Source organism: Klebsiella sp. JN_Kp122, assembly GCF_040062085.1.
Lineage (GTDB): Bacteria > Pseudomonadota > Gammaproteobacteria > Enterobacterales > Enterobacteriaceae > Klebsiella > Klebsiella aerogenes.
On record NZ_JBEAHW010000025.1, the window covers coordinates 1 to 56,875 of the forward strand.

Annotated in this window: 55 protein-coding genes (1 of these 55 cut by a window edge); 28 read left to right on the top strand and 27 right to left on the bottom strand. The window is 54.4% G+C overall.

Annotated elements, in window-relative coordinates; translation table 11 throughout:
- Positions 1-178: 178 nt before the first annotated feature.
- A complete protein-coding gene (mobB, locus tag ABLU78_RS11605; RefSeq protein ID WP_032712987.1) occupies positions 179-685 on the bottom strand; it encodes a molybdopterin-guanine dinucleotide biosynthesis protein MobB in 507 nt (168 codons plus the stop codon).
- On the bottom strand, positions 682-1,263 hold the full coding sequence (gene mobA, locus ABLU78_RS11610) for a molybdenum cofactor guanylyltransferase MobA (protein WP_032712986.1): 582 nt from the start codon (positions 1,261-1,263) through the stop codon (positions 682-684). Before mobA ends, mobB begins: the two co-directional genes overlap by 4 nt.
- Before the next feature lie 71 nt (positions 1,264-1,334).
- On the opposite strand from mobA, the gene ABLU78_RS11615 reads away from it, so the two are divergent.
- The 3 genes from ABLU78_RS11615 to dsbA all read left to right on the top strand — a co-directional run bounded on the left by ABLU78_RS11615 (position 1,335) and on the right by dsbA (position 3,316).
- Positions 1,335-1,604, top strand: coding sequence for a YihD family protein (locus ABLU78_RS11615; protein WP_015368982.1), 270 nt, complete (start codon positions 1,335-1,337; stop codon positions 1,602-1,604).
- Between the two features lie 75 nt (positions 1,605-1,679).
- Positions 1,680-2,666 carry a serine/threonine protein kinase gene (locus tag ABLU78_RS11620; protein ID WP_015368981.1) on the top strand — a complete coding sequence of 329 codons (987 nt, stop codon included), beginning with the start codon at positions 1,680-1,682 and terminating at the stop codon, positions 2,664-2,666.
- A 26-nt stretch (positions 2,667-2,692) separates the two neighbouring features.
- Positions 2,693-3,316, top strand: coding sequence for a thiol:disulfide interchange protein DsbA (gene dsbA, locus ABLU78_RS11625; RefSeq protein WP_015368980.1), 624 nt, complete (start codon positions 2,693-2,695; stop codon positions 3,314-3,316).
- A gap of 43 nt (positions 3,317-3,359) precedes the next feature.
- Here dsbA and ABLU78_RS11630 read toward each other — a convergent pair whose 3' ends face one another.
- Entirely contained in the window at positions 3,360-4,262 is a 903-nt protein-coding gene (locus tag ABLU78_RS11630; RefSeq protein WP_015368979.1) for an acyltransferase, read from the bottom strand.
- A gap of 396 nt (positions 4,263-4,658) precedes the next feature.
- Between ABLU78_RS11630 and polA the strand changes: the two genes are divergently transcribed.
- Complete coding sequence (gene polA / locus ABLU78_RS11635; protein WP_048230171.1) at positions 4,659-7,439, top strand: DNA polymerase I; 2,781 nt, start codon at positions 4,659-4,661, stop codon at positions 7,437-7,439.
- A 347-nt stretch (positions 7,440-7,786) separates the two neighbouring features.
- Here polA and yihA read toward each other — a convergent pair whose 3' ends face one another.
- The gene (gene yihA / locus ABLU78_RS11640; RefSeq protein ID WP_032712983.1) at positions 7,787-8,419 is read right to left on the bottom strand and encodes a ribosome biogenesis GTP-binding protein YihA/YsxC; all 633 of its coding nucleotides are present in this window, start codon (positions 8,417-8,419) and stop codon (positions 7,787-7,789) included.
- Between the two features lie 581 nt (positions 8,420-9,000).
- Between yihA and yihI the strand changes: the two genes are divergently transcribed.
- Positions 9,001-9,507 carry a Der GTPase-activating protein YihI gene (gene yihI / locus ABLU78_RS11645; protein WP_015368975.1) on the top strand — a complete coding sequence of 169 codons (507 nt, stop codon included), beginning with the start codon at positions 9,001-9,003 and terminating at the stop codon, positions 9,505-9,507.
- 188 nt (positions 9,508-9,695) lie between these two features.
- Positions 9,696-11,069 carry an oxygen-independent coproporphyrinogen III oxidase gene (hemN, locus tag ABLU78_RS11650; protein WP_015703930.1) on the top strand — a complete coding sequence of 458 codons (1,374 nt, stop codon included), beginning with the start codon at positions 9,696-9,698 and terminating at the stop codon, positions 11,067-11,069.
- A 54-nt stretch (positions 11,070-11,123) separates the two neighbouring features.
- Here hemN and glnG read toward each other — a convergent pair whose 3' ends face one another.
- From glnG to glnA, 3 genes are all read right to left on the bottom strand, one after another.
- Positions 11,124-12,533, bottom strand: coding sequence for a nitrogen regulation protein NR(I) (gene glnG, locus ABLU78_RS11655; protein WP_015368973.1), 1,410 nt, complete (start codon positions 12,531-12,533; stop codon positions 11,124-11,126).
- An 8-nt stretch (positions 12,534-12,541) separates the two neighbouring features.
- On the bottom strand, positions 12,542-13,591 hold the full coding sequence (gene glnL, locus ABLU78_RS11660) for a nitrogen regulation protein NR(II) (protein ID WP_015368972.1): 1,050 nt from the start codon (positions 13,589-13,591) through the stop codon (positions 12,542-12,544).
- Between the two features lie 188 nt (positions 13,592-13,779).
- Entirely contained in the window at positions 13,780-15,189 is a 1,410-nt protein-coding gene (gene glnA / locus ABLU78_RS11665; RefSeq protein WP_015368971.1) for a glutamate--ammonia ligase, read from the bottom strand.
- Positions 15,190-15,565: 376 nt separating this feature from the next.
- On the opposite strand from glnA, the gene typA reads away from it, so the two are divergent.
- The 8 genes from typA to fabY all read left to right on the top strand — a co-directional run bounded on the left by typA (position 15,566) and on the right by fabY (position 23,677).
- Entirely contained in the window at positions 15,566-17,389 is a 1,824-nt protein-coding gene (typA, locus tag ABLU78_RS11670; protein ID WP_015368970.1) for a ribosome-dependent GTPase TypA, read from the top strand.
- Between the two features lie 206 nt (positions 17,390-17,595).
- Complete coding sequence (locus ABLU78_RS11675) at positions 17,596-18,306, top strand: GntR family transcriptional regulator (protein ID WP_020077565.1); 711 nt, start codon at positions 17,596-17,598, stop codon at positions 18,304-18,306.
- Positions 18,307-18,313: 7 nt separating this feature from the next.
- Positions 18,314-19,294, top strand: coding sequence for a TIM barrel protein (locus tag ABLU78_RS11680; RefSeq protein ID WP_047064456.1), 981 nt, complete (start codon positions 18,314-18,316; stop codon positions 19,292-19,294).
- Positions 19,295-19,391: 97 nt separating this feature from the next.
- The gene (locus ABLU78_RS11685; RefSeq protein WP_047045480.1) at positions 19,392-20,651 is read left to right on the top strand and encodes an MFS transporter; all 1,260 of its coding nucleotides are present in this window, start codon (positions 19,392-19,394) and stop codon (positions 20,649-20,651) included.
- A 152-nt stretch (positions 20,652-20,803) separates the two neighbouring features.
- Positions 20,804-21,403, top strand: coding sequence for a glucose-1-phosphatase (gene yihX / locus ABLU78_RS11690; protein ID WP_015368969.1), 600 nt, complete (start codon positions 20,804-20,806; stop codon positions 21,401-21,403).
- The gene (locus tag ABLU78_RS11695; protein ID WP_015368968.1) at positions 21,397-22,257 is read left to right on the top strand and encodes a virulence factor BrkB family protein; all 861 of its coding nucleotides are present in this window, start codon (positions 21,397-21,399) and stop codon (positions 22,255-22,257) included. Before yihX ends, ABLU78_RS11695 begins: the two co-directional genes overlap by 7 nt.
- Positions 22,254-22,691: a D-aminoacyl-tRNA deacylase gene (dtd, locus tag ABLU78_RS11700; RefSeq protein ID WP_015368967.1), complete on the top strand. Its 438-nt coding sequence runs from the start codon at positions 22,254-22,256 to the stop codon at positions 22,689-22,691. Before ABLU78_RS11695 ends, dtd begins: the two co-directional genes overlap by 4 nt.
- A gap of 44 nt (positions 22,692-22,735) precedes the next feature.
- Positions 22,736-23,677, top strand: a complete 942-nt coding sequence (fabY, locus tag ABLU78_RS11705) for a fatty acid biosynthesis protein FabY (RefSeq protein ID WP_015368966.1) — start codon at positions 22,736-22,738, stop codon at positions 23,675-23,677.
- Positions 23,678-23,693: 16 nt separating this feature from the next.
- Here the strand turns inward: fabY and ABLU78_RS11710 are convergent, their stop codons facing one another.
- The 5 genes from ABLU78_RS11710 to fdnG all read right to left on the bottom strand — a co-directional run bounded on the left by ABLU78_RS11710 (position 23,694) and on the right by fdnG (position 30,384).
- Positions 23,694-24,611: an alpha/beta hydrolase gene (locus ABLU78_RS11710; RefSeq protein ID WP_048230170.1), complete on the bottom strand. Its 918-nt coding sequence runs from the start codon at positions 24,609-24,611 to the stop codon at positions 23,694-23,696.
- 249 nt (positions 24,612-24,860) lie between these two features.
- The gene (gene fdhE, locus ABLU78_RS11715; RefSeq protein ID WP_015368963.1) at positions 24,861-25,790 is read right to left on the bottom strand and encodes a formate dehydrogenase accessory protein FdhE; all 930 of its coding nucleotides are present in this window, start codon (positions 25,788-25,790) and stop codon (positions 24,861-24,863) included.
- A 5-nt stretch (positions 25,791-25,795) separates the two neighbouring features.
- Complete coding sequence (gene fdoI / locus ABLU78_RS11720) at positions 25,796-26,422, bottom strand: formate dehydrogenase cytochrome b556 subunit (RefSeq protein WP_015368962.1); 627 nt, start codon at positions 26,420-26,422, stop codon at positions 25,796-25,798.
- Positions 26,419-27,321: a formate dehydrogenase subunit beta gene (gene fdxH / locus ABLU78_RS11725; RefSeq protein WP_032712975.1), complete on the bottom strand. Its 903-nt coding sequence runs from the start codon at positions 27,319-27,321 to the stop codon at positions 26,419-26,421. The genes fdoI and fdxH overlap by 4 nt, the downstream gene beginning before the upstream one ends.
- A gap of 12 nt (positions 27,322-27,333) precedes the next feature.
- Positions 27,334-30,384, bottom strand: coding sequence for a formate dehydrogenase-N subunit alpha (gene fdnG, locus ABLU78_RS11730; protein ID WP_086538089.1), 3,051 nt, complete (start codon positions 30,382-30,384; stop codon positions 27,334-27,336).
- A 157-nt stretch (positions 30,385-30,541) separates the two neighbouring features.
- On the opposite strand from fdnG, the gene fdhD reads away from it, so the two are divergent.
- Entirely contained in the window at positions 30,542-31,378 is an 837-nt protein-coding gene (gene fdhD, locus ABLU78_RS11735) for a formate dehydrogenase accessory sulfurtransferase FdhD (protein ID WP_026612185.1), read from the top strand.
- Between the two features lie 128 nt (positions 31,379-31,506).
- The gene (locus ABLU78_RS11740; protein WP_047066320.1) at positions 31,507-31,719 is read left to right on the top strand and encodes a YdgH/BhsA/McbA-like domain containing protein; all 213 of its coding nucleotides are present in this window, start codon (positions 31,507-31,509) and stop codon (positions 31,717-31,719) included.
- A gap of 44 nt (positions 31,720-31,763) precedes the next feature.
- Here ABLU78_RS11740 and ABLU78_RS11745 read toward each other — a convergent pair whose 3' ends face one another.
- Together ABLU78_RS11745 and ABLU78_RS11750 are read right to left on the bottom strand one after the other, a co-directional pair.
- Positions 31,764-32,087 carry an AzlD domain-containing protein gene (locus tag ABLU78_RS11745; protein WP_045378791.1) on the bottom strand — a complete coding sequence of 108 codons (324 nt, stop codon included), beginning with the start codon at positions 32,085-32,087 and terminating at the stop codon, positions 31,764-31,766.
- Positions 32,087-32,746: an AzlC family ABC transporter permease gene (locus ABLU78_RS11750; RefSeq protein WP_048230168.1), complete on the bottom strand. Its 660-nt coding sequence runs from the start codon at positions 32,744-32,746 to the stop codon at positions 32,087-32,089. Before ABLU78_RS11750 ends, ABLU78_RS11745 begins: the two co-directional genes overlap by 1 nt.
- 100 nt (positions 32,747-32,846) lie before the next feature.
- Between ABLU78_RS11750 and ABLU78_RS11755 the strand changes: the two genes are divergently transcribed.
- The 5 genes from ABLU78_RS11755 to ABLU78_RS11775 all read left to right on the top strand — a co-directional run bounded on the left by ABLU78_RS11755 (position 32,847) and on the right by ABLU78_RS11775 (position 37,519).
- Positions 32,847-33,395, top strand: a complete 549-nt coding sequence (locus ABLU78_RS11755) for a helix-turn-helix domain-containing protein (protein ID WP_015368954.1) — start codon at positions 32,847-32,849, stop codon at positions 33,393-33,395.
- A gap of 200 nt (positions 33,396-33,595) precedes the next feature.
- The gene (locus ABLU78_RS11760) at positions 33,596-34,807 is read left to right on the top strand and encodes a PfkB family carbohydrate kinase (protein ID WP_348820591.1); all 1,212 of its coding nucleotides are present in this window, start codon (positions 33,596-33,598) and stop codon (positions 34,805-34,807) included.
- Positions 34,808-34,822: 15 nt separating this feature from the next.
- Positions 34,823-35,746 (top strand): dihydrodipicolinate synthase family protein, encoded by a 924-nt coding sequence (locus ABLU78_RS11765; protein ID WP_048230167.1) that lies wholly within the window; start codon positions 34,823-34,825, stop codon positions 35,744-35,746.
- A gap of 13 nt (positions 35,747-35,759) precedes the next feature.
- Positions 35,760-36,251, top strand: coding sequence for a YhcH/YjgK/YiaL family protein (locus tag ABLU78_RS11770; RefSeq protein WP_045367628.1), 492 nt, complete (start codon positions 35,760-35,762; stop codon positions 36,249-36,251).
- Positions 36,248-37,519, top strand: coding sequence for an MFS transporter (locus tag ABLU78_RS11775; RefSeq protein ID WP_015368950.1), 1,272 nt, complete (start codon positions 36,248-36,250; stop codon positions 37,517-37,519). Before ABLU78_RS11770 ends, ABLU78_RS11775 begins: the two co-directional genes overlap by 4 nt.
- 45 nt (positions 37,520-37,564) lie before the next feature.
- Here the strand turns inward: ABLU78_RS11775 and rhaM are convergent, their stop codons facing one another.
- From rhaM to rhaB, 5 genes are all read right to left on the bottom strand, one after another.
- Positions 37,565-37,879, bottom strand: a complete 315-nt coding sequence (gene rhaM, locus ABLU78_RS11780; protein WP_045389360.1) for an L-rhamnose mutarotase — start codon at positions 37,877-37,879, stop codon at positions 37,565-37,567.
- A complete protein-coding gene (gene fucO, locus ABLU78_RS11785; protein ID WP_015368948.1) occupies positions 37,876-39,024 on the bottom strand; it encodes a lactaldehyde reductase in 1,149 nt (382 codons plus the stop codon). Before fucO ends, rhaM begins: the two co-directional genes overlap by 4 nt.
- Positions 39,025-39,054: 30 nt before the next feature.
- Positions 39,055-39,879 (bottom strand): rhamnulose-1-phosphate aldolase, encoded by an 825-nt coding sequence (gene rhaD, locus ABLU78_RS11790; protein WP_047041906.1) that lies wholly within the window; start codon positions 39,877-39,879, stop codon positions 39,055-39,057.
- 81 nt (positions 39,880-39,960) lie between these two features.
- Positions 39,961-41,220 carry an L-rhamnose isomerase gene (rhaA, locus tag ABLU78_RS11795; protein WP_048230166.1) on the bottom strand — a complete coding sequence of 420 codons (1,260 nt, stop codon included), beginning with the start codon at positions 41,218-41,220 and terminating at the stop codon, positions 39,961-39,963.
- Positions 41,217-42,683: a rhamnulokinase gene (rhaB, locus tag ABLU78_RS11800; RefSeq protein WP_015703943.1), complete on the bottom strand. Its 1,467-nt coding sequence runs from the start codon at positions 42,681-42,683 to the stop codon at positions 41,217-41,219. Before rhaB ends, rhaA begins: the two co-directional genes overlap by 4 nt.
- A gap of 311 nt (positions 42,684-42,994) precedes the next feature.
- Between rhaB and rhaS the strand changes: the two genes are divergently transcribed.
- A complete protein-coding gene (gene rhaS / locus ABLU78_RS11805) occupies positions 42,995-43,831 on the top strand; it encodes an HTH-type transcriptional activator RhaS (protein WP_032712967.1) in 837 nt (278 codons plus the stop codon).
- 72 nt (positions 43,832-43,903) lie between these two features.
- Positions 43,904-44,752, top strand: a complete 849-nt coding sequence (gene rhaR / locus ABLU78_RS11810) for an HTH-type transcriptional activator RhaR (RefSeq protein ID WP_048230165.1) — start codon at positions 43,904-43,906, stop codon at positions 44,750-44,752.
- Positions 44,753-44,759: 7 nt separating this feature from the next.
- Here the strand turns inward: rhaR and rhaT are convergent, their stop codons facing one another.
- Positions 44,760-45,794 (bottom strand): L-rhamnose/proton symporter RhaT, encoded by a 1,035-nt coding sequence (rhaT, locus tag ABLU78_RS11815; RefSeq protein ID WP_032706783.1) that lies wholly within the window; start codon positions 45,792-45,794, stop codon positions 44,760-44,762.
- A gap of 291 nt (positions 45,795-46,085) precedes the next feature.
- On the opposite strand from rhaT, the gene sodA reads away from it, so the two are divergent.
- Together sodA and yiiM are read left to right on the top strand one after the other, a co-directional pair.
- Complete coding sequence (gene sodA, locus ABLU78_RS11820; RefSeq protein ID WP_015368940.1) at positions 46,086-46,706, top strand: superoxide dismutase [Mn]; 621 nt, start codon at positions 46,086-46,088, stop codon at positions 46,704-46,706.
- A gap of 72 nt (positions 46,707-46,778) precedes the next feature.
- Complete coding sequence (gene yiiM, locus ABLU78_RS11825; RefSeq protein WP_015703947.1) at positions 46,779-47,453, top strand: 6-hydroxyaminopurine reductase; 675 nt, start codon at positions 46,779-46,781, stop codon at positions 47,451-47,453.
- Between the two features lie 62 nt (positions 47,454-47,515).
- Here yiiM and cpxA read toward each other — a convergent pair whose 3' ends face one another.
- Positions 47,516-48,889 (bottom strand): envelope stress sensor histidine kinase CpxA, encoded by a 1,374-nt coding sequence (gene cpxA, locus ABLU78_RS11830; protein WP_015368938.1) that lies wholly within the window; start codon positions 48,887-48,889, stop codon positions 47,516-47,518.
- On the bottom strand, positions 48,886-49,584 hold the full coding sequence (gene cpxR, locus ABLU78_RS11835) for an envelope stress response regulator transcription factor CpxR (RefSeq protein WP_015368937.1): 699 nt from the start codon (positions 49,582-49,584) through the stop codon (positions 48,886-48,888). Before cpxR ends, cpxA begins: the two co-directional genes overlap by 4 nt.
- 149 nt (positions 49,585-49,733) lie before the next feature.
- Here cpxR and cpxP point away from each other — a divergent pair, with 149 nt between their 5' ends.
- From cpxP to pfkA, 3 genes are all read left to right on the top strand, one after another.
- Positions 49,734-50,237, top strand: coding sequence for a cell-envelope stress modulator CpxP (gene cpxP, locus ABLU78_RS11840; RefSeq protein WP_015368936.1), 504 nt, complete (start codon positions 49,734-49,736; stop codon positions 50,235-50,237).
- A 158-nt stretch (positions 50,238-50,395) separates the two neighbouring features.
- On the top strand, positions 50,396-51,292 hold the full coding sequence (gene fieF, locus ABLU78_RS11845; RefSeq protein ID WP_015368935.1) for a CDF family cation-efflux transporter FieF: 897 nt from the start codon (positions 50,396-50,398) through the stop codon (positions 51,290-51,292).
- 203 nt (positions 51,293-51,495) lie between these two features.
- Positions 51,496-52,458 carry a 6-phosphofructokinase gene (pfkA, locus tag ABLU78_RS11850; protein ID WP_015368934.1) on the top strand — a complete coding sequence of 321 codons (963 nt, stop codon included), beginning with the start codon at positions 51,496-51,498 and terminating at the stop codon, positions 52,456-52,458.
- Between the two features lie 68 nt (positions 52,459-52,526).
- Here the strand turns inward: pfkA and rraA are convergent, their stop codons facing one another.
- The 5 genes from rraA to ftsN form a co-directional block, all read right to left on the bottom strand.
- Positions 52,527-53,012 (bottom strand): ribonuclease E activity regulator RraA, encoded by a 486-nt coding sequence (rraA, locus tag ABLU78_RS11855; RefSeq protein WP_015703948.1) that lies wholly within the window; start codon positions 53,010-53,012, stop codon positions 52,527-52,529.
- A 92-nt stretch (positions 53,013-53,104) separates the two neighbouring features.
- Entirely contained in the window at positions 53,105-54,031 is a 927-nt protein-coding gene (gene menA / locus ABLU78_RS11860) for a 1,4-dihydroxy-2-naphthoate polyprenyltransferase (RefSeq protein WP_048230172.1), read from the bottom strand.
- 67 nt (positions 54,032-54,098) lie between these two features.
- Entirely contained in the window at positions 54,099-55,433 is a 1,335-nt protein-coding gene (hslU, locus tag ABLU78_RS11865; RefSeq protein WP_015368931.1) for an HslU--HslV peptidase ATPase subunit, read from the bottom strand.
- Between the two features lie 9 nt (positions 55,434-55,442).
- A complete protein-coding gene (gene hslV, locus ABLU78_RS11870) occupies positions 55,443-55,973 on the bottom strand; it encodes an ATP-dependent protease subunit HslV (protein ID WP_015368930.1) in 531 nt (176 codons plus the stop codon).
- Positions 55,974-56,064: 91 nt separating this feature from the next.
- Positions 56,065-56,875, bottom strand: the 3' portion of a protein-coding gene (ftsN, locus tag ABLU78_RS11875) for a cell division protein FtsN (RefSeq protein ID WP_071596034.1). Its footprint extends 158 nt past the window's final position; 811 of the gene's 969 nt are visible here — the last part of the coding sequence; its start codon lies off the right edge, out of view; its stop codon occupies positions 56,065-56,067.

Genomic DNA, 56,875 nt, shown 5'->3' on the forward strand with positions numbered 1-56,875 from the left:
GCTGTCATAGCAACGTAAACGAAAGGCTCAGTCGGAAGACCGGGCCTTTTGTTTTGGTGTTTTGCGGCCAGGTACTCCGCCATCTTCCCCGGTGGCGCTGCGCTTACCGGGGCAACAGACCCGTAGCCCGGAAAAGGTGCGCAGCACCGCCTCCGGGGAAATCCCACCTATATCACCGCTATTGCCTCTCTAACCAACTCGCAATAAACGTCGCGATCTGTGGAATATTATTTAAATCCAACAGCGGAAGTGACGTCACGATGGGTACATCGCTGGCCACGGCGATCGTATGTTCATCAATCACTAGCTCTTCTACAAGATGTCCGCTATTTTGCCGGAAAAGCAGGATCTTCGGCACAGGTTCATGCTTAAAACCCTCCACCAAAACGAAATCCAATTTGTCAAGATCCATTCTGCTTACCAGCCATTGAAGATCTAATTCGGGTTCATCTGGGGTTTCTGTCATCAGCGCCCAACGCTGCTTACTGGCGACAATAGTTTGTGAAGCGCCAGCTTTGCGCAACTCATAACTATCCTTGCCAGGTTTATCGACATCCATATTGTGATGAGTATGCTTTATTAGCCCCGGCCGCAATCCTTTAGCGCAGAGTTCAGGGATAAGGCGTTTTAATAACGTTGTTTTCCCGGTACCGCTCCATGCGGCGATCGCCAGTAAGGGGATCATGATGACTCCTGCATCTGCTGCAACTCATCCAACGTATTTACATTGATGAACGCTGATTTCACATCGCTGAAATTCACCGGGTGCCCACCTACTTGACGCATAAAGACCATCACCCGGCGTTCTCCATGAGCCAGATAAGTCTCCAGTTCCGGAATGATTTGACGATGAACTAATGCAACGGCGGGATGATCGCGCTCGCCATCGTGTACCCAAACCACCGGCGCTGAAGCTTTCTGTTGTAGAAAGCGCTCGACCAGAAAAGAGGGGATGAACGGCGTGTCGCAGGGGCAAAATACAAACCAGGGGCTATCTACCTGCTGCATAATGGCAAGCATTCCGGCCAGTGGGCCTGGAAAATCAGCTTGGGTATCGCGATAAACGGCATATCCGCTAGTATGCCAATACTCAAGATTGCGATTAGCGCTAATCACTAATCTGCCTACCTGCGGCTCTAATGAATCCGCAACGTGACGCCAGAGAGGACGACCATTCAGCAACTGCAATCCCTTATCAACACCGCCCATGCGCGTAGCTCTTCCACCCGCCAGCACGACGCCGGTTATTGCCTCGCTTTGCATATTAATATCGCCTCTTTCATTGTGGGATTGACCCTGTTAACTTGTCCCTATCAAGAGTAAGGAGCATGACTATGAAATGTAAACGCCTGAATGAAGTAATTGAGCTTCTCCAGCCAGCCTGGCAAAAAGAACCTGAACTGAACCTGATGCAATTCTTGCAGAAACTGGCGGCTGAAGCAGGTTACAAAGGTGAACTAGCCGATCTTTCTGATGATATTCTGATTTATCACCTGAAAATGCGTGACTCATCGAAAGAGGCTGTCATCCCGGGTATTCAGAAAGATTATGAAGAGGATTTTAAAACCGCACTGTTACGCGCGCGCGGTGTTATTAAAGAGTAAAAGGTTGTAAGTGCTGCCGCGAAACCGGCTACGAGATGATATCCTGAAGCATTCGTACGATTATCGGATGTCAGGATGCACGATAAGGCTTTTACTTTTCAGACGCTTCACCCGGATACCATCATTGATGGATTATTCGATCTGGGAATGCGGGTCGACTCCGGTCTGACCCCGCTTAATAGCTATGAGAACCGTGTTTACCAGTTTCAGGACGAAGATCGCCGCCGCTACGTGGTGAAGTTCTATCGTCCTGAACGCTGGTCTGCAGAACAGATCCTCGAAGAACATCAGTTTGCGCTTCAACTCGTAGAAGATGAAGTGCCCGTTGCCGCGCCGCTCTTATTTAACGACAGCACGCTACATCAACATCAAGGATTCTTCTTTGCCGTCTTCCCAAGCCTCGGTGGCCGCCAGTTCGAAGCGGATAATCTTGACCAAATAGAATGGGTCGGGCGCTATCTTGGCCGCCTGCACCAGACCGGTCGTAAGCAGCGTTTTAATGCGCGCCCGGAGATTGGCGTACAAGAATATCTGTTGGAACCACGTCAGGTATTCGAACAGGCGACGCTTATTCCATCTGGTCTGAAGGCTGATTTCCTGGGTGCGGCTGATAAACTCATCGATGCCGTCAGGGCGCAGTGGCACGGGCGTGCGGATACGCTTCGTCTACATGGCGACTGCCACGCCGGTAATATCCTGTGGCGCGATGGTCCGCTGTTTGTTGATTTAGATGATGCCCGCAGCGGCCCGGCGGTACAGGATCTCTGGATGCTGCTGAATGGTGATAAAGCCGAACAGCGCATGCAACTGGAGACCATCATCGAGGCTTATGAAGAATTCAGTCCGTTCAACACGGACGAAATCGCTCTCATCGAACCTTTACGCGCCATGCGTTTAGTTTATTATCTGGCATGGCTGCTCAGGCGTTGGGACGATCCTGCTTTCCCTATAAATTTTCCATGGTTAACCGGGGAAGATTATTGGCGCGGGCAGACTGCAACATTTCTTGAGCAGGTGAAGGTTCTGCAGGAACCCCCTCTTCAGTTAACGCCAATGTATTAATGTGATATATCAGGAGAGAAATAATCATGAAAAAAATTTGGCTGGCGCTGGCTGGTATGATTCTGGCTTTCAGTGCATCCGCTGCCCAGATCACCGACGGCAAGCAGTACACCACCCTTGATAAGCCGGTTGCAGGTGAACCTCAGGTCCTTGAGTTCTTCTCATTCTACTGCCCGCACTGCTATCAGTTTGAAGAAGTGCTGCACGTTTCCGACAATGTACGTCAGAAACTGCCTGAAGGCACCAAAATGACCAAGTATCACGTTGAATTCCTGGGCCCGTTGGGTAAAGACCTGACCCAGGCGTGGGCTGTGGCGATCGCGCTGGGCGTTGAAGATAAAGTAACCGCGCCGATGTTTGAAGCGGTACAGAAAACCCAAACCGTGCAGTCCACTGCCGACATCCGTAAAGTCTTCGTTGATGCGGGCGTTAAAGGTGAAGATTACGACGCGGCATGGAACAGCTTTGTGGTGAAGTCTCTGGTCGCCCAGCAAGAGAAAGCCGCAGCCGATTTACAGCTGCAGGGCGTTCCGGCGATGTTTGTTAATGGTAAATACCAGCTGAACCCGCAGGGTATGGATACCAGCAATATGGACGCGTTTGTTTCCCAGTACGCAGATACTGTGAAACAACTGGTTGAAAAGAAATAAAAAAAAGCCGGTCACTGACCGGCTTTTTTTATCGACTCTATAGTCACGACTTTTCGTTACCCTGCATAATGTCAGTGAGCTGACGATCTTTTTCTTCCCAAAGCCCATTCAGCCAGCGCTGGAAACCGCGCTTAAAGTTTTTATCATTGACGTAATCACCGTGTAGTTCCTCGCCAATCGGCACCAGATTAATACGTACCACGATGCGCGTCAGGCGGCCGCTTAACATATCGTAAAACGGCCTGGCATTATTATCCGGATAGCACAGCGTAACGTTCAGTAGCTTATCGAACTGTGCGCCGAGGACGTTTAACGCCATCGCAATGCCCGCAGCTTTAGGCGGCAACAGGTTGTGGTAAGGCGAGCGCGTCTCGCGCTTCTTTTCAGCGGTAAACCTTGAACCTTCGACGAAATTGACGATGGTTGTCGGATGAGAGCGGAATTTTTCACATGAGCGGCGAGTCGTTTCGACGTCTTTACCGCGGCGTTCCGGGTGGCGCAGTAAGTAGCCGCGCGAATAGCGGCGCATAAAAGGCATATCAAGCGCCCAGCAGGCCAGGCCGATAAACGGTACCCAGGCCAACTGCTGCTTGAGGAAGTATTTATTCATCGGGATATGCTTGCGAAACAGAACGCAGAGCACCACGATGTCCGCCCAGCTGTGATGGTTGCTGATAAGCAGATACCAGTTCTTTTTATTCAGCCCTTCCAGCCCCTGAATATCCCATTTCAACCATGGGTTGAGATGCAGCAGCAGCGCCAGTCCTTCGCACCAGCAATACATCATAAAATTGCAAAAAACGGAAATAGAACGCCATACCGCCGGGATAGGTACCAGCAGTTTAATCAGTCCGGCGATGATAATCGGTACGGAACAGATAATGGTGACTAAGATAGTAAGGGCGATACTCAGCGGGAGCGTTATCGCAGCGAGTAATCTCGACATAGTTAGTTTATTCAGAAAGTTAGGCCGGCAAAGAACCTTCTTAAGCCGCGCAAGAGGCTGATTTTACCAGAAAACGCGGTAAATAACGGGTCTTACCAGAACAGAAAAAAACGCGAATCTTATATCCACATGGAACATTGAGTCATCATGAATCGCATATAGCCTTGGGGGAAGATTTAATTCTTTGATATATAATGAGTTATAAGATCCCATGTTACTTGGCTTAGGCTTTTTTGGCTGAGGCGATAAAACTATACACAAAGTTATCCACAGATAATATTGTGCAGCGATTCCCCTCTGCGATTAATCTTTTCGGCTAAATGCGGGAAAAATTCAGGATTTCATGCCCGTCTGTGGCATCCTTTACCCATAATCTGATAAACAGGCACGGAAATTATGGTTCAGATCCCAGAAAACCCTCTCATCCTCGTCGACGGCTCCTCTTACCTATATCGGGCTTACCACGCCTTCCCACCGCTAACCAATAGCGCCGGGGAGCCTACCGGCGCTATGTACGGTGTGCTGAATATGTTGCGTAGCCTGATCCTGCAGTATCAGCCGACGCATGCCGTCGTGGTATTTGATGCCAAAGGGAAAACCTTCCGTGACGAATTGTTTGAGCATTACAAATCACATCGTCCGCCGATGCCGGACGATCTACGTGCGCAGATTGAACCGCTGCACAAGATGGTGAAGGCGATGGGGCTGCCGCTGATGGCGGTGCCTGGCGTTGAAGCGGATGACGTTATCGGCACGCTGGCCCGCGAGGCGGAAAAAGTGGGCCGCCCGGTACTGATCAGCACCGGTGATAAAGATATGGCGCAACTGGTGACGCCGGGCATTACCTTAATCAACACCATGACCAACACTATCCTCGGCCCGGAAGAGGTCGTGAATAAGTACGGCGTACCGCCGGAACTGATTATTGATTTCCTCGCGCTGATGGGCGACTCCTCGGATAACATACCTGGCGTCCCGGGCGTTGGGGAAAAAACGGCGCAGGCGCTACTGCAGGGTTTGGGTGGTTTGGATACACTCTATGCAGAACCGGAAAAAATCGCCGGGCTGACCTTCCGCGGCGCGAAAACGATGGCGGCGAAGCTGGAGCAGAACAAAGAGGTGGCCTACCTCTCTTATCAACTCGCGACGATAAAAACCGATGTTGAACTGGATCTCGGTTGCGAAGAGCTGTTAGTTGCGCAGCCGGCGGCAGATGAGCTGCTGGCGTTGTTTAAGCAATATGAATTCAAACGTTGGATCACCGATGTCGAATCCGGCAAATGGCTACAGGGGAAAGGCGCTAAACCAGCGGCGAAACCAGCTGAAGCAGCGGTGATTGTGGAAGAAGAGGTCGCCGCCACGCTCTCTTCTGAGCATTATGTGACAATCCTGGATGAAGCGACGCTGGTTGAATGGATTGCCAGATTGAAGAAAGCGCCGCTATTCGCTTTTGATACCGAAACGGATAGCCTCGATAACATTTCCGCCAATATGGTGGGTTTGTCATTCGCGATTGAGCCTGGCGTCGCGGCTTATGTGCCGGTGGCCCATGATTATCTCGACGCGCCGGACCAGATCCCACGTGAACGCGTGCTGGAGCTGCTCAAGCCGCTGTTGGAAGATGACAAGGTGCTAAAAGTAGGGCAAAACCTGAAGTACGATCGCGGCATCCTGGCCAACTACGACATTGAACTGCGTGGTATTGCCTTCGACACCATGCTGGAATCCTACACCCTCGACAGCGTCGCGGGTCGACATGATATGGATAGCTTGTCCGATCGCTGGTTGAAACACAAAACCATCACTTTTGAAGAGATTGCCGGCAAAGGTAAAAATCAGCTCACCTTTAATCAGATCGCGCTGGAAGAGGCCGGGCGTTACGCCGCGGAGGATGCTGACGTGACGCTGCAACTGCATCTGAAGATGTGGCCACAACTGCAGCAGCATGAAGGCCCGCTGAATATCTTTAAAAATATCGAGATGCCGCTAGTACCGGTGCTGTCGCGGGTTGAGCGCAACGGCGTGAAAATCGATCCGGCGGTGCTTCACGCGCATTCGCAGGAGATCGCTAAGCGTCTGGTTGAACTGGAACAACGCGCCCATGAAATTGCCGGTGAGGAGTTCAACCTCTCTTCTACCAAACAGTTGCAAACCATCTTGTTTGAAAAGCAGGGCATCAAGCCGCTGAAGAAAACGCCTGGCGGTGCGCCGTCGACTTCTGAAGAGGTGCTGGAGGAACTGGCGCTGGATTACCCGCTGCCGAAGGTGATCCTCGAGTATCGTGGGCTGGCGAAGCTTAAATCGACCTATACCGATAAGCTGCCGCTGATGATTAACCCGAAAACCAGTCGTGTTCATACTTCGTATCATCAGGCGGTGACGGCGACCGGGCGTCTCTCTTCGACCGATCCTAACCTGCAGAATATTCCGGTACGTAATGACGAAGGTCGTCGTATTCGTCAGGCGTTTATTGCGCCTCAGGACTATCTGATTGTGTCTGCCGACTATTCGCAGATTGAGCTGCGCATCATGGCGCACCTGTCGCGCGATGAGGGGCTGCTGAAGGCGTTTGCGGAAGGTAAGGATATTCACCGCGCCACCGCGGCAGAGGTATTTGGCTTACCGTTAGAAAGCGTCAGTAATGAACAGCGCCGCAGCGCGAAGGCGATTAACTTCGGCCTGATTTACGGTATGAGCGCATTTGGTCTGGCGCGTCAGCTGAATATCCCGCGTAAAGAAGCGCAGAAGTACATGGATCTTTATTTCGAGCGCTATCCGGGCGTACTGGACTACATGGAACGTACCCGCGCGCAGGCGAAAGAGCAGGGCTATGTTGAAACGCTGGAAGGGCGTCGTCTGTATCTGCCGGATATCAAATCCAGCAATGGCGCCCGCCGCGCGGGCGCGGAACGTGCGGCGATCAACGCACCGATGCAGGGAACGGCGGCGGATATTATTAAGCGGGCAATGATTGCCGTTGATGACTGGCTGCTGAGCGAAAAACCGCGCGTGCGGATGATCATGCAGGTGCACGATGAACTGGTGTTTGAAGTGCACAAAGACGATCTGGATAGCGTATCGAAGAAGGTGCATGAGCTGATGGAAAACAGCACCACGCTGGCGGTGCCGTTATTGGTGGAAGTCGGTAGCGGTGAAAACTGGGATCAAGCGCACTAAGTGGGCAATCTGTAAGGCTCTTTTTTGTAAGTTAGCAACATAACTTATAGATTTTTGTGATGGTCATTTGAATTTGTTATGTAAATAGTGAAAAAAAACTACAAAAAGTGCTTTATCCATAACCGAAAGAAGAGTAAAGTTATTCGCGTAGGGTACAGAGGTAAGATGTTCTATCTTTCAGACCTTTTACTTCACGTAATCGGATTTGGCTGAATATTTTAGCCGCCCCGGTCATTTATGACCGGGGCGTTTTTTATTGCGCGAAAGAAAAGTTTTACGCGCTGACAACCGCGTAAAATGAACGTCCGGATAGGGCGCTGGGCGCCATTATCCGGAAAAAGCGGGGGTTACTCTGCGTCTTCGGCGGCTTCTTGCGGCGGGATGTCGTTAAACCAGCTATCCAGCTTCTGACGCAACTTATCCACGCCAGATTTTTTCAGCGAAGAGAAAGGCTCAACCTGGATATCGCCATTGAAGGCCAGTACCGCTTCACGCACCATATTGACCTGTGCTTTACGCGCGCCGCTGGCGAGCTTATCGGCTTTGGTTAGCAGGACCAGCACCTGTATATCGCTTTCCACCGCCCATTCGATCATCTGCTGATCGAGATCTTTCAGCGGATGACGGATATCCATCAATACCACCAGGCCTTTCAGGCACAGACGTTTCTCAAGATACTCACCCAGCGCCTTCTGCCATTTGATTTTCATCTCTTCCGGCACCTGCGCGTAGCCATACCCCGGCAAGTCGACCAGGCGTTTACCTTCCGCAACCTCAAACAGGTTGATAAGCTGGGTACGACCCGGCGTTTTTGACGTACGTGCCAGGCTTTTCTGATTAGTCAGCGTATTAAGGGCGCTGGATTTGCCCGCATTTGAGCGGCCAGCGAATGCCACTTCGATTCCGATATCGGATGGAAGATGGCGGATATCAGGCGCGCTCGTGACAAAATGCGTCTGTTGATAATTCCAGTTGGTCAAGACTGTCGTCTCCGTAAAATCAGGCTATGGCGGGGATTATACCTGAAAGGCAGAAAAAGGCTGTTTTTACCGCACGTCGGCGTTGTAAGTAAAAACCATGAGCTTTGTGAGACATTGTCCATAAGGACTATACGAAATTTGTGAGAAAAACCTGACGTCAAATTCATAGATTATCGTTAAATCATACTGTTACAGGAAACTCTATTCCCTTAAGCAGGCTTTTCATCCTACAGGTGGTTGTCGATTTCCGGCAAAACGGTAAAGTAGTGGGCAAAGGCGAGGATGCCGGAGGATTACGACTCAGGACGAGGGGTCAGGAGCGCCAGGAGGCGAAGACCGGGATTGTCAGGATGACAAACGTCTGGAGACGTTTTAAAAGGGAAAGGGATAGAACAAGGACCGTTGGAAGCTAAGGGAAAGACAGGGTAAGTCGATAGCTGACATGGAAAGTGGAAACCCGTTAAGGGTTGTGAGTGCGGAAAAAGGCGACAGATTAATCTGTCGCCTTTTTTCTTTGCTTGCTTTCTGCTAGATTCCGCCTCAATTCTATACTGAAGAAAACTGTCTGAAGATCACACATCATGAAAAAACCGGCATCCGCATCGCGCGGTAAAGCACGTGGTAAGTCGCGTGAAGAGTTGAACCAGGAAGCACGCGACCGTAAACGTCAGAAAAAACACCGCGGCCATGCCGCAGGCAGCCGCACCAGCGGCGGCGATGCTGCTTCAGCAGGCAAAGGCCGCAGCCAGCAGCAGGACCCACGCATTGGCAGCAAAAAACCGATCCCGCTGGGCGTGACAGAAAGCACCCCGGCCGTTAAGCAGCACAAACCGAAGAGCGAGAAACCTATGCTTTCACCGCAGGCTGAGCTGGATTTGCTGGAGAATGATGAGCGCCTGGACGCGCTGCTGGAACGTCTGGAAGAGGGCGGTACCCTGAATGCTGAAGAGCAGGCTTGGGTCGATGCCAAACTGGATCGTATTGACGCGCTGATGCAGCAGCTTGGCCTCTCCTATGACGACGACGAGGACGAGGAAGAAGAAGAGCGTCAGGAAGATATGATGCGTCTGCTGAAGGGTGGAAACTAACGTTTGCATCCCATCGGATTCCCGGTCCTGCTTATAACCCTTCTGGTTATATGTTATCTGCTGTGGTTATTCGTTAAACTAAGACGGTTGTCGCGGCGTCAAAAATGGCTGCGCAACCGGCTCATGACCCGAGGTGCGGTTGGGCCGGCACGGCGTACCCGTCGGCGGCATCATCGGAAGGAGTGAGCATGTCTGAGCAGTTAATCGACTGGGATCTGGCCCTTATCCAGAAATATAACTATTCCGGGCCGCGATATACCTCGTATCCCACCGCGCTGGAGTTTTCTCCGGCGTTCGGCGCTGCTGATTTTGCCGCCGCCGTCGCCCGCTACCCGCAGCGCCCGCTGTCGCTGTACGTCCATATCCCGTTCTGCCATAAGCTCTGCTATTTCTGCGGCTGTAATAAGATTGTCACCCGTCAGCAGCATAAGGCCGATCAGTATCTTGATGTCCTTGAGCAGGAAATTATTCACCGCGCGCCGCTTTTTGCCGGCCGTCAGGTTAGCCAGCTGCACTGGGGCGGCGGTACGCCAACCTATCTCAACAAAGCGCAAATCAGCCGCTTGATGAATCTGCTGCGCGACCACTTTAACTTCAACGCCGATGCGGAAATCTCAATTGAGGTTGATCCGCGTGAAATCGAACTGGATGTACTGGATCATTTACGATCCGCAGGGTTCAACCGTCTGAGCATGGGGGTGCAGGATTTCAATAAAGAAGTACAGCGCCTGGTGAACCGTGAACAAGATGAAGAATTCATCTTTGCGCTGCTGCGTCATGCGCGTGAGATTGGCTTCACATCGACCAACATCGATTTGATTTACGGTCTGCCGAAGCAAACGCCGGAAAGCTTTGCCTTCACGCTGCAGAAAGTGGCTGAACTCAACCCGGACCGTCTGAGCGTCTTTAACTACGCGCATCTGCCAACGTTATTCGCTGCGCAGCGCAAAATTAAAGACGCGGATTTACCGAGCGCAGAGCAGAAACTGGATATCCTGCAGGAAACCATCGCTTCGCTTACCAAAGCGGGCTATCAGTTTATCGGCATGGACCACTTTGCCCGGCCGGACGATGAACTGGCGATTGCCCAGCGCGAAGGCGTGCTGCACCGCAACTTCCAGGGATACACCACCCAGGGCGATACCGACCTGCTCGGAATGGGCGTGTCGGCGATCAGTATGATTGGCGACTGCTACGCGCAGAACCAGAAAGAGCTGAAACAGTATTATCAGCAGGTCGATGAAAGCGGTACCGCGCTGTGGCGGGGTATTGCGTTAACCCGCGATGATTGTATCCGCCGGGATGTTATTAAGGCCCTGATTTGCAACTTCCGTCTTGAGTTCGCGGCGGTTGAAGCGCAGTGGGATCTTATCTTCAACGATTACTTTGCCGAAGATATGAAATTGCTGGCACCGCTGGCGAAAGATGGGCTGGTGGATGTGGATGAAAAAGGAATACAGGTCACGGCAAAAGGCCGTCTGTTGATTCGTAACATCTGTATGTGCTTCGATGCCTATTTGCGGCAGAAAGCGCGCCTGCAGCAGTTCTCTCGCGTTATTTAAGCGAATCCCGGTGAGTCAGCTCACCGGGCGTTCATTTCGCCGCTAAGACCGGTGTTATTCCATTCCCAGCTCTTTTAGCTTCCGCGTTAACGTATTTCGCCCCCAGCCCAGCAGACGAGCGGCTTCCTGCTTATGCCCTTGCGTATGACGTAGCGCGGTGGTGAGCAATGCACGCTCCATCTCCGGCTGCGCTTCTGATAGCAGGTTTTGATGACCGGAACGCAGGGCACGGTCAGCCCATTGCCCCAGCAGCGTCGCCCAGCTATCCGGTTGGATCTGCGTTGGGCTATCGGGAATCGACGTTTCGAACAGCTCGGACGGCAGATCCTGGGTCAATACCTCCTGGCCTGCTGCCATCACCGTTAGCCAGCGACAGGTGTTCTCCAGCTGTCGCACGTTACCGGGCCAGGCCAGTCGCGTCAGCGCCGCTTCCGTTTCCGGATGCAACTGCTTGGCTTCTACGCCCAGTTCGCGGGCGGCAATCTGCAGGAAGTGGCGCGCCAGGCGCGGAATATCTTCCCGGCGTTCGCGCAGCGGCGGCAAATGCACGCGAATCACGTTCAGGCGATGGAACAAATCTTCACGGAATTTTCCTTCCTGCACGCGTAGCTCAAGGTTCTGGTGGGTCGCGGCAATAATCCGCACATCGACTTTCACCGGCGCATAGCCGCCAACGCGATAAAATTGGCCGTCAGCCAGCACGCGCAGCAGTCGCGTCTGAACATCCAACGGCATATCGCCAATTTCATCAAGGAACAGCGTACCGCCATCGGCCTGCTCAAAACGCCCCTGACGGACGGTATTGGCGCCGGTAAAAGCCCCTTTTTCATGGCCGAACAGTTCCGATTCAATCAAATCTTTCGGAATGGCCGCCATGTTAAGGGCGATAAACGGCGATTTGGCGCGTGGACTGTGGCGATGCAGCGCGTGGGCGACCAGCTCTTTACCGGTACCTGATTCGCCGTTGATCAGTACGCTGATTGAGGAGCGTGACAGGCGGCCAATGATGCGAAACACATCCTGCATCGCCGGCGCTTCGCCAATAATATCGGCCGTCGGGCTGCTGACCGGCGTATTACGCGGCTGCTGCTGCTCCTGATAATGACTAATCGCACGGTCAACCAGCGCCACCGCCTCATCAATATCAAAAGGTTTCGGCAGGTAATCAAAGGCGCCCTGCTGATAGGCGCTGACGGCGGCATCGAGATCCGAGTGCGCGGTCATAATGATGACCGGAAGCATCGGATGGCGTTGTTTAATCTGCTTTAACAGCGCCAGACCGTCCATCCCAGGCATGCGAATGTCGGAGAGTAAAACGTCCGGCGTTTTGGTGGTGAGGGCATCAAGCACCTCATTGCCGCTCTCAAATGTGGTACAGCTTAGACCCGCTCCGGTGAGTGCGCGTTCAAGCACCCAACGGATGGAGCTATCGTCATCGACTACCCAGGCTATCCCTCGTTGCATAAACACCTCTATTTCCGAATAGGCAGGTATACCGAGAACTCGGTATGGCCAGGCCAACTGGTAAATTCAATTTTGCCGGAGTGCTGATCGATAAGACTGCGGGCGATAGAAAGGCCAAGACCGGTACCGCCTTCGCGGCCGCTGACCATGGGGTAAAACAGCGTATCCTGCAGATGGGGTGGGATACCGGGACCATTATCTTCCACGTCGATACGCGCCGCCAGACGGTAACGTACGCCGTGGAGCGTGAGCTGAAAGGCGGTACGGGTGCGCAGGATGATTTCGCCGCCTTCGGGCCCCAGGGCCTGCAGCGCGTTGCGCACGATATTCAGCAACACTTGCTCGATTTGTTCCGGGTCGTGGGCCAACTCTGGCAGGCTCGGGTCGTAATCGCGGATCAGTTTGACGTTATCCGGCAATTCCATGGAGACCAGCGCCACCACGCGCTCCGCGACTTTATGAATGCTTTCCGTGATATGCATACCGGGATGCTGCGGCCCCAGCAGGCGATCGACCAGGTTACGTAACCTGTCGGCCTGTTCAATAATCACCTGGGTATATTCCATCAGCGCGGGATCCGGTAGCGCTTTACTCAATAGCTGCGCCGCGCCGCGCAGGCCACCGAGCGGGTTTTTAATTTCATGCGCCAGACCGCGCACTAAATCGCGCGCCGCCACCTGCTGAGCATGCTGCAGCTGTTCCTGGCTCAAACGACGCTGATTATCCATCGGCGACATCTCAAGCAGGATATAGCCTTCAGGCAGGCGCTGAGCGGTGAGGGAGAGAATGTGCGAGCGGCCGTCAATCACCAGCGTCACTTCATTATCCGTGAAGCCCTGACCCGCCTGCAGGCTTTCCTGCATCAGGCCAATGTTTAACGAAAAGTAGCTTAGCAATTCTGGCAGCGGCGTACCGAATAATTTACGCGAACTTTGCGCCAGTAACTGCTGGGCAGCCGGATTAGCGTAATGCACCGCGAGGTCGTCATCGACTAATAAGATACTGTGGATCAGCGAGTTGAGGATCTGCCCAGCATCGGGCTGTGTGCCTGTTGCCATCTGACAGTCTCCTGAAATGGTTGCACTATTTTAGTGCAGTATAGCTTTTTATTGGTAAAAAGCGCGAGAGATCAGCGTGTTGCTGGAGAAAAAAGCCCATCCTGAGATGGGCTGAAAGTTTCCACGGCAACAAAACATCCCTGGTATCCCGTGCCACAACACGGGAACACCATGGATTTACAGCAAAATCAGACGCTGTAGTACAGTTCGAACTCAACCGGGTGCGGAGTCATACGTACGCGGTCGTTTTCTTCAATGCGCAGGGCGATGTAAGCATCGATAGCTTCGTCAGTGAAGACGCCGCCTGCGGTCAGGAACTCGCGGTCTGCGTCCAGAGCCTGCAGGGCTTCTTCCAGAGAACCTGCAACCTGCGGGATTTCTTTCGCTTCTTCCGGCGGCAGATCGTACAGGTTTTTGTCCATCGCATCGCCAGGATGGATTTTGTTTTTAATACCGTCCAGGCCGGCCATCAGCAGTGCGGCGAAGCACAGGTACGGGTTGGCAGCCGGGTCCGGGAAGCGCACTTCGATACGACGCGCTTTCGGCGAGGCAACTACCGGAATACGGATGGAAGCAGAGCGGTTACGGGCGGAGTAAGCCAGCATAACCGGCGCTTCGTAACCCGGGACCAGACGCTTGTAGGAGTTAGTGGTCGGGTTCGCCAGGGCGTTGATCGCTTTAGCGTGCTTGATAACGCCGCCGATGTAGTGCAGCGCTTGCTCAGACAGGCCCGCGTATTTGTCGCCGGAGAACAGGTTTACGCCGTTCTTGGACAGGGACATGTGGCAGTGCATGCCGGAACCGTTATCGCCAAACATTGGTTTTGGCATGAAGGTCGCGGTTTTACCGAAACGGTGAGCGACGTTGTGTACAACATATTTGTAGATCTGAATTTCGTCCGCTTTTTTGGTCATGGTGTTGAAGCGGGTGGCGATTTCGTTCTGACCTGCAGTTGCCACTTCGTGGTGGTGAGCTTCAACAACCAGGCCCATCTCTTCCATGATCATACACATGGTAGAACGGATATCCTGAGAGGAGTCTACCGGCGGAACCGGGAAGTAACCGCCTTTCACGCCCGGACGGTGGCCTTTGTTGCCGCCTTCGTATTTGGTAGAAGAGTTCCATGCGCCTTCGATATCGTCAATGGCCACGTGGGAACCAGAGATGGATGCGCCAAAGCGGATGTCGTCGAACAGGAAGAATTCTGGTTCCGGCCCGAACAGCACGGTGTCGGCGATGCCGGTGGCGCGCAGGTACTCTTCAGCGCGCTTGGCGATAGAGCGCGGGTCGCGGTCGTAGCCCTGCAGGGTGCCTGGTTCCAGGATATCGCAGCGGATGATCAGCGTCGGTTCTTCATAGAACGGGTCGATCAGCGCCGTGGTGGCATCCGGCATCAGGACCATGTCGGATTCGTTAATACCTTTCCAACCGCCAATCGAGGAGCCATCAAACATTTTGCCTTCTTCAAAGAATTCGGCATTTACCTGATGGGAAGGAATCGTGACGTGCTGTTCTTTACCTTTGGTATCGGTGAAGCGCAGATCGACAAACTTCACTTCGTGCTCGTTCAGCATCGTCAAAACGTGTTCAGCGGACATACTTAAACTCTCCCGGATTGGTCATTGTCGTCGTGGTAACGAACTTCTTACTGCTTAAAAGTGGCGTTGTTGCCTTAAAAAATATAAAGCGAAATCTGTGCCAACTTTTAAAAGTACGGTAAAACGCTGTATCATGCGCACCATAGTGCAAAAGGACTGCACCATGATGGAGATAATGCACCAAAATAGTGCTTCAATGTGAACGTTGAGCACCATTTTGGTGCAATTTTTATTACGGTGCCCTTTTATCGCTCCGTGAAAGCGGTCACAAACAAACTCTGCAATACTTGTTTGCGGAGGATCTTTGTGATCCTGTTCAGTCCTTCGCTTAATACGTGTACAATAACGCGCTATTTCTAATGCCTGAGGCAAAGTTGTGATCGAAAATCTGCGTAATATCGCCATCATCGCGCACGTCGACCATGGTAAAACTACCCTGGTTGATAAGCTGCTACAGCAATCCGGTACGTTCGACGCACGTACTGAAGCACAAGAACGTGTGATGGACTCCAACGATTTGGAGAAAGAGCGTGGGATTACCATCCTCGCTAAAAACACTGCAATCAAATGGAATGATTACCGTATCAACATCGTTGATACCCCAGGACACGCCGACTTCGGAGGTGAAGTTGAGCGTGTTATGTCCATGGTTGACTCTGTGCTGCTGGTGGTTGATGCCTTTGACGGCCCGATGCCGCAGACGCGCTTTGTTACCAAAAAAGCGTTTGCTCACGGTCTGAAGCCGATCGTGGTCATCAACAAAGTTGACCGTCCGGGCGCGCGTCCGGATTGGGTTGTCGACCAGGTATTCGACCTGTTCGTTAACCTCGACGCGACCGACGAACAGCTGGACTTCCCGATCGTTTACGCTTCCGCGCTGAACGGTATCGCGGGTCTGGACCACGAAGACATGGCTGAAGACATGACCCCGCTGTACCAGGCGATTGTTGACCGTGTACCGGCGCCGGACGTTGACCTTGACGGTCCGCTGCAGATGCAAATCTCCCAGCTCGACTACAACAACTACGTTGGCGTAATCGGCATTGGTCGCATCAAGCGCGGTAAAGTGAAGCCGAACCAGCAGATCACTATCATCGATAGCGAAGGGAAAACCCGCAACGGTAAAGTCGGTAAAGTACTGACTCACCTGGGTCTCGAGCGTATCGAGAGCGACGTAGCCGAAGCCGGCGACATCATCGCGATCACCGGTCTGGGCGAGCTGAACATCTCCGACACCATCTGCGACCCGCAGAACGTCGAAGCGCTGCCGGCACTGTCTGTTGATGAGCCGACCGTATCTATGTTCTTCAACGTCAACACCTCTCCGTTCTGCGGTAAAGAAGGTAAGTTCGTTACCTCTCGCCAGATCCTGGACCGTCTGAACAAAGAGCTGGTGCACAACGTTGCGCTGCGCGTCGAAGAAACCGAAGACGCCGATGCGTTCCGCGTTTCTGGCCGTGGCGAACTGCACCTGTCTGTTCTGATTGAAAACATGCGTCGTGAAGGTTTCGAGATGGCGGTTTCCCGTCCGAAAGTTATCTTCCGCGAAATCGATGGCCGTAAACAAGAGCCGTTCGAAAACGTAACGCTGGACGTCGAAGAGCAGCACCAGGGTTCTGTCATGCAGGCGCTGGGTGAGCGTAAAGGCGACCTGAAAAACATGAATCCAGACGGTAAAGGCCGCGTACGTCTCGACTACGTGATCCCAAGCCGTGGTCTGATCGGCTTCCGTTCAGAGTTCATGACCATGACTTCCGGTACCGGTCTGCTGTACTCCACCTTCAGCCACTACGACGATGTTCGTCCGGGCGAAGTGGGCCAGCGTAACAACGGCGTACTGATCTCTAACGGTCAGGGTAAAGCGGTTGCGTTCGCACTGTTCGGCCTGCAGGATCGCGGTAAGCTGTTCCTCGGCCACGGCGCTGAAGTTTACGAAGGTCAGATTATCGGTATTCACAGCCGTTCTAATGACCTGACGGTAAACTGCCTGACCGGTAAGAAACTGACCAACATGCGTGCGTCCGGTACTGACGAAGCAACGGTTCTGGTTCCGCCGGTTAAGATGACCCTGGAGCAGGCTCTGGAGTTCATCGATGACGACGAACTGGTAGAAGTTACTCCGACGTCTATCCGTATCCGTAAACGTCACCTGACCGAGAACGATCGTAAACGCGCTATGCGCGGTGCGAAAGAAGAGTAATTTACCCTTCTTGCTACCCTTCAAACCTCGCCTCTCCGGCGGGGTTTTTTTATGCCTGTTCCTCATGCTTATCACCTGGGCGGCGCCAGTGTCGCTTCGGGAGAGAGCTCGGTCACAATTATTCTTAAAGCTTGCGACAGCAATTGCTTTCTTTTTTTGCTCAAGAGTAAGATGAGTTATCTGGTTTAAACCAAATGGATTAAACAATGACGAATAACCCATCCACTGTGGAAAATGCGAAAGAGAAACTGGACCTGTGGTTAAAGCAGGGGCTGACGGTATCGGGTGGAAAATTGCCGTCCGAGCGCGAGCTGGGCGAGTTGCTCGGTATCAAGCGTATGACCCTGCGCCAGGCGCTGCTCAGCCTGGAGGCGGAATCAAGAATATTTCGTAAAGACCGTAAAGGCTGGTTTGTCGCCCAGCCGCGTTTTAACTATAGCCCGGAGCTTTCCGCCAGCTTTCAGCGGGCAGCGATTGAACAGGGCAGAGAACCGTCGTGGGGTTTTATCGAAAAGGTACGGACGACGGAGTATCCCGACGTCGCAGAAGCTCTTGTGGCCACCTGTCCTGCGCATGATTTATATCTGATAACCGGCTGGGGGGCATTAGAAGGACATAAAGTTTTTTATCATGAAACGTTTATCAACCCGAATGTTGCGCCGGAGTTTATTACCAGGCTAAAGAACCAATCTTTTTCTTCCGTTTGGGAGAATAATTATCATAAAAATGTTGTTATTAAAAAATTAGCCTTCAGGCCAGTAAGAATGCCCGGCGATGTAAGTAAATTCATTGGCGGCTCTGCTGGTATGCCCGCTATTCTGATAGAAAAACATCGTGCCGATAGTGCAGGTAATATCGTGCAAATAGATCTCGAGTATTGGCGATTTGAGGCTGTGGATCTCTTTATTAACTTGTAGGTATTTTATGCTCACTAAAGATAACGCTGAGAAGATCCTTTCTCGCATTGATAATATTCCTCTTTATCTTCATGCTTATGCATATCACCTGAATATGCGGCTGGAGAGAATTTTACCGGCTGATTTACTGAAAATTGCGAATAGCCATCATTTAAAAGGTGTGAAAATTCATGTCCTCGATGGCGAGCGTTACTCTCTTAGCTGTATGGATAATATGCAATTGGCCGCTTTTGGCGAGCAGGCAAAAGCGTTACGGTTGGATATCCATATAGAAACCAGCGCCTCCGATAAAGAGACCATCGATCAAGCCGTCGCTATCGCATTAAAGACCGGGGCAACCTCCGTTCGTTTTTATCCTCGTTACGAAGGGCCTTTACAAGAAGTTTTAGCAAGAATTACGGCTGATATTCAATATATTAAAGAGACATATAGCCAATCTGGACTTACTTTTACCATTGAACAACATGAAGATTTAAAAAGCGCCGAGTTGGTCAATCTGGTTAAACAAAGCGAGATGCCGTCGCTATCGCTGCTGTTTGATTTTGCCAATATGATCAATGCTAATGAGCGACCGCTTGAGGCGTTGGCAGTGATGTCACCCTATGTCACTCAGGTTCACATTAAAGATGCCTGTATTATTGCGGAAAATGGCGGGCTGGGGCACCGGGCCTGTAACTCAGGTCTGGGTGATATGCCGTTTAAGGCGCTGCTGACTGAGTTAATTTGTCTGGGCCAGGAGCAACCACAGGTGATGGCGTACGGACTGGAAGAAGAAGTTGATTATTACGCGCCACCTTTCCGCTTTGCGACTGAAGGCGATAACCCGTGGATCCCGTGGCGACAAATGAGCGAAACGCCTCTGCCTGATACAACGCAACTTGAAACCCGGCTGGATAAAGAAAAACAGGATGCGATCGCCCAGTTAAATTTTGTCATGGACACTTTACGCGATATAAAAAATGATGCACTGAAAGTTCTTGCACGCTAACTTTTAATTACATTTGGTATTTATGATCGCTATTTTTTAGAATGGCGAAATGTTCCATGTCCTTAAATAAAATGATGTTAAGTCATCAGGGGATCTTATGCTCACAAGAAAGAAATGGGCTATATTTAGCCTGTTAACGCTTTGTGGTGGTACCATTTATAAACTGCCTTCATTAAAAGACGCATTTTATATACCGATGCAGGATTATTTTCATTTGACCAACGGTCAGATTGGTAATGCCATGTCGGTAAACTCAGTAGTGACAACCATCGGTTTTTTCTTGTCAATTTACTTTGCTGATAAACTTCCGCGTCGCTACACCATGTCATTTTCACTGATAGCGACGGGATTATTAGGTATCTATCTGACAACGATGCCTGGCTATTGGGGCATTCTATTTGTCTGGGCATTATTTGGCGTCACCTGCGACATGATGAACTGGCCGGTATTGTTAAAATCGGTGAGTCGGTTAGGGAATAGCGAACAGCAGGGGCGTTTATTTGGCTTCTTCGAAACGGGGCGCGGAATTGTCGATACCGTTATCGCATTTTCCGCATTAGCTATTTTCACCTGGTTTGGCAGTGGCTTACTGGGTTTTAAAGCCGGGATTTGGTTCTATGCCATTATTGTCATTGTTGTAGGCGTCTTGCTGTTTTTCATGCTTAAGCAGAAGGATGAGCCGACGCCCGCCGCGGATGAAGGCACCACCAGGCAACAAACCAGTATCTCTTCGGTGCTGAAAGACAAAACTATCTGGCTGATTGCCTTCAATGTGTTCTTTGTTTACGCCGTTTACTGTGGACTCACCTTCTTTATCCCGTTCCTGAAGAACATCTACATGCTGCCGGTAGCCCTGGTTGGCGCCTACGGCATTATTAACCAGTACTGTTTAAAAATGATCGGTGGTCCAATTGGCGGTTTAATTGCCGATAAGATCCTCAAATCGCCAAGTAAATATCTCTTTTATACCTTCTGTATCAGTACGATGGCTTTAGTCGCGTTAATTCTGTTACCGCACGAAAGTATGCCGGTCTATCTGGGTATGGTGTGTACTCTCGGGTTCGGCGCAATTGTTTTTACGCAACGAGCCGTGTTTTTTGCCCCGATTGGGGAAGCGAAAATCGCTGAAAACCAGACGGGCGCGGCGATGGCGCTGGGGAGCTTCATTGGCTATGCACCGGCGATGTTTTGCTACAGCCTGTACGGCTACATTCTCGATCTCAATCCGGGTCTGGTGGGGTACAAGATAGTCTTTGGCATCATGGCCTGCTTCGCTTGCGCCGGCGCGTTCGTTTCGGTGATGCTGGTTAAACGCATCAACCGCAGAAAGAATATGTTGGAAACCGCATTGGTCTGATTTTAAGGGGTCTGCCATTTCACCAAAGCCGCAGATATGCGGCTTTGGTCGTTTTTGCGTCTGAGATGTCTTGAATCGTTTCCGGTTTGTTCATAGTCAAACCTCTTCTTTCCCGCTACAGTTAATCTTCAACGGCGCGGAAGGAGACAAAAATGCTCTATATCTTTGATTTAGGTAATGTGATTGTCGACATTGACTTCAACCGGGTGCTCGGAACGTGGAGCGATTTGACCCGCATCCCGCTGGCGACGCTAAAGCAAGACTTTGTTATGGGCGATGCCTTCCACCAGCATGAACGCGGTGAGATCAGCGATGAAGAGTTTGCCGCTGCAATGTGTCATGAAATGAACATGCCGCTGAGCTATGAACAGTTTGCCCACGGTTGGCAGGCCGTTTTTGTCGCCTTGCGTCCAGAAGTCACCGACATTATGCAAAAACTTCGCGACCAGGGGCACCGCGTGGTCGTACTCTCGAACACCAACCGATTACATACCACTTTCTGGCCAAGCGAATATCCACAAGTGCGTGCTGCCGCAGATCATGTGTATCTTTCGCAAGAGATGGGGATGCGCAAACCCGAAACGCGTATCTACCAAAGCGTGCTGCAGGCGGAAGGATTTTCGCCGCAAGACGCGGTCTTTTTCGACGATAACGCCGATAATATAGCTGGGGCTAACCAGTTGGGGATCACCAGTATTCTGGTCACGGATAAGGAGACCATCCCCAACTACTTTGCGAAGCAGCTATGCTAAAAAGCGTTCATCAAAAAACCAAATACCATACCAGGCCGCTGGTGGCCTGGCTTAAGCTGCTGTGGCGGCGAATTGAAGAAGACAACATGACGACGTTGGCGGGGAATCTGGCCTACGTGTCTTTACTTGCGCTGGTACCGCTGATCGCCGTGGTTTTTGCCCTGTTTGCCGCCTTTCCGATGTTCTCCGACGTCAGCGTGCAGATCCGCCATTTTATCTTTGCCAACTTCATTCCGGCGACCGGGGATGTCATTCAGGGATATATCGAACAGTTTGTGGCGAACTCCAGCAGGATGACGGCCGTCGGCGCCTTTGGGTTAATTGTCACCTCATTACTGCTGATGTATTCGATTGATAGCGCGCTGAACACCATCTGGCGCAGCAGTCGGACGCGGCCAAAAATCTATTCATTTGCGGTCTATTGGATGATCCTGACTCTCGGGCCGCTGTTGGCCGGCGCCAGTCTGGCAATCAGTTCCTATCTTCTCTCACTACGCTGGGCCAGCGATCTCAATAGCGTCATTGATGATGTACTCCGTATATTCCCGCTAATCTTATCGTGGGCGGCGTTCTGGATGCTTTATAGCATTGTGCCCACCACCCAGGTACGCAATCGCGATGCGGTAATCGGCTCGCTGGTGGCGGCACTGCTTTTTGAAGCCGGTAAAAAGGCTTTTGCTTTATATATCACCATGTTTCCGTCATACCAGCTGATTTATGGCGTGATTGCGGTAGTACCCATTTTGTTTGTCTGGGTTTACTGGACCTGGTGTATCGTCTTGCTTGGCGCTGAAATAACTGTCACTCTCGGTGAATACCGCAAACTCAAAAAAGAAGAAACAGAACAACCATGATTGCATTAATTCAACGCGTATCCCGTGCAAGCGTTACCGTGGAGGGTGAAGTGACGGGTGAAATCGGTCCGGGACTACTGGTGCTGCTGGGCGTCGAGAAAGACGATGACGAACAGAAGGCCAATCGTCTGTGTGAACGAGTGCTCGGCTATCGCATTTTCAGCGATGCCGAAGGCAAAATGAATCTTAATGTCCAGCAGGCGGGCGGCAGCGTGCTGGTAGTTTCGCAGTTTACGCTAGCGGCCGATACCGAGCGCGGCATGCGCCCGAGTTTTTCCAAAGGCGCGGCGCCGGACAGAGCGGAAGCGCTGTATGAATACTTTGTTGAGCGCTGCCGCCAACAAGAGATGAATACTCAGACCGGGAGATTCGCTGCGGATATGCAGGTCTCGCTGGTAAACGATGGTCCCGTGACCTTTTGGTTGCAGGTATGAGTCAGCTTCCGGGCAGGCTGCGGGTAACAAAAGAGAGTACAGCTATGTATCACCTTCGTGTACCGCAAACAGAAGAAGAGTTAGAAAGCTATTATCAGTTCCGCTGGGAGATGTTGCGTAAGCCGCTGCATCAGCCTAAAGGGTCGGAACGCGACGCCTGGGATGCCATGGCGCATCACCAGATGGTCGTCGATGAAGAGGGCAACCTGGTTGCCGTCGGCCGGCTGTATATTAATGCGGAGAATGAAGCCTCGATCCGTTTTATGGCCGTTCATCCTTCCGTTCAGGATAAAGGTTTAGGCACCCTTATGGCGATGACCCTTGAGTCAGTCGCCCGTCAGGAAGGGGTGAAGCGGGTGACCTGTAGCGCCCGTGAAGATGCGATGGAGTTTTTCTCTAAGCTGGGCTTTGTGAACCAGGGGGAAATCACCACGCCGACAACCACGCCGATTCGCCACTTTTTGATGATTAAACCCATTGCTTCACTGGACGACATCCTGCACCGCGGCGACTGGTGCGGCCAACTGCAGCAGGCCTGGTATCAGCACATTCCGCTGAGCGAAAAGATGGGGGTGCGCATTCAGCAGTATACCGGGCAAAAATTTATCACCACCATGCCCGAAGCGGGGAACCAGAATCCGCACCATACGTTATTTGCCGGCAGCCTGTTTTCGCTCGCTACCTTAACCGGCTGGGGGCTAATCTGGTTAATGCTGCGCGAGCGGCACCTTGGCGGCACGATTATCCTTGCCGATGCGCATATCCGTTACAGCAAGCCGATCAGCGGGAGGCCGAATGCCGTGGCCGATTTGGGCTCGCTAAGCGGCGATCTCGATCGCCTGGCGCGCGGACGTAAGGCTCGCGTGCAGCTTCAGGTCGAACTGTTCGGTAACGATAAGCTGGGCGCCGTTTTTGAGGGAACCTATATCGTACTGCCCGCGAAGCCGTTCGGTTCGTATGAAGAGGGCGGGAACGAGGAAGAGTAACCCGCCTCCGGCATTATTATTGGCCTGGCGTTTGCGTACGCCAGGCGATATCGCGCATCGCCTGCTTTGCCGTGAGGCTTATCCCGCCTAACTGAAAGAAACCGTGAATGACGCCCAGATAGCGCTGGCAGGTGCTTTCTATCCCTTGTGCTATTAACCGCCGGTACAGCGCTTCTCCCTCATCGCGCAAAGGATCAAATTCGGCCGTCAGGATATGAACCGGCGGCAGCCCGTTAAAATCTTCGCGCCACAGCGGACTGGCTTCCGGATGGGTAGCGGGTGTGGCCGCTAAATACATTTCGTAGCCGCTAAGCAGCGTATCCCGGGTAATGATGTAATCCTCGCCGTTGCTGGCGTAGCTTGCCATGCTGGCGGTAGCGTCGAGCATAGGATAAATCAGGATAAGCTGCGCAGGTTGCCATACTCCCGCCGTTTTCAGGCGTAGCGCAGTGACCAGGGCGAGGTGGCCGCCGGCGCTGTCGCCGGCCAGCGTGATGCGCGCGGCGTCAACGCCAAGCCGCTGCGCATACCGATAGATAATGTTGGCGCCTCGCTCCGCATCATCGTGCGCCGCCGGAAAAGTGTACTCCGGCGCCAGACGGTACTGCACGGCGATCACCCGGCACCCACTGAGCCAGGCAAGCTGGCGCAATTGGTTGTCATGGGTGGCAAAGTCGCCGCTCACAAAACAGCCGCCATGGTAATACACAATGGTGGGTAGCAAGCCGTTGCTTTTTGGCGGCGAGACGACGCGAAAGGTTATGCCATCGAGCGTGATGTCTTCAACCTGCACACGCGTTTCCGTTGCCCCAGCGAGAACGGCGCTGGCGAGATAGCCGTTTCTCCGGTCATCAATACTCTGTTCTCGTGCTGATGGCCGCCCCGCAGCAATAAACTCCTCAACCAGCGAAGCAATACCTTTTTCCAACGTCATGGCAAGTCCCTTTTACTGGATTAATATCCAGTGTTATAGCCTGGTTTTTGCGAAAAAGATATACCGAATAAAGCCGCGATCGCATTGTGGAAAGCGGCTCGCAAAAGCGTATTTCTCAGCAAAGATCTGCTTCTTCTGTTGAACAATATCTGGAGAAGCAGGATCGGGATAAGGAGAGCATTTCCGGCGTGGTCACGCCGTATGAATGATAACGAGCGACCTGAGTCGCCCGTTATAGGTGCGCAGAACTTACTCCCCTTCGCCGGGGAACATGAACGGGTTAATTGAGCTTCTGGCGAAGCCTTCCTGTTCCATGCGAGCATCGAGTACCAGCGAGGCTAAATCGTCGGCAACGGCTTCGACTTTCGGGTCTTTCTCCTGATACATAATCTTCAGGTAGCTCCCGCAGTCGCCGCAGCTTTCGGCTTTCACCGCCGCCTGCTCGTTATCCAGCGACCAGTAGTGCAGGTCGCGGCTCTGTTCGCAGTTGCTGCATTTTACGCGTACCACATGCCATTCGGTTTCACACAAGTTGCAGTGCAGATAGCGCAGCCCCTGAGTGGTGCCGATTTGCACGATGCTGGAGACCGGCATCGAGCCGCAAACCGGGCAGAACTGGCGATGCTCGCCGTATTCGGCGCGCGCTTTCCCCGGGATCAGGCTGGCCATTTGCGCCCAGTACAGCGACAGCGCGGCCCAGATAAACGGCGCTTTGTCGCTGCTGACCGAGGCGAAATCGGAAGCAAACAGCGCGCTGGCCATCTCTTCCAGTTCCGGCCCGGAGGCTTTTTCCAGGTTCTCGATAACCGACAGCGCCGGGCCGCTCATCTCAGGTTTCAGCTCGGCGATCAGTGAATGCAGCAGCTTGTGCCAGTGTTTATCACGCGGCAATACGTGAATATCCAGCGGCGGCTTGCCCTGATCGTTGGCCTCTTTAATGCGGGCAGTCAGATCCATCTGCAACGGATGGTCGTACAGCACCACTTCCTGCGCATGAGCGATCAGCGCGGCAAAGCGCAGGTAATCGCCCAGCGGGTTGTTGGCGGCCAGCTCGCGCAGGCGCTCTGCGCGGCGGTTATAAAGATTCTTCAGTCTGGGGAACAGTAGCGGCGGAATTGCTTCCGCCGTGCGTTTCTCGCTCGAACCCAGCTCGTCTTGCGGGATTATGCGAATACTCATGCAGTCTATTTTTCCTGTTTCTGGCGGACTTCACGGTACCAGCGCGGGTGATGTTTCTTCGCCCACGTTTTGGTAACCCAGCCTTCCACCATCGCGGTAATGGTGCCTTTCACCCAAAGGGCGGCGTAGATATGCACCATGATAACCACAATTAACGCGACTGCGGCAAAAGAATGCAGCATCAGCGCGAATCGGATCACCGGGATTGAGAATGCAGGCGCAAAGTACGGACGCCAGATGATCACGCCGCTTACCAGCAGCAGCACCAGGAAAATAATCGCCGCCCAGAATACGCATTTCTGGCCGAAGTTATAACGCCCGGTATCGCCTACCTCCTCGTTGACGACGATCTTACGAATATTCTTCGCCCAAAAGATATCATCCCGATTGATTAGGTTGTGATGCCAGTAACGGAAAAACATGATGATAAACGACGCGAACATCACCACCCCGACGAACGGGTGGAGAATACGCGCCAGCTGCGGCGTACCGAGAATATGCATCAGCCAGTTAAACGACGGGAAGAAAAAGCCTAACCCGCTTACCGCCGCCAGAATAAAGCAGAAGGCGGTTATCCAGTGGTTGATGCGTTCCGGCGCCGTGTAGCGCACGATGGTGTCACGTTTTCTCATTTGCGCACCTCGTCTTTCTCTTCATGCAGGTTGTCTTCTTCTTCATCTGCGCGGTTCGGACCGACGCCGACGTAGTGGAAGATACTGGCTGCGAAGGTCGCAGCAAAGCCGACCGCCGCCAGCGGTTTCCAGATACCTTTCCAGAATTTCACCGTTTGGCTGATTTCCGGATTCTCTGGCAGACCGTGGTAGAGATTCGGTTTATCGGCATGGTGCAGCACGTACATCACGTGGGTGCCGCCAACGCCAGCCGGATCGTACAGACCCGCCTTGTCATAACCGCGGGTTTTCAGCTCTGCGACGCGCTCGCCGGCCAGCGTTTTCATATCCTCTTTCGAACCAAAGTGGATAGCGCCGGTCGGGCAGGTTTTCACGCAGGCCGGCTCCTGGCCGACAGTCACGCGGTCTACGCACAGCGTACATTTGTAGACGCGATTGTCTTCCGGGTTCAGGCGCGGTACATCGAACGGGCAACCTGCGATGCAGTAGCCACAGCCGATACACTGCTCAGACTGGAAGTCGACGATGCCGTTAGCGTACTGAATGATCGCGCCTTCTGACGGACAGGCCTTCAGGCAGCCCGGGTCAGCGCAGTGCATGCAGCCATCTTTACGAATAAGCCATTCCAGCTTGTCGTTTTGTTCCACTTCCGAGAAGCGCATGACCGTCCATGACTTGGCGGTCAGGTCCGCCGGGTTGTCATACACCCCGACGTTGCTACCCACTTCGTCACGAAGGTCGTTCCATTCAGAACAGGCCACCTGGCAGGCTTTACAGCCGATGCAGGTGGTAACGTCGATAAGCTTCGCCACTTCCTGCTGGTGGTCCCGCGCCTGAGGCGCGGGAGTGAAACCGTTAGTCGCGGAACGACGAATAATATCTTGCGATTGATAAGCCATAAGTCGTCTCCGTTACACCTTTTCCACGTTCACGAGGAAGGCCTTAAACTCCGGCGTCTGCGTGTTGGCGTCGCCGACAAACGGCGTCAGCGTATTGGCGATAAAGCCTTTTTTCGCCACGCCTTCGTAGCCCCAGTGAATAGGAATACCGATGGTATCCACCTCTTTACCGTGAACCTGCAGCGTACGAATACGCTTGGTCACCACCGCCTTGGCTTTGATATAGCCGCGGTTAGAGGAGACCTTCACGGTATCGCCGTGGCCAATGCCGAGCTTATTCGCCAGTTTTTCGCCGATCTCCACAAACTGTTCCGGCTGCGCGATGGCGTTAAGCAGCGCGTGTTTAGTCCAGTAGTGGAAGTGCTCGGTCAGGCGGTAAGTGGTGCCGACGTACGGGAACTTCTCGGCCTTGCCCATCTGCTCGAGATCGCCTTTAAAGACGCGAGCGGCCGGGTTAGAGACCACGTTTGGATGCAGCGGGTTAGTCCCCAGCGGCGTTTCAAACGGTTCGTAGTGTTCCGGGAACGGCCCTTCAGCCATCTTATCGATAGCGAACAGACGCCCCATCCCTTCAGGCTGCATGATAAACGGACCGACGTCGCTGCCAGGGGCGGCGGCGCTGTAATCCGGAATATCCACTCCGCCCCATTTCGCGCCGTCCCATTTCAGCAACTGACGCTTCGGATCCCACGGTTTACCCTGCGGGTCCGCGGAGGCGCGGTTATACAGAATGCGGCGGTTTAGCGGCCATGCCCAGGCCCAGCCCAGCGTATTGCCGAGGCCTGACGGGTCGGCGTTATCGCGGCGCGCCATCTGGTTGCCTTCCGGCGTCCAGCTACCGGCGAAGATCCAGCAGCCGCTGGAAGTCGTGCCGTCGTCGCGTAGCTGTGCGAAGGAGCTCAACTGCTGCCCTTTCTTAACGATTACCGCGCCGGTTGCCGGATCGATGATATCCGCCAGCGCTTTACCGTTGCTTTCCATCGCCACTTCTTCAGACGCCGGCTCGTGCGGCGTGGAGTAGTTCCACGTCATGTTGAGCACCGGCTCCGGCGTTGGGCCGCCTTCTTCGGCATACATCTTACGCAGGCGGGTGAAGATACCGGCGAGGATTTCACCATCGGTCACGGCGATCCCCGGGGCGTCTGCGCCTTTCCAGTGCCACTGCAGCCAGCGGCCGGAGTTGACGATAGAACCGTTTTCTTCGGCGAAGCAGGTGGACGGCAGGCGGAACACTTCGGTCTGGATTTTCGCCGGATCAACATCGTTGGACTCACCGTGGTTTTGCCAGAAGGTGGACGTTTCGGTGTTGAGCGGGTCGATGGTCACAAGGAACTTCAGCTTCGACAGGGAAGCCACTACCTTGTTTTTGTTCGGGAACGAGGCGACCGGGTTAAAGCCCTGGCAAATATAGCCGTTCACTTTGCCCTGATTCATCATCTCGAAATACTGCAGCACGTCGTAGCTCTTATCCCACTTCGGCAGCCAGTCAAAGCCCCAGCTATTCTCGGCCGTAGCTTTATCGCCGAAGAAGGCTTTCATCATGGAGACGAAGAACTTCGGATAGTTGCCCCAGTAGTTCACCTGATCTTTCAACAGCGGTTTTGGCGTGTTGGCGCTCAGGTAGGTCTGCAGGTCGGCCTGTTTTTCATTAGGCAGCGACATGTAACCCGGCAGGCTGGTTGAGAGCAGGCCGAGGTCGGTCAGACCCTGGATGTTGGAGTGACCGCGCAGGGCATTGACGCCGCCGCCTGCCATCCCCATGTTGCCAAGCAGCAACTGGATCATCGCCATGGTGCGAATGTTCTGCGCGCCGATGGAGTGCTGGGTCCAGCCGAGGGCATACAGGAACGACGCGGTTTTATCGTGCGCGCTGGTTTCTGCAATATATTCGCAAACTTTAAGGAAATCGGCCTTCGGCGTACCACAGATGTTTTCGACCACATCCGGCGTATAGCGGGAAACGTGTTGTTTTAGCAGATTCCAGACGCAGCGTGGATGCTGCAGCGTGGTATCGCGTTTGGCGAAGCCGTTTTCATCCAGTTCATAGTTCCAGCTGGTTTTGTCATACTGGCGTTTTTCGGCATCGTAGCCGCTGAACAGACCATCATCAAAGCTGTAGTCCTCACGCACGATCAGGCTGGCGTTGGTATAGGCTTCGGTGTATTCACGGTTGAATTTTTCGTTATTCAGCAGATACAGGATGACGCCCGACAGGAAGGTTATGTCGGTACCGGAACGAATCGGGGTATAGAAATCAGCCACCGACGCCGTACGCGTAAAGCGCGGATCGATAACGATGAGCTTGGCGCCGTTATGAATTTTGGCTTCCATCGCCCAGCGGAACCCCACCGGATGCGCTTCTGCGGCGTTACCGCCCATCACTACGACCAGGTTGGCGTTTTTAATATCAACCCAGTGGTTGGTCATCGCACCGCGACCAAATGTTGGAGCAAGACTTGCTACCGTTGGTCCGTGTCAGACACGCGCCTGGTTATCCACCGCCAGCATCCCGAGGGCGCGGGTGAATTTCTGCGTTAAATAGCCGGTTTCGTTACTGGAAGCGGAGGCGCACAGCATACCGGTGGTCAGCCAACGGTTAACGGTGGTGCCGGCGCTGTTTTGGGCGATAAAGTTGGCGTCACGGTCTTCTTTCATCAGCTTCGCGATGCGATCGAACGCTTCGTCCCAGCTGATTTGCTGCCATTTATCAGAACCTGGCGCGCGATATTCCGGGAATTTCAGGCGGCTTTCAGAATGGATAAAGTCCACCAGACCGGCCCCTTTCGGGCAGAGCGCACCACGGTTTACCGGATGATCCGGATCGCCTTCGATATGGAAAATGGATGCTTTGGCGTTTTTCGCACCGTCGCCGAGGCTATACATCAATAGCCCGCAGCCAACGGAACAGTACGTACAGGTGTTGCGGGTTTCGCGAGTACGCAGCAGTTTGTACTGCCGGGTTTCCGCGAGCGCAGTAGCCGGGGCAAAGCCCAGCGCTGCTGCCGTCGTGCCTGCCATACCGCCAGCGCAGATCTTAAAGAACTGCCTTCTGCTGACCTGCATGGTTCGCTCCTTGTTTCGACATTGTCACATGTAGTTATTTACTTTGCGGTGAAGGCCGCAAAGGTTCAGAATTGAGTTAATTTCCCTCGGTCCTGGAGGGATATAAAAACAGAATACCACATTGTGTGTATGCCTGTTCCAATACGGTTAAATGAAAGTGAATAAGAACCTTCCTGAACAAATCAAAAATGTGACAGATGTCACAGGTTATCGCCAGGTTACCCTCTGGAAACGTGAGGATTTGCAACATCCTCAGCCAGATGAGGTAGCAGAAGAGGTACCCGTCGCTCTGGTTTATAACGGCATCTCGCACGTCGTCATGATGGCGACGCCACGTGACCTGGAACATTTCGCCGTCGGTTTTTCCCTGTCTGAAGGGATTATACAAAGCCGACAAGAGATCTACGGGATGGACGTGGTACAGGCCTGTAACGGGGTAGAAGTGCAAATCGAACTCTCCAGCCGCCGGTTTATGGGGCTGAAAGAGCGCCGCCGGGCGCTCGCCGGGCGTACAGGCTGTGGAGTATGTGGCGTCGAGCAGCTAAATGATATCGGTAAGCCCGTCGAGCCACTGCCCTTTAGCCAGACCTTTGCGCTCTCTCATCTCGATCGCGCGCTCAAACAGCTAAATGAGGTTCAGCCAATCGGCCGCCTGACCGGCTGTACGCACGCCGCCGCGTGGGTGCGCCCTGACGGCGAACTGGCGGGCGGGCATGAAGATGTAGGCCGTCACGTTGCGCTGGATAAACTGCTGGGTCGCCGTAGTGCAGAAGGAGAGGGCTGGCAGCAGGGCGCAGCCTTAGTCTCCAGCCGCGCCAGTTATGAAATGGTACAGAAGGCCGCGATGTGTGGGGTGGAAATTCTGTTTGCGGTCTCCGCGGCGACGACGCTGGCGGTGGAAGTCGCCGAACGTTGTAATCTGACGCTGGTGGGGTTCTGCAGGCCAGGCAGAGCGACGATTTATACTCATCCGCAGCGTCTTATTGCCGGTTAAATGTTGGTCAGTTTTTTTGAAAGATGACAGCAAATCCTTCCGCTTTTAGTTACGGGATGTGAAGACTATTATTTATCACATCAGGGCACGGTGCCTTATCCAAACAACTAAATGAAAGGGTTTATATCATGAAAAGCATCAAAATTTTTGTCGCTGTTATCGCTCTGGCCGCTTCTTTCGGTTCTTTCGCCGCGCAATCCGTGACCGCCACCGCCTCCACTATGGACGCCGCGGAAGCGAAAATCGCCGCTCAGGCGCAGGCTGCCGGCGCGTCTTCTTACACCATTACCGAAGCGTTTAACGGTAACCGCGTGCATATGACCGCTGAACTGAACAAATAAGTTAGCAACCCACTACCGTCGAAAGAGCGCCTCAGGGCGCTTTTTTAGTTTATACCCGCCAGGCGCAGCAGCGCCGTCACCACCGCCGCGGCGATAATCACCACGATAAGCGGCATCTTGCGCCAGGCAAGGAACACGGCAAAACCGACGCCAAGTACCCGCGCCATGCCGGAAAAATGCTCGCCTTCATAAAAGGTGGTCGCCAGCGCCACGGAAAATAGCAACACCGTCGCGGCATCAGAAAGCAGCGCCTGCGAGCGCTCGGAAAACGCTAAACGACTGCCAAGCTTTGCCCCGCCCAAACGCATCAGATATGTGCCGATCGACAGAATCGCGATCCCGGCGATAAACAGCGTCATATTAGCCATTATTTTTTCCTCGCCAGTAAGCCAAACAATGAGAGCAGAACCGGTAATCCAACCGGCGCGAAGGGCACGGAGGCCAGCGAAATAACCGCGCCGCTGCAGGCGCGAATCAGTGTGGTACGTTTTTTAAAAGCCGGTACCACCAGCGCCAGCAGGATGGCCGGGAATACCGCATCCAGGCCGATGGTTTCTGGAGCGGGTAACAATTTCCCGACCCCGGCGCCCAGCAGGGTACCGAGCGGCCAGATGAGCGCCACACCCAGGCCGCAGAGCCAGTAGGCGGCTTTCCGCTGCTCCGGGGTTTTCTGCGACAAGCCGAACACCACGCTCTCATCATTCATAATGTGGCAGCCGAGCAGGCTGGCGGCGCGGGCGCCGACCAGATCGCGCACGGTGACGCCAAAAGGAACGTGGCGGGCGTTCACCAGTAAGCCTGCGGCGGCGGCGGCGAGAGGGTTACCGCCGCTGGCGACAATACCGATAAACATAAACTCCGAGGCGCCGGCCAGCACCGTAATGGAAAGGACAAACGGCACCCACAGCGGAAAACCGTAGGCCATCGCTAATGAACCGTAAGACATGCCGACCACACCGACCGCCAGGCATACCAGAACGATTGCTTTAATGGTGTCCCCACTGAGACAGGAAAATTTGTAACGCATACGCTTTAGCCATATCGAACGAATTTCCATTATAATGAACGCAACAGAATGGTTTTTCAAGACGAACGATTCGTTCGATATAAAATACGAGGAGCGGTGTATGACACAGCCCATCAGCGTAATTGCTAAAAGCCTGACGCGCGAGCGCTCGCGCACCGGACTCTCACTGGCGGAGGTGGCGCGCCGCGCCGGGATAGCCAAATCGACCCTGTCACAGCTGGAATCCGGCAATGGCAACCCTAGCCTGGAAACATTGTGGGCGCTGTGCGTGGCGCTGGATATTCCCTTCGCCCGTTTGCTGGAGCCGCAGGCCAACCAGACCCAGGTGATTCGCCGCGGCGAAGGCACCAAAGTGGTTGCTGAACAGGCCAACTATCAGGCCATTTTGCTGGCGGCTTGCCCTCCCGGCGCGCGTCGCGACATCTATCTGCTGTTGACGCAGCCCGGCGCCGATCGGATCTCGCACCCGCACCCGCCCGGGTCGGTCGAACATATTATTATCACTCAGGGGCGCGCGCGCGTTGGCCTCACCGAAGCGCCAGAAGAGCTGGGGGAAGGGGATTACATCTGCTACCCGGCCGATCGGGAACATCTCTTTCAGGCGCTGGAGCCGGATACCCAGGCGCTGCTGGTGGCAGAGCAAAATTAGTCATAATCTGCGCATTTTATTCTGATGCGCAGAAGATTATTTCATTTCCCATTAATGAATGAGTGAATTATTTATTCACTCATTTTCTTTATTGTTTTTCCATTTTTGTTTCCTTCCGTTTTGCCTGAAAACATGGGATTGATGTCACTCTTCCTGCCGGAAGGGGTTCGTATACTTAATTCGTGACATTGGGGCCTATTATGTTTTTAGAAGAACGTAGAAAGCATATCCTGAAATATTTAAACGATCATGAGCGTGGTTTTGTTAATTATTTTGCTGCTTATTTTAGTGTTTCAAAAGAAACCATTCGCAGTGATTTAAATATTCTTGCAGAAATGGGGTTGGTGCAACGTTGTTATGGCGGAGCGATTATTTCCCGGCACAATTTAAAGGCTGAACTTATTTCTGAAACCGGTGATAGTTTCGGCGTGCTGCTGCAGCCGATTAACCATCGGAAACCTACGGCGAGCGGTCAGCAGAAAGGAAAATCGATGAACGGCAAAGTGTGTGTATTCGGCTCATTTAATGTGGATATCGTGGCCCGAGTGGAGCGTTTTCCGCGCGGTGGGGAATCGCTACTGGCGCTCGCCAGCAGCCTTGGGCCCGGTGGCAAGGGGGCGAATCAGGCGACGGCGGCCAGTAAAGCCGGCGCGCAGGTCCATTTTGTCGCTAAGGTGGGCAAGGATCAGTTTAGCCACCTGGCGGCCGATCATCTCACTCGTTCAGAAATACACTCCTATACGCTTTATCAATCTGAGAGCGAACCTACCGGCAATGCCATTATTTATGTTTCGCAGGAAAATGGCGAAAATATGATTGCTATTTACTCCGGCGCCAATACTACAATAACGCATAATGAGATTGAGGCGATTATTCCTGAACTTAGCGCCTCCGACGTTTTACTTGTTCAGCTTGAGAATAATTTTGATGCCACTCATTCGCTAATAAAAAAAGCCAGAGGACTCGGTAAGACAGTCATTCTCAATCCGGCGCCATACTCGGCGGAAATTATCAAAAGCATTCCTTATATCGATGTGATTACACCGAATGAAACCGAGGCTTCATTATTATCCGGTATCGACATTCACGATGTTGATACTGCCAAAGAAGCCGCGCTTCGCATCGCTGAATTAGGCGCAAAGAAAGTGCTGATTACCATGGGATCGCGCGGGGCGCTGCTGCTGGATAATCGCCAGTTTAGTCAAATTCGCGCCTTTCCGGCGGTCACCGTCGATACCACCGGCGCTGGCGATGCGTTTAATGGCGCGCTCGCCGCCTCGCTGGCTGCCGGCAACACCCTGGTTCAGGCTGCGACCTGGGCCTCTGCTTTCGCCTCTCTGGCCGTCGAGCTGGAGGGGGCTTCCAACATGCCTGACTTTGCGCAGGCAAATGCCCGACTCCGTACCCTCTAATCCAGGAAAAATAAGATGAAAACGATTAACGGTGTTGTACCCGTCATGCTGACCCCTTTTACCGCTGACGACCAGATTGATTATCCGGCGCTGGCGAAGCTGATCGACTGGTATCTGGCAAAAGGCGTGGATGCGCTTTTTGCCGTCTGCCAGTCCAGCGAAATGCAATATCTCAACTTACAGGAGCGTGTCGAGCTGGCGCGTTTCGTGGTGCAACGCGTGGCGGGGCGCATTCCAGTCATTGCCTCGGGCCATATCAGCGATGATCTGGCGGCGCAAAAAGAGGAGTTGCTGGCAATGGCGCAGACCGGCATTGATGCGCTGGTGTTGGTCACTAATCATCTTGATCCGCGTAATGAGGGCAGTGAAGTCTTTTTCGCTACCCTGCAATCGCTGTTGGCGGCTTTACCTTCTTCCATGCCGCTGGGGCTGTATGAGTGCCCGGCGCCGTATCACCGCCTACTTAGCGACGACGAGTTCGCCTGGTGCGCCAACAGCGGTCGTTTCGTGGTGCTGAAAGATGTGAGCTGCGATCTGCCTACCGTTGAGCGCCGCGTGCGTCTGGCGCAGGGAACCCCGCTAAAGGTCATCAACGCCAATGCTGCGATCGCCTGGCCGGCGATGCTGGCGGGCGCCGAAGGTTTCAGCGGCGTGTTCACCAACTTCCATCCCGAACTGTACGGCTGGCTGTGGCGGGAAGGCAAAAATCAGCGGGCGCTGGCCGATGAACTGGCGATATTTCTGTCGCTGGGTGCGGTAACCGAAACGCTGGGCTACCCGAAAAACGCCAAAATTTACCATCAACGGCTGGGGACCTTCGACAGCGATGCCTGCCGGGTTAATAAAGACGATGTGCTGAGCAAATTCTGGGGGCTGACGGTGATCCTTGACCAGATCCGCGCCGGGACTGAACTGTGGCAGCAGCGGATCGCCGGCTAAGGGAGGGATCATTATGATCGTATCGAGTCTGCAGGCGTGGCCTGCGCAACAGGCCGCGTTTCATCCGGCGATCCGCCAGGCGCTGGCGTTTATCGCCAGCCAGGATTTCCAGCGCTTCGCGCCGGGGAAAATCGACCTGATCCCGGGGAAACTTTTCTGCCTGCTGCAGGAGATGGAGAGCGTGCCTTTCGCGCAGGCGCGGCCGGAGTCGCACAAGCAGTTCATTGATATTCAGTATCTGATTTCCGGCGAGGAGCGGATGGGTGTCAGCCGCGCTGAAAGCGGCAGTCATTGCGTTACCGAGGATCGGACGCCGCAGCAGGACATCCTGTTCTGGCAGGTTGAAGAAGAGGAGACGCAGATAACCCTGAAACCCGGCATGTTCGCCATTTTCTTTCCCCAGGATATCCATCGCCCCTGCTGCCATCCGCGCGATGGCGAGCGGCAACATATCCGTAAAGCGGTGATGAAAATCGATCGCGCCTTGCTGGAGGAGGGTTTATGAGTTCGCTAAATCAAACGGCGGCTGAAGCGATTGCGGCGCCGAAACTCTCGCGTCGACGTTGGGGCATTATTTTAATCCTGCTGCTGGCCGCGGTGGTCAATTACCTCGATCGCGCCAACCTGAGTATCGCGAACACCACCATCGCCAGGGAGTTTGGCTTCTCTGGTACTGAAATGGGGCTGTTATTGTCAGCGTTTCTCTGGCCCTATGCGCTGGCGAATTTGCCCGCCGGCTGGCTGGTAGACCGTTTCGGCGCGAAGAAAATGTTCAGCGGCGCGCTGGGATTGTGGTCAGCGGTAACGTTCTTAATGGGTTTCGTGAATACCTATAGCTTCTTCTATGGTTTGCGCATGCTGCTGGGCGTGGCGGAGTCACCGTTCTTCACTTCCGGTATCAAGATCACCCAGAGCTGGTTCTCGGAGAAAGAGCGCGGGCTGCCGACATCGATTATCAATACCGGTTCGCAAATCGCCAATGCGATAGCGCCGCCGGTGCTGACTATTTTGCTGTTATGGATCGGCTGGCGCGGCATGTTCATGGTTGTCGGCCTGCTCGGACTGCCATTGTTGCTGGCGTGGCTTAAATTTTATCGCGACCCGGACGCGCGCGAGGCGATGCTGATAAACACCGGCAAAGTCATGCGTCCCGAAGGTGAGCAGCCGAAGGTCAGCTGGGGCGAACTGTTTCGCCGGAAAACCACGTGGTTCATGATTGCCGGTAACTTCTGCATCATGTTTACCATTTGGGTTTATCTGACATGGCTGCCGGGATATCTGGAAACCTCGCTGGGCTTTAGCCTCAAGCAGACCGGTTTTATCGCCTCGATTCCTTTCTTTGCCGGTATTATCGGTGTGCTGTGTGGCGGGATGCTTTCTGACAGACTGGTGCGTAAAGGGATGAACGCCGTTACCGCGCGTAAAGTGCCGATTGTGGCGGGCGCCGCGCTGGCGGCCTGCTTCGTGATGCCGATTCCGTTTGTTGATAATAGCGGCGTTGCGATCGCCCTGCTGACGCTGGGCTACTTCTGTTCACAAATGCCTTCCGGCGTGATCTGGACGTTAGCGACCGATATGGCGCCGAAAGAACAGGTCGCCTCATTGGGTGCTATCCAGAACTTTGGCGGCTTTCTCGGCGCGGCGCTGGCGCCGATTATCACCGGCATTATTCTTGATGCTACCGGGCACTTTACCAACGTATTTATTCTCGGTGGGATACTGCTGTTTATGGGCGCCTGCTGCTACGGTTTCTTTGTGCGCAAAAATGCCTAATCCCTCTGGTAGCAAAAACGCCTGATTGCTCAGGCGTTTTCTTTATTACGCAAGGTAAAACACGTCACTCAGTTCAGCGCTCAACGGGCTGTTATCCGGATTCGTCGGCATCACCTCGCGCATATAGCGCCACCAGCGTTGGCAGACCTCGGTTTCCGCCACCGCATTCCAGCGGGCTTCCGATTCAATTTCCACCGTGGCGAATAGCAGATGGCGCTGTTTGTCGAGATAGATTGCATAGTGGTGCGCGCCATGCGCTTTCAGCGTCGCTTCCAGTTCCGGCCAGATGGGATTATGACGGCGCCGATACTCCTCGTGGGCGTCGGGATTGACCTGCATCACGAAGGCTTTGCGGATCATAACGCCTCCAGGTACAGCTCGCGTACCTCGTCGCGGCTGGCGCTGCGCGGGTTACAGGGCGCGCAGGGGTCGGCCAGCGCTTTATCCAGCCAGCCTTCGATATCAGCCTTACTCACGCCAAGCTGACTAAAACCTTCAGGAATACCGACTCGTTTGCTCAACGCGCGAATCGCGTTAATCGCCGCCATGCTGGCGGTTTCATCGCTCATGCCGCGCGTATCGACGCCCATCGCCTGGGCGATGCGGGCAAAACGCGCCACCGCGTTCGGGCGGTTAAAGTTTTCGATAATCGGTAGCAGGATGGCATTACAAACGCCGTGCGGCAAATTGTGGGTTGCGCCCGGCTGATGCGCCAGCGCGTGTACCAGACCAAGACCTGCGCTGTTGAACGCCATCCCTGCCAGATACTGGCCGTATGCCATCTGCTCGCGGGCCTGCAGATTGTGCCCGTCATCGACGGCCAGCGGCAGCCACTGGTGAATTAAGCGAATCGCTTCCAGCGCGTTGGCGTCGGTCAGCGGATGGGCGCCAACGGAGACAAACGCCTCGATAGCGTGGGTTAACGCATCCATACCGGTCGCGGCGGTAACCGACGGCGGAATATCCAGCATGACGCTGGCATCGTCGACGGCAATATCCGGGATGATGTTCGGGTCGATGATGACCTCTTTCACCTGACGTTCGCTATCGATAATCACCGCGTTGCTGGTCATTTCGGCGGCGGTTCCGGCGGTGGTGTTAATTGCCACCAGCGGCACGCCGGCATTTTTCACTTTGCCCACGCCGGAATAGGCCGTCGACGGCGCCGGGTTAGCGCTGAGGATTTTCACCGCCTTAGCGGTATCGATCGGGCTGCCGCCGCCGAAGGCGATAATATAGTCACACTGCGCCGCACGGAATGCGGCGATACCTTGCTGAACCAGCGCTTCGGTTGGGTTCGGAAAGACGTTATCGAACAGATGATAAGACAGTTGATGCGCTTCCAGCGCCTGAAAAAGGCTATCGAGCAGTCCCATTTCCACCAGATGACCGTCGGTGACAATCAGCGCTTTTCCCCATTGCTTGTCCGCCACCAGGTTCACCATATCGCCGATCGCGCCCGCGCCATGCAGGCTGATTTTCGGCAGTGCCAACATAAAGCTCATGATTATTCTCCTTAAAGGGCGCTCGCTTTCTTAGAGCGCCAGCGCGCTGGCCAGCGGCGTGACGCCAAAGCGTTGGGCTAACGCAATCAACTCTTCGCGGCTTATCGTCTGTTTCATGCCGCCCATCGAATAGACTTTCACCAATACCTCAGCGGACTTCTCGGCGGTATCGATCAGGCCGAAAGTTTCATCCAGCGTCGGGCCGCTGCCGAAGACGCCGTGGAATGGCCACAGCACCAGAGAATGTTTCTGCATTTCGCCGGCGGTCGCCTGGCCAATCTCGTCGGTACCCGGCACCATCCACGGCAGAATGCCAACGCCGTCCGGGAACACCACCAGGCATTCGGTGCTGCCTTCCCATAGCTTGCGGGTGAACAGATCGCTGTTGTTCTCCAGCACGTAGGTCAGGGCGATCAGGTTGGTGGCATGGCAGTGCATGATCACGCGATCTTTGCCGCCGGTGGCTTTGATGCGCTCGCAGTGCGACAGGAAATGCGCCGGTAGTTCCGACGTCGGCACGGCTTCTTCCGTCAGCCCCCACAGGATGAAGTAGCCCGCGCCGTCGTTGTCCACTTTCACCACCCCGAGATTGGCGGCGGGATCGAGCTGCACGTTACGGAAGAATTTACCGGAACCGGTGACGATAAACGGTTGATTAGCCAGTTCCGGCATCGGCTGGCTTAAGGCGATATAGCGCGGCTGGGGGTGAAAATCGGCTTTGAATGGCGCGATATCCGCTTCATCCAGGCGCAGCGTCAGATTGCCGCCGTTACGTTCGTCCCAGCCTTTAAGCCAGGCGTCGGAGGTGGCTTTGATCATGCCCTGAACGAACCATGAATTGATAATGTTGTGCATAGTCTTGTCTTTCCTGTTGATTCGCAATAGGTGTGATTCCCCGAATAAGCCCCATATGGCGCAATCCGGGGAAGTCAGGCATTAGCCGCGCTGGCTCAGCACGTCTTTTTCATAGGTCCGCACGTTTTCCAGCCACTGGCTGCCTGCCGGCGTATCGTGACGCTGGCAGTACATTTCCCAGATGGCCTGCCACGGCAGCGATTTCTGCTCTTCGAGCAGCGCCAGGCGGGTGGTGTAATCACCGTCGTTTTCCAGCTGGCGCAGCAGCGCCGTCGGCTCCAGCAGCGCGCGCAGCAGGGCTTTTTTCATGTTGCGGGTACCGATAACCCACGCCGCGATGCGGTTGATGGAGGCATCAAAGAAGTCGAGGCCGATATGCACGCGGTCGAACAGGTTGTGGCGGATAATTTCGCTGGCGATGGCCTGGGTTTCGTCATCCAGCAGCACCACGTGATCGCTGTCCCAGCGTACCGGGCGGCTGACGTGCAGCAGCAGGCGCGGGATATAGAGCATGGCGGCGGAGATTTTGTCGGAGATGACTTCCGTCGGATGGAAGTGGCCGGCATCCAGGCACAACGCGGTTTGACGGCTGGCGGCGTAGCCCATGTAGAATTCATTGGAGCCAACGGTATAGCTTTCGGCGCCGATACCGAACAGCTTGCTCTCAACGGCGTCGATATGGTGCGCCGGATCGAGTTTTTCACTGATAACTTCATCCAGCGCGTTCAGCAGCCGCTGGCGCGGGGCGAAGCGATCGACGGTAATATCTTTCATGCCGTCCGGCACCCAAATATTCATTACCGATGGCGTCCCAAGCTGCTCGCCGAAATAAGCGGATATGCGGCGGCTGGCTTTGCAGTGATCGATCCAGAACTGACGAATCTCCGGATTGGCGTGCGACAGCGTAAAGCCGTCGGCGCTTAGCGGATGTGAGAAGCAGGAAGGGTTAAAATCGAGCCCCAACTGCTGGCGTTTGGCCCATTCCACCCAGTGCTTAAAGTGTTCCGGCTTAATTTCATTACGCGCTACCGGCATGGTGGATTCGAGATAAATCGCGTGCAGATTAAGGCGCTTCGGCCCCGGTATCAGGCTTAGCGCCTGTTCGAGATCGGCGCGTAGCTCCTGGGCATTACGCGCTTTGCCGGGATAGTTGCCGGTGGCCTGAATGCCGCCGGTTAAGCTGCCTTCCGGGTTTTCAAAGCCCGCCACGTCATCGCCCTGCCAGCAGTGCATTGATACCGGCAGGCGGTCCAACTGACGCAGAGCTTCTTCGGCATCAACGCCGATGGCGGCATAGCGCTGCTTAGCAATTTCCCAGGCTTGTTCAAGTTGAGTGGTCATGCGCAAAGCTCCTTTGTAGGTTGTGGCTGAAATTGCGCGACGAAGCGGGCAATTTCGCTATCTGAATGTGGGGTGAACGTGGTGAGCGACGCGTTGTCGCCTACCACCTGACGGAATTCATCGACGTTGTGCAGTTCATCCAGCGTCATCAGCTGGATGCCGATATTGCCAAGCGTGGAGGCTTCAATGGGGCCGGCCACCACCGGCAGGCCGCAGGCATCGGCGCATAGCTGGTTAAGCAGCGCGTTCTGGCAGCCGCCGCCGACGATATGCAGCTGGCTGAAAGGGTGGCCGCGGAGTGCCGCCAGTTCGCCCAATACCCGGGCATACAGCAGCGCCAGGCTGTCAAAAATGCAGCGCGCCAGTTCGGCGGGAGTGACCGGGATCGGCTGGGCGGACTCCGCGCAGGCGGCCTGAATTTCGGCGCTCATATTGGCCGGGTTGATAAAGCGATCGTTATTGCAATCAATCAGATAACGACAGGCCGATAGCTGCGATGTGTCGACAATCAGCGCCTGCAGATCGCTAATGTTCTGCTCCTGCAGTACCCGCTGCAGCAGCCACAGGCCCATGATGTTTTTCAGTACCCGATAACGCCCCTCGGCGCCGCCTTCATTGGTGATATTCGCCTTCAGCGCCTGCTGGCTGGTGTAAGGCGTTTTACTTTCAAAGCCCATCAGCGACCAGGTGCCCGATGAGAGATAGGCGGCATTTTTGTCCGCCAGCGGCGAGGCGATCACGGCGCTGGCCGTATCGTGGCTGGCGACGGCGACCACCGGGATGCGGTTACCCTGCGGGCAGATCCAGTGGCCGATAACATTGCCCGGATGCGTCGGCGTACCGAACCAGTCCGGCTGCGCGCCGCTCCAGCGGATCAGCTCGTCATCCCAGTTATCGCTATTGATATTGACCAGTTGCGTGGTGGTGGCGTTGGTGTATTCCCAGTTCATCGCGCCGGTCAGGCGGTAGCTGAAGTAGTCTGGGATCAGCAGCGCATGGGCGACCTGTTCCGCCAGCGCCGGCTGCTGGCTGACCAGCGCCCGCAATTGATAAAGGGTGTTAAACGGCAGAAACTGGATGCCGCTGCGGCAGTAGATATTGGCGCGGCCAAGTTGTTCGATTGCCTGCGCCATCAGGCCGTGAGTGCGGCTATCGCGGTAGGAAACTGGCAGGCCGACGCGCTGGCCGCGCTTATCCAGCAAGACGAAATCAACGCCCCAGGTGTCGATACCGATGCTGTCGATCAGGATCCCCTGTTCGCATACTTTCACCAGCCCACAACGAATTTCCGCTTCCAGGCTATCGATATCCCAGCAATCGTAGCCATCGACTTTCTGCAGGCGATTAATGAAACGGTGAACTTCACGCAGTGTCAGCGCGCGCGTCGCGGTGTCATAATTCGCGAGCATGACCCGACCGCTGGAAGCGCCTAAATCAACGGCGACACAATGACGAATACTCATGGCACGACCCTTCTTAAAATCATTACAGGCAGTCTAAAAAAGGCGTCTCTGCGTCACCTTCTCGCTACTGACAGCGAAAGCGGGCGGCTGGCAACACAGCAAAGGTGACCGTGAGAAGCGTCACAGTTTCGTTTTATGGGCGGCGCGAGGCGGGGTGTGATGCTGGCCGCAGTTCCGGATATTTCCGGCTGGTTCTTGAAAAAACGGCAGGCTTTACGCGGTTTGCGGTCAAAAATTGAAGGCCGGATTGCCGGCCCTTAATTACTATTTGCGACGACGGTTGATAATTTTTCTCATTCGTGGAGGCTGCTATGACCGTGTTGCACAGTACGGATTTCTTTAAGGCCGGCGTCTCGGCGGTGGCGATTGAACCGCGGCTTCCTCAAGCGGCTTTTCCTGAGCATCACCATGATTTTCATGAGATTGTTATCGTCGAGCAGGGTACGGGCATTCACGTTTTCAACGGCCAGCCCTATACCATCAGCGGCGGTTCGGTCTGCTTTATTCGCGATCACGATCGTCATCTTTACGAACACACCAATAACCTATGCCTGACCAACGTGCTCTACCGCGCGCCGGATGCTTTTCGTTTTCTGACCGGCGTGAACCAACTGCTGCCGCAGGAGCAGGACGGCAACTATCTTTCACACTGGCGGGTCAATCAGACGGTGCTGCAGCAGGTGCGGCAAATCGTCGGCCAGATGGAAAAAGTCGGGCAGGGCGTCGAGCCGCATACCATCGCCAGCCGTGAGATCCTTTTTATGCAGCTACTGGTGCTACTGCACAGCAACAGCCTGGCGGAAGGCGCCGGCAACCACGAGGCGCGGCTGAATCAGCTGATGGCCTGGCTGGAAGACCATTTTGCCGAAGAGATATGCTGGGAGGAGGTAGCGGCGCAGTTTTCGCTCTCTTTACGCACCCTGCATCGCCAGTTAAAGCTGCAAACCGGGCTGACGCCCCAGCGCTACCTCAACCGGGTGCGCCTGATGAAAGCGCGGCACCTGCTGCGCCACAGCGATGATAGCGTGACAGAAATCGCTTATCGCTGCGGTTTTGGCGACAGTAACCATTTTTCGACGCTATTTCGCCGTGAATTCGACTGGTCGCCGCGCGATATTCGCCAGGGGCGCGACGCTATTCTTCAGTAACGCGAGAAGAGTCAACGTATTGCCTCACCAAAATGCGAATAATGGTTGGTTTCCGCGTCGGGAGTGAGAGTTGTGGCAGGTCAGCTGGTGCTTCGCAAAGATGAGTTTTTTGCCTCCCCCTCGCAGGCGGTGGCGGTGGCTGACCGCTACCCGCAAAACGTCTTCGCCGAGCATACCCATGAATTTTGCGAGCTGGTGCTGGTGTGGCGCGGCAACGGTCTGCATATCCTCAACGATCGCCCGTGGCGGATTACCCGCGGCGATCTCTTTTATATTCGCGCGGAAGATAAACACTCTTATGCGTCGGTCAACGACCTGGTGCTGCAGAATATTATTTATTGCCCGGATCGGCTGCGGCTCAATTTTGACTGGGCGGCGCATATTCCGGGATTATTCGGCACGCCGTGGCAGCCGCACTGGCGGATCGGCAGCAGCGGGATGGCGCAGGTCAGGCAGGTGATTACCCAGCTGGAGCACGAAAGCGCGCGGCAGGATGCGCAGGCGGATAGCATGGCGGAGCTGCTGTTCGCCCAACTGGTGTTGACGCTCCAGCGCTATCGCTACGCCACTGATAACCTGGCGGCGACGCAAAGCGAAACACAGCTCGATAAACTGCTAACGGCGCTGGCCGGAAGTCTGAATCGCCCCTTTAATCTGGATAGCTTCTGTCTGCATGAAGGCTGCAGCGAACGTGCGTTACGCCAGCAGTTTCGCCAGCAAACGGGAATGACGATAACTCACTATTTGCGCCAGCTGCGGATCTGCCATGCGCAGTATTTACTGCAGCATACCGAGCGGCTAATCGGCGAGATCGCCATGCAGTGCGGGTTTGAGGACAGTAACTATTTTTCGGTGGTGTTTAATCGCGAAATTGGCATGACGCCGGGACAGTGGCGGCAGCGCAGTCGCGCCGCCGCGTAAGGGGAAATCAGTTAGCCATTCCCAGGCCGACGATATTCGCGGCGATGATAATCACCACACAGCCGAGGCTGAGCACGCTGACCGGGCGGCGTCCGGCGTTGTTCCACTCTTTCAGCACCAGCCCAACCAGCCCGCCACACAGTACGTAGAAGCTCATATGCAGCATCCAGCTCATGTAGTCATACTGCGCCGGGATACTGGCGTGGCCCCAGGCATAGAAGAAGAACTGCAGATACCACATTAGCCCGCCCAATGCGGAAAGCAGAATGTTGCTGATGATAAGCGGTTTTGCCAGTGAGAAGTCGGCTTTTAGCGACAAATCCTTCACTTTGGCGAGGCGAATAAAGCAGAAGCCGAGGTTAACCAGCGCGCCGCCGCCCATGATCACCACGTAGCTTGGCAGCGCGGTATACAGCGGGTCGACGCCCAGCGCCGCGGCGGCTTCATGCATTGGTTTAGCGGCGTTCATTGCAAATGACATGCCGGCGGAGAAAATACCGCACATTACCGCCAGCATCAGCCCTTTTTTCAGGTTGAACTCTTCCGCTTTGATGCCCATTTTGCGCTCTTTAAGCTGGCCGGCGCGGGTGACGATACCCACGCCAATTACCGCCACCAGCACGCCGAGCAGGGTCATTTGTCCGCCTTTGGTGTGAATCAACACATCAAAGTGGCCGTTGAGGATCGGCGTCATTAAGGTGCCGACGATAAGCGTAATGCCGATAGCGATACCGATCCCCATCGACATCCCCAGATAGCGCATGGTCAGGCCATAGTTGATGTTACCGATGCCCCACATCGCGCCGAACAAAAACACCGGCAGCAGCGTGGAAGCGCTAAATGAGCGATAGTAGGCCCAGAAATCGGGCAGCAGCATGGCGCTTATCGCCCACGGCAGAATTAGCCAGGAAACAATCCCGCCGATCGACCACATGGTTTCCCACGACCAGTGTTTCACCTTCTTGAAAGGGGCATAAAAACAGGCGGCACTGGCGGCGCCGATTAAATGCCAAAAAATTCCCATCGTAATCGCATGATTCATTGCCTTTACCCTCATCTGTTTTTGGGTTGGATAGACTCTCTCCGATGCGATGAGTGTAAAAATTGCGCAGTTTTTACGCCTTTGAGCTGTTGCCACGCCAGGCGAAACTCTGGCAATCAGGGGCTTAATGAGTTGTTTTGGCTCACAAACTGGGGTGTATCTATTTTGGGTATAACCTTAGTAAAACTACGGCATTGATAATCATTTTCAATATCATTTAATTAACTATAATGAACCGACTGCTTACGCGGCGTTAACACCCTCTGCCGCCCGATAATAATGGAGATGATTATGAGTTATACACTGCCATCCCTGCCGTACGCTTACGATGCTCTGGAACCGCATTTCGACAAGCAGACGATGGAGATCCATCATACTAAGCATCACCAGACCTACGTTAACAACGCTAACGCAGCGCTGGAAAGCCTGCCGGAATTCGCTAACCTGTCCGCGGAAGAACTGATCACTAAGCTTGATCAACTGCCGGCTGACAAAAAAACCGTACTGCGTAACAACGCGGGCGGCCACGCTAACCACAGCCTGTTCTGGAAAGGTCTGAAAACCGGCACCACCCTGCAGGGCGACCTGAAAGCCGCTATCGAGCGTGATTTCGGTTCTGTGGACAACTTCAAAGCTGAATTCGAAAAAGCGGCAGCAACCCGCTTTGGTTCCGGCTGGGCGTGGCTGGTGCTGAAAGGCGACAAACTGGCCGTCGTTTCTACCGCTAACCAGGACTCCCCGCTGATGGGCGAAGCCATTTCCGGCGCTTCCGGCTTCCCGATTATCGGCCTGGATGTGTGGGAACACGCTTACTATCTGAAATTCCAGAACCGCCGTCCGGACTACATCAAAGCCTTCTGGGACGTGGTTAACTGGGACGAAGCAGCAGCGCGTTTTGCCGCCAAAAAATAAGGTTGCATTGTGCTAAGAGAGAAGCGAGTCTGATGACTCGCTTTTTTTATATCCGTAGCAAGGAGAGCAGCAATGCATTATCCGGTGAATGTCTTTGTCGGCAAAATCAGGGACTACGACGGTAGCCGCCCCAGCGCAATTGGCAAAATCCAGGTCGATGGCGAATTACAGCTCGGCGATCTCGGGCTGGAAGGGGACGAGCAGGCGGAAAAGAAAATTCACGGCGGGCCGGATCGCGCGCTGTGCCACTATCCCCGCGAGCATTATCTCGACTGGATCCGCGAATTCCCGCAGCAGGCCGAGCTGTTCTGCGCACCCGCATTCGGCGAAAACCTTTCTACCGAAGGGCTAACGGAAAAAAACGTCTATATCGGCGATATCTTTCGTTGGGGCGAGGCGCTGATTCAGGTCACTCAACCGCGCTCTCCCTGCTTCAAACTGAATTACCATTTCGGCATTAGCGACATGGCGCAACTGATGCAGAACAGCGGCAAGGTTGGCTGGCTTTACCGCATTATTGCCGGCGGCCGGGTCTCCAGCGATGCGCCGCTGGAGCTGGTATCGCGACTAAGCGATGTGAGCGTACATGAGGCCGGAGCGATTGCCTGGCATATGCCGTTTGACGACGAGCAGTATCACCGTCTGTTATCGGCGGCGGGCCTGTCGGTAAGCTGGAGCAGAACGATGCAGAAGCGGCGTTTAAGCGGGCAGATCGAGGATAATTCGCGGAGATTATGGGGGAAATAATTCCCCCATATTGAACGTTGCAACCAGTAGCCCGGCTCAGCGTAGTGCAAGCCGGGACAGGGTTAAGTACGCTTATACAGCGGCAGCCAGATTGTTAAACGCAGCCCACCCAGCGGGCTATCGTCGGCTTTAACCCAGCCGCGATGTTGCTGAATCGCCGTTTCGACAATCGCCAGCCCCAGACCGGTGCCGCCGGACTCGCGATCGCGAGCCTCGTCGGTACGATAGAACGGACGGAAAATCTGCTCGCGATCCTCCGGGCTGACGCCCGGGCCGTCATCATCGACGTTGACCGTGATTCCGTCTTTATCCACCGAGAAACTGACGGAAATTTTCGTGTGCGAGTAGCGCAGCGCGTTGCGCACGATATTTTCCAGCGCGCTTTCCAGCGCATTGGGGTTACCGTACAGCGGCCAGGGGCCCGGCGGATACTCAACGGTGAAGGATTTACCCATCTGCTCGGCTTCAAATGCCGCGTTGTCCAGCACTTCGCCCCACAGCTGATTCGCTTTCACCGTCTCGCTGACCAGCGCGTTTTTCGCCTGATTACGCGACATCACCAGCAGGTCGTTGATCATGCTATCCAGCCGATGCGCTTCGGTTTCGATACGCTCCAGCTCTTTGCTTTCACCGCTGCGGCGGCGCAGCAACGCGGTGCCTAACTGCAGGCGGGTTAACGGCGTGCGTAACTCGTGCGAGATATCCGACAGCAGCCGCTGCTGGCTGGTCATCATTCGCTCAAGCGCGGTCACCATCTGGTTGAAGCTGGCCCCGGCGGCCAGAAACTCCTGCGGACCGGCTTCCAGTTCAGGATGCTGCCGCAGGTTACCCTGGGCAACTTCGTCGGCGGCGTTTTTCAGCTTGCGCGCCGGTTTCGCCAGACTCCACGCCAGCCAGAGCAGCAGCGGGGCGCTGACCAGCATCGTCACGATAAGCAGTAATAGCGGACGGTCAAATAGCAGGTTGATGAAGTCGGATTGTGAAGTACTGGCAGGGCGGATGAGATAAAGTTGATAATTATCTTCACCATCCCTGACGGAAAACGGGCCGACCATCTCCAGGCGTCCGTAACGCTTCTTCTGCGGATGATCGGCATTATCGGCCTGGCCGATAAAGTTACGAATGATCTGCATTTCGTTGCGTTCTGCGCCGATCACGCGGCCTTCGCTGGTGACCAGCAGCAGTCGCTGCCCCGGCGGCGCCCACTTATCGATGGCGCGAAACAGGCGTCGCCACCACATCAGGTCGTTCGGCGGGTCGTTCGCCAGTTCGGCCTCGACGTGCTGCTCAATCATGATGCCCTGACGTTGCTCGCTTTCCAGCAGCTCGGTCATCTGGCGCGAGTCCAGCTTGGGCAACATCAGTACCAGCATCAACACCAGCGCCAGCGTGAGCCAGAAGATAGCGAAGATGCGTGCGGTTAAACTTCCAATCATGAAGCAGAAACCATCAGATAGCCGCGTCCGCGCAATGTTTTAAACCACGGATGGCCGTCTTTGCGCTCCGGCAGCTTACGCCGCAGGTTGGAAATATGCATATCGATAGCGCGGTCGAACGGCGTCAGCCGCTTGCCCAGCACTTCCTGGCTTAAGTGTTCACGTGACACCACCTGACCAAGATGCTGCGCCAGCAGATACAGCAGGGTGAACTCGGTGCCGGTCAGCTCCAGCGTTTGCCCATCAAAATTGGCTTCCTGACGACCCGGATTGAGGCTTAACGCATCCACTTCCAGGGTCGGAGAACCGGATTCGGTGGTCTGCTGCTGCTCGCTCCAGTGGGAACGACGCAGAATCGCGCGTATACGGGCCACCAGTTCGCGATCGTTAAACGGCTTAGGCAAATAGTCATCCGCCCCGAGTTCGAGGCCGAGAACGCGATCCAGCTCGCTTCCGCGCGCCGTTAGCATGATAACCGGGGTCTGGTGTGTCTGACGTAATTCTTTAAGCGTGTCGATACCGTTTTTCTTCGGCATCATCACATCAAGCAAAAGGAGATCAATGCTGTCGTCAAGAAGCGCCAGCGCCTGTTCACCGTCATGGGCAACGAGCACATTAAAACCTTCCATATCGAGCAGCTCTTTTAACAGGGAGGTGAGCTCCCGGTCATCATCAACTAACAGGATTTTATTCATTGTTTAAATACCTCCGAGGCAGAAATTACGTCATCAAGGCTCGCTAATCCATGACTTTACGTTGTTTTACACCCCCTGACGCATGTTTGCAGCCTGAATCGTAAACTGTCTCTCGTTGAATCGCGACACAAACGTTTTGGGAGTATGTGATGCGCAATGTTATCGCTGCCGTCATGGCCTCAACGCTGGCGCTAAGTGCTACTAGCCAAGCCGCTGAAGTCGTTACCGGCGTTAACTGGCTCCACGGTGAAGAGGGAGCCCAGCGCAGCGGCCAGAGCCATATGTTTGACGGCATAAGTTTAACCGAACAGCAACGACAGCAGTTACGGGATCTTATGCAACGGGCGCGCCATGACCGGCTCCCTGTTAATGTTAGCGAACTGGAGACAATGCATAGCCTTGTCACCGCAGATAAATTTGATGAAAGCGCTGTGCGCGCTCAGGCAGAAAAGATGGCGCAGGAACAGGTTGCCCGCCAGGTAGAAATGGCGAAAGTCCGCAACCAGATGTACCACCTGCTAACCCCTGAGCAGCAAGCGGTTTTAAATGCTAAGCACCAGCAGCGTATGGATCAGTTGCGTGAGGTTGCAAGGATGCAGAAAGGCTCAGCCATGATGCTTTCCAGTAGTAGCAGTACCGTGCAACCCAAGTAACAAACCCTGTTTTCCTTGCCATAGACACCATCCCTGTCTTCCCCCACATGATGTGGGGGTTTTTTTTGTCTTTTTTTCGCCTCAGCCGCCGCATGCCCGTTCATCTTCCGGGTAAAAGTTCAGGTTATACTAAGCGCATCGCCGGAAAAGGAGCGTTTATGAATCAATCTTATGGGCGGCTGGTGAGTCGCGCGGCTATTGCCGCGACGGCGATGGCCTCCGTGTTACTTTTGATCAAAATTTTTGCGTGGTGGTATACCGGTTCGGTGAGTATTCTGGCGGCGCTGGTGGATTCGCTGGTGGATATTGCCGCCTCGCTGACCAACCTGCTGGTGGTGCGTTACTCGCTACAACCTGCTGATGAAGAACATACTTTTGGCCATGGGAAAGCGGAATCGCTGGCGGCGTTGGCGCAGAGCATGTTTATTTCCGGTTCGGCGTTGTTTCTGTTCCTGACCGGGATCCAGCATTTGATTCGCCCTGAACCGATGCAGGCGGCGGGCGTCGGGATGGTGGTGACGCTGATCGCCTTGATAAGCACCCTGATGCTGGTGACCTTTCAGCGCTGGGTGGTCAGAAAAACCCAGAGCCAGGCCGTGCGTGCGGATATGCTTCATTATCAGTCTGATGTTATGATGAACGGCGCTATTCTTATCGCCCTCGGCCTCTCCTGGTACGGCTGGCACCGCGCCGATGCGCTGTTTGCATTAGGGATTGGCATCTATATTTTATATAGCGCGCTGCGTATGGGTTACGACGCGGTGCAATCGTTATTAGACCGTGCGCTTCCGGATGAGGAACGTCAGGAAATCATCAGTATCGTGAACAGCTGGCCCGGCGTCAGCGGCGCGCACGATCTACGAACGCGGCAGTCAGGGCCGACTCGCTTTATTCAAATACATTTGGAAATGGAAGATAACCTCCCGCTGGTGCAGGCGCACGTAATCGCCGACCAGGTGGAGCAGGCTATTTTGCGCCGTTTCCCGGGATCGGATGTCATCATCCATCAGGATCCCTGTTCTGTGGTGCCGCCGGCGCGGCAGGGCGTTTTTTGAGCTTTCGGTTATAGTCTGTAAACTCGATGTAAAAATGTGGGGCGGGTAGGCATTTTTTGTATAAATTACCGCCATTTGGTCTGACCTGAATCAATTCAGCCAGAAGCGTTTGATATACTATTGCAATTATCGTCGTGCACTCCTGGTATGGGAGCGCTTCAGGCAACAGGATTATTTTTTGCTTCCTAAGTTCAGAGGTAGTCATGATTAAGAAAATCGGTGTGTTGACAAGTGGCGGTGATGCGCCGGGCATGAACGCAGCAATTCGCGGCGTTGTGCGCGCGGCATTAACGGAAGGTCTGGAAGTTTTTGGAATCTATGACGGTTACCTCGGCCTGTATGAAGATCGTATGGTTCAGCTTGACCGTTACAGCGTGTCCGACATGATCAACCGTGGCGGTACCTTCCTCGGCTCCGCTCGTTTCCCGGAATTCCGCGAAGAGCATATTCGCGCTGTCGCCATTGAAAATATGAAAAAGCGCGGCCTGGACGCGCTGGTTGTTATCGGCGGCGACGGTTCCTATATGGGTGCGATGCGTCTGACCGAGATGGGTTTCCCTTGCATCGGCCTGCCGGGCACCATCGATAACGACATCAAAGGTACTGACTACACTATCGGTTTCTTTACCGCGCTGAGCACCGTTGTTGAAGCGATTGACCGCCTGCGTGACACCTCCTCTTCGCACCAGCGTATCTCTGTGGTGGAAGTGATGGGCCGCTACTGTGGCGATCTGACTCTGGCGGCGGCGATTGCCGGCGGCTGTGAGTTCATCATGGTGCCGGAAGTAGAATATACCCGTGACGATCTGGTGGCTGAAATCAAAGCCGGCATCGCGAAAGGTAAGAAACACGCGATCGTGGCCATCACCGAGCACATGTGCGACGTTGACGAACTGGCTAGCTTCATTGAGAAAGAAACGGGCCGTGAAACTCGTGCGACCGTGCTGGGTCACATTCAGCGCGGCGGCTCTCCGGTTCCTTACGACCGTATTCTGGCTTCCCGTATGGGCGCATATGCCATCGAACTGCTGCTGCAGGGCTTTGGCGGCCGCTGTGTTGGTATCCAGAACGAAAAGCTGGTTCACCACGACATCATCGATGCTATCGAAAATATGAAGCGTCCGTTCAAGTCTGACTGGATGGATTGCGCGAAGAAACTGTACTAAGTTTCGCGGCATAACAAAAAGGCCTTCTCAGTGAGAAGGCCTTTTTTATTAGGGCGTTATCGAGCGCGTTATTCGATATCCAGCGCATCCTCGGAAAGGATGATACCGGTATTGTCGGCATACAGATGATCGCCGGAGAAGAAGGTAACGCCGCCGAAGTTGACGCGCACGTCGCTTTCGCCGATACCTTCCCCTGCAGCGGCCACAGGAATGGCGGCTAACGCCTGGATACCGATATCTAAATCTTCCAGGTCGTCAACCTGGCGCACCGCGCCATAGACCACCAGCCCTTCCCATTCGTTCTGTACCGCCAGACGCGCCAGGTCGGCGTCAATTAACGCGCGTCGCACGGAACCGCCGCCGTCGATAAGGAGAATATGACCACGGCCATTCTGCTCGAGCAGATCGTAGAGCAACCCGTTATCCTCGAAACATTTTACCGTAATGATCTGTCCACCAAACGACGACCGCCCTCCAAAGTTGGAAAACAGCGGTTCCACGACATTGACATCTTCCTGGTAGATGTCGCAAAGCTCGGAAGTATCGTATTTCATAGGCTTAACGTTCAGTTGCTGCGAGAATTTTTAGTATATCCCGTGAACTGCATTGTTTGCAAAATCATCAATTGTTAATTGATATTTGTCAGTTATGCCGCCAGCTTACTGCCGATAATCCCGATGACAAACAGCAGGCTGGTTAATAATGCCGCTTTGACCGTGCGTTCGAGCATCGGACGCATCGCCACCGGTTCGTGTTCACGCATGACAAAACGCGCCTGTTTTACCAGCAGCGGAATGGCGAGAATAAACAGCCAGCCCCATAGACTGTGCAGCGCCAGCAGGTTAAACAGCGCCAGGCACAGCGGAGCGCCAAGCAGCAAAACGCTGTGATAACGGCGAGCGTTCACCGGCCCCAGACGAACCGCCAGCGTGTTTTTACCGTTCAGGCGGTCGCTATCGATATCGCGCAGGTTATTGATATTCAGAACCGCGGCGGCCAGCAGGCCACAGGCGGTAGCGGGCAGGAAAATAACCGCCTCGATGCTATGCGCCTGCAGATACCAACTGCCGACAACGCTCAGCCAGCCGAAGAAAACCAGCACCGAGATATCGCCAAGGCCAATATAGCCGTAAGGACGCGTGCCGACGGTATAGGTGATAGCGGCGATAATCGACAACCCGCCGAGTACCATAAAGCCGATGAAGTCCGCCATTGTCTGCCAGGCGGAGAACAGCAACGCCAGGCCGGACAGGCAAATCAGCGCTACCGTTACGATCAGCGCGCGTTTCATCTGCGACTGGGTGATGGCGCCTTTTTGCATTCCGCGCAGCGGCCCGATACGGTCAGGTTTATCGCTGCCTTTGACGGCGTCGCCATAATCATTGGCGAGATTAGATAAAATTTGCAGCAAACCGGCGGTAATAAGCGCCAGCAGCGCGACCAGCGGATCGAAGTGGCCTTGCTGCCACGCCAACGCGGTGCCGACGATGATAGCGGAGAAAGCCAGAGGTAATGTTTTTGGACGCAGGCTTTCAAGCCAGGCCTTAGTGCGTGTTATCGGTTGTTCAGTCATTTCTTTCAGCCAAAAAAATGGGGCTATCATAGCCCCACCGTGTGTGATGAAAATGCATTGAACCGGATTATAGGATAAAACGGCTCAGATCTTCATCTGCCACCAGAACATCCAGGTGTTTACCGACATAATCGCCGTCGATGGTCACCGTCTGGCCGTTCATTTCGCTGGCATCATAAGAGATGTCTTCGATCAGACGTTCCAGCACCGTGTGCAGGCGACGCGCGCCGATGTTTTCGGTGGTTTCGTTAACCTGCCATGCCGCCTGAGCGATACGCTTGATACCATCTTCAGTGAATTCGATATTCACGCCTTCGGTCGCCATCAGCGCTTTGTACTGCACGGTGATAGAGGCATTCGGCTCGGTCAGAATACGTTCGAAATCATGGGTAGTCAGCGCTTTCAGCTCAACGCGGATCGGCAGACGGCCCTGCAGTTCCGGGATCAAATCTGATGGGCTGGCGACCTGGAACGCGCCGGAGGCGATAAACAGAATGTGATCGGTTTTCACCATCCCGTGTTTAGTGGAGACGGTGCAGCCTTCCACCAGCGGCAGCAGGTCGCGCTGAACGCCTTCACGAGACACATCCGGGCCGGAGGCGTTGCCGCCGCGCTTACAGATTTTGTCGATTTCGTCGATGAACACGATACCGTGCTGTTCAACGGCGTCGATAGCTTCTTGCTTCAGCTCTTCCGGGTTAACCAGCTTCGCCGCTTCTTCTTCGATAAGCAGCTTCATCGCGTCTTTGATTTTCAGCTTACGCGGTTTCTGTTTCTGGCCGCCCAGGTTCTGGAACATGGACTGCAGCTGGCTGGTCATCTCTTCCATGCCCGGAGGGGACATGATTTCAACGCCCATCGGCGCCGCGGCGAGATCGATTTCGATCTCTTTGTCGTCAAGCTGGCCTTCGCGCAGTTTCTTGCGGAATGCCTGGCGCGCAGCGGAAGGTTCCTGCGGCTGTTCAGCCTGGCCCCAGTTATTTTTCGCCGGCGGGATCAGCACGTCGAGGATACGCTCTTCGGCCATTTCTTCGGCGCGATAGCGGTTTTTATCGATGGACTGCATGCGTACCATTTTGATCGCAGCGTCGGTCAGATCGCGGATGATAGAGTCCACTTCTTTACCAACATAGCCCACTTCGGTGAACTTGGTCGCTTCAACTTTGATGAACGGCGCGTTGGCCAGTTTCGCCAGGCGACGGGCGATTTCGGTTTTACCGACGCCGGTCGGGCCTATCATCAGAATGTTTTTCGGCGTGACTTCATGACGCAGCTCTTCATTAAGCTGCATACGGCGCCAGCGGTTTCGCAGGGCGATAGCAACAGAACGCTTGGCCGCGTCCTGGCCGATAATATGTTTGTCCAGTTCGCTGACAATTTCGCGTGGGGTCATTTCAGACATGGGAGATCCTTACGCTTTAGAAGGTAATTCTTCGATGGTGTGGAAGTGGTTGGTATAGATGCAGATATCCCCTGCAATATCCAACGCTTTCTCGGCGATGTCGCGAGCGCCCATTTCGGTGTTTTCCAGCAGCGCGCGAGCGGCGGCCTGGGCATATGGCCCGCCGGAGCCAATCGCAATCAAATCGTTTTCTGGCTGAACTACGTCGCCGTTACCGGTGATGATAAGCGACGCGTTTTCGTCAGCGACGGCGAGCAGCGCTTCCAGTTTGCGCAGCATGCGGTCGGTACGCCAGTCTTTCGCCAGCTCAACGGCGGCTTTCACCAGATGGCCCTGATGCATCTCCAGCTTACGCTCGAACAGTTCGAACAGGGTGAAGGCGTCAGCGGTACCGCCAGCGAAACCAGCGATCACTTTGTCGTTGTACAGACGACGCACTTTCTTCACGTTGCCTTTCATCACGGTGTTGCCCAGCGTGGCCTGGCCATCACCGGCGATAACGACATGGCCATTACGGCGAACACTAACTATTGTTGTCACGAGCAGACCCCTTGGTTGCAAAAGCGGAATAGGGGCCCCGCGGGTTACGCGGGGCAGAATGCAATTATAGATGGGGGGGATTTTTGGGGTTTCAACCCCTGGCGGCGAGACGAATGCAGTTTGCGTGTCCGGCCATCTTGAGACGGTTGATCATATCGTTGGCGTTCTCTTTGCCTTTCAGCGGCCCAATCACTACCCGGTTCCAGCCGTTGTTGGTGGTGATATGCGAAGCAAAGCCCTCAAAGGCCAACTGAGCGCGCACGGTTTCGGCCTGCTCGGCGCCTTTAAAGGAACCACACTGAACCATCCAGCTGCGATCGTCTTTCTTCTCGGCGGCCGCGGCTTTCGGCGCTTCTTCTACGCGGGCGACCGGCGCGGCGGCCTGGGTTTTCGGCTGCGCAGTGGTGTTATGCGCCGGCGTCTGCAGCAGATCCTGGTACGGCTGCTGGTTGGACGCTGTTTGCTTCGGCTGCTGTTGCTGCACCGGCTTCGGCTGCTGGACGCGCGGCTGTTGCTGCGCGGTCTGCTGCTGCGTCTGCGCCCACTGCTGCTGTTGTGCCTGCTGCTGTTGCTGCGCCAGACGTTGACGTTGCAGCGTCTGCTGACGTTGCGCCGGCGTTTGTTCGTTCCACGGCACTTCAGTCAGCTGCGTAGGCTGCTGACGCATATCCGCCTGCATTTGCGCCAATAGTTGGCGCTGCTCGTCGGTAAGCTGCTCGGGTTTCATCACTTCGCCGCCGGCGGTTGGCTCAGTCGGCGCGCGAACGCCCGGCTGGCGGCTTTCCAGCTCTTTAATATAGCGCCAGCGCTCTTCCGGTTTCGGCGGGAGACCGTTGCCTGCCGCCTGACGGTTCTGCAGCGCTTCCGCTTCTTCTTTCTTGTGATGGGTAATGAAATACAGA

Excerpts from the sequence above, each read along its gene's own strand:
- mobB (WP_032712987.1), bottom strand. The coding sequence starts at position 685 with ATGATCCCCTTACTGGCGATCGCCGCATGGAGCGGTACCGGGAAAACA.
- mobA (WP_032712986.1), bottom strand. The coding sequence starts at position 1,263 with ATGCAAAGCGAGGCAATAACCGGCGTCGTGCTGGCGGGTGGAAGAGCT.
- ABLU78_RS11615 (WP_015368982.1), top strand. The coding sequence starts at position 1,335 with ATGAAATGTAAACGCCTGAATGAAGTAATTGAGCTTCTCCAGCCAGCC.
- ABLU78_RS11620 (WP_015368981.1), top strand. The coding sequence starts at position 1,680 with ATGCACGATAAGGCTTTTACTTTTCAGACGCTTCACCCGGATACCATC.
- dsbA (WP_015368980.1), top strand. The coding sequence starts at position 2,693 with ATGAAAAAAATTTGGCTGGCGCTGGCTGGTATGATTCTGGCTTTCAGT.
- ABLU78_RS11630 (WP_015368979.1), bottom strand. The coding sequence starts at position 4,262 with ATGTCGAGATTACTCGCTGCGATAACGCTCCCGCTGAGTATCGCCCTT.
- polA (WP_048230171.1), top strand. The coding sequence starts at position 4,659 with ATGGTTCAGATCCCAGAAAACCCTCTCATCCTCGTCGACGGCTCCTCT.
- yihI (WP_015368975.1), top strand. The coding sequence starts at position 9,001 with ATGAAAAAACCGGCATCCGCATCGCGCGGTAAAGCACGTGGTAAGTCG.
- hemN (WP_015703930.1), top strand. The coding sequence starts at position 9,696 with ATGTCTGAGCAGTTAATCGACTGGGATCTGGCCCTTATCCAGAAATAT.
- glnG (WP_015368973.1), bottom strand. The coding sequence starts at position 12,533 with ATGCAACGAGGGATAGCCTGGGTAGTCGATGACGATAGCTCCATCCGT.
- glnL (WP_015368972.1), bottom strand. The coding sequence starts at position 13,591 with ATGGCAACAGGCACACAGCCCGATGCTGGGCAGATCCTCAACTCGCTG.
- glnA (WP_015368971.1), bottom strand. The coding sequence starts at position 15,189 with ATGTCCGCTGAACACGTTTTGACGATGCTGAACGAGCACGAAGTGAAG.
- ABLU78_RS11675 (WP_020077565.1), top strand. The coding sequence starts at position 17,596 with ATGACGAATAACCCATCCACTGTGGAAAATGCGAAAGAGAAACTGGAC.
- ABLU78_RS11680 (WP_047064456.1), top strand. The coding sequence starts at position 18,314 with ATGCTCACTAAAGATAACGCTGAGAAGATCCTTTCTCGCATTGATAAT.
- ABLU78_RS11685 (WP_047045480.1), top strand. The coding sequence starts at position 19,392 with ATGCTCACAAGAAAGAAATGGGCTATATTTAGCCTGTTAACGCTTTGT.
- yihX (WP_015368969.1), top strand. The coding sequence starts at position 20,804 with ATGCTCTATATCTTTGATTTAGGTAATGTGATTGTCGACATTGACTTC.
- ABLU78_RS11695 (WP_015368968.1), top strand. The coding sequence starts at position 21,397 with ATGCTAAAAAGCGTTCATCAAAAAACCAAATACCATACCAGGCCGCTG.
- dtd (WP_015368967.1), top strand. The coding sequence starts at position 22,254 with ATGATTGCATTAATTCAACGCGTATCCCGTGCAAGCGTTACCGTGGAG.
- fabY (WP_015368966.1), top strand. The coding sequence starts at position 22,736 with ATGTATCACCTTCGTGTACCGCAAACAGAAGAAGAGTTAGAAAGCTAT.
- ABLU78_RS11710 (WP_048230170.1), bottom strand. The coding sequence starts at position 24,611 with ATGACGTTGGAAAAAGGTATTGCTTCGCTGGTTGAGGAGTTTATTGCT.
- fdhE (WP_015368963.1), bottom strand. The coding sequence starts at position 25,790 with ATGAGTATTCGCATAATCCCGCAAGACGAGCTGGGTTCGAGCGAGAAA.
- fdoI (WP_015368962.1), bottom strand. The coding sequence starts at position 26,422 with ATGAGAAAACGTGACACCATCGTGCGCTACACGGCGCCGGAACGCATC.
- fdxH (WP_032712975.1), bottom strand. The coding sequence starts at position 27,321 with ATGGCTTATCAATCGCAAGATATTATTCGTCGTTCCGCGACTAACGGT.
- ABLU78_RS11740 (WP_047066320.1), top strand. The coding sequence starts at position 31,507 with ATGAAAAGCATCAAAATTTTTGTCGCTGTTATCGCTCTGGCCGCTTCT.
- ABLU78_RS11745 (WP_045378791.1), bottom strand. The coding sequence starts at position 32,087 with ATGGCTAATATGACGCTGTTTATCGCCGGGATCGCGATTCTGTCGATC.
- ABLU78_RS11750 (WP_048230168.1), bottom strand. The coding sequence starts at position 32,746 with ATGCGTTACAAATTTTCCTGTCTCAGTGGGGACACCATTAAAGCAATC.
- ABLU78_RS11755 (WP_015368954.1), top strand. The coding sequence starts at position 32,847 with ATGACACAGCCCATCAGCGTAATTGCTAAAAGCCTGACGCGCGAGCGC.
- ABLU78_RS11760 (WP_348820591.1), top strand. The coding sequence starts at position 33,596 with ATGTTTTTAGAAGAACGTAGAAAGCATATCCTGAAATATTTAAACGAT.
- ABLU78_RS11765 (WP_048230167.1), top strand. The coding sequence starts at position 34,823 with ATGAAAACGATTAACGGTGTTGTACCCGTCATGCTGACCCCTTTTACC.
- ABLU78_RS11770 (WP_045367628.1), top strand. The coding sequence starts at position 35,760 with ATGATCGTATCGAGTCTGCAGGCGTGGCCTGCGCAACAGGCCGCGTTT.
- ABLU78_RS11775 (WP_015368950.1), top strand. The coding sequence starts at position 36,248 with ATGAGTTCGCTAAATCAAACGGCGGCTGAAGCGATTGCGGCGCCGAAA.
- rhaM (WP_045389360.1), bottom strand. The coding sequence starts at position 37,879 with ATGATCCGCAAAGCCTTCGTGATGCAGGTCAATCCCGACGCCCACGAG.
- fucO (WP_015368948.1), bottom strand. The coding sequence starts at position 39,024 with ATGAGCTTTATGTTGGCACTGCCGAAAATCAGCCTGCATGGCGCGGGC.
- rhaD (WP_047041906.1), bottom strand. The coding sequence starts at position 39,879 with ATGCACAACATTATCAATTCATGGTTCGTTCAGGGCATGATCAAAGCC.
- rhaA (WP_048230166.1), bottom strand. The coding sequence starts at position 41,220 with ATGACCACTCAACTTGAACAAGCCTGGGAAATTGCTAAGCAGCGCTAT.
- rhaB (WP_015703943.1), bottom strand. The coding sequence starts at position 42,683 with ATGAGTATTCGTCATTGTGTCGCCGTTGATTTAGGCGCTTCCAGCGGT.
- rhaS (WP_032712967.1), top strand. The coding sequence starts at position 42,995 with ATGACCGTGTTGCACAGTACGGATTTCTTTAAGGCCGGCGTCTCGGCG.
- rhaT (WP_032706783.1), bottom strand. The coding sequence starts at position 45,794 with ATGAATCATGCGATTACGATGGGAATTTTTTGGCATTTAATCGGCGCC.
- sodA (WP_015368940.1), top strand. The coding sequence starts at position 46,086 with ATGAGTTATACACTGCCATCCCTGCCGTACGCTTACGATGCTCTGGAA.
- yiiM (WP_015703947.1), top strand. The coding sequence starts at position 46,779 with ATGCATTATCCGGTGAATGTCTTTGTCGGCAAAATCAGGGACTACGAC.
- cpxA (WP_015368938.1), bottom strand. The coding sequence starts at position 48,889 with ATGATTGGAAGTTTAACCGCACGCATCTTCGCTATCTTCTGGCTCACG.
- cpxR (WP_015368937.1), bottom strand. The coding sequence starts at position 49,584 with ATGAATAAAATCCTGTTAGTTGATGATGACCGGGAGCTCACCTCCCTG.
- cpxP (WP_015368936.1), top strand. The coding sequence starts at position 49,734 with ATGCGCAATGTTATCGCTGCCGTCATGGCCTCAACGCTGGCGCTAAGT.
- fieF (WP_015368935.1), top strand. The coding sequence starts at position 50,396 with ATGAATCAATCTTATGGGCGGCTGGTGAGTCGCGCGGCTATTGCCGCG.
- pfkA (WP_015368934.1), top strand. The coding sequence starts at position 51,496 with ATGATTAAGAAAATCGGTGTGTTGACAAGTGGCGGTGATGCGCCGGGC.
- rraA (WP_015703948.1), bottom strand. The coding sequence starts at position 53,012 with ATGAAATACGATACTTCCGAGCTTTGCGACATCTACCAGGAAGATGTC.
- menA (WP_048230172.1), bottom strand. The coding sequence starts at position 54,031 with ATGACTGAACAACCGATAACACGCACTAAGGCCTGGCTTGAAAGCCTG.
- hslU (WP_015368931.1), bottom strand. The coding sequence starts at position 55,433 with ATGTCTGAAATGACCCCACGCGAAATTGTCAGCGAACTGGACAAACAT.